Origin of the sequence: Janibacter sp. HTCC2649 (assembly GCF_000152705.1) — a bacterium.
Taxonomy (GTDB): Bacteria; Actinomycetota; Actinomycetes; order Actinomycetales; family Dermatophilaceae; genus Knoellia.
Window position 1 is genome coordinate 2,172,572 of sequence record NZ_CH672413.1, and the last position, 56,042, is coordinate 2,228,613.

57 protein-coding genes (2 of these 57 running past the window's edge) are annotated in these 56,042 nt (G+C 67.9%); 34 read left to right on the forward strand and 23 right to left on the reverse strand.

The window, feature by feature from the left end; genetic code table 11:
* The 4 genes in view from JNB_RS10385 to JNB_RS10400 are tightly spaced (at most 10 nt apart) and all read right to left on the reverse strand, a layout consistent with a single transcriptional unit that may run on beyond the window.
* A protein-coding gene (locus tag JNB_RS10385; RefSeq protein WP_009776413.1) for an acyl-CoA dehydrogenase family protein crosses the window boundary here: on the reverse strand, positions 1–111 show its beginning. The gene continues 1,182 nt to the left of window position 1, outside the view; the window shows 111 of its 1,293 coding nt (coding positions 1–111); its start codon is at positions 109–111; the stop codon falls past the left edge of the window.
* Positions 112–121: 10 nt separating this feature from the next.
* Complete coding sequence (locus JNB_RS10390; RefSeq protein WP_009776414.1) at positions 122–1,150, reverse strand: acyl-CoA dehydrogenase family protein; 1,029 nt, start codon at positions 1,148–1,150, stop codon at positions 122–124.
* A complete protein-coding gene (locus tag JNB_RS10395; protein WP_009776415.1) occupies positions 1,147–2,346 on the reverse strand; it encodes an acyl-CoA dehydrogenase family protein in 1,200 nt (399 codons plus the stop codon). The genes JNB_RS10390 and JNB_RS10395 overlap by 4 nt, the downstream gene beginning before the upstream one ends.
* Positions 2,343–3,143, reverse strand: a complete 801-nt coding sequence (locus tag JNB_RS10400; protein ID WP_009776416.1) for an enoyl-CoA hydratase/isomerase family protein — start codon at positions 3,141–3,143, stop codon at positions 2,343–2,345. Before JNB_RS10400 ends, JNB_RS10395 begins: the two co-directional genes overlap by 4 nt.
* Before the next feature lie 110 nt (positions 3,144–3,253).
* Between JNB_RS10400 and JNB_RS10405 the strand changes: the two genes are divergently transcribed.
* From JNB_RS10405 to JNB_RS10440, 8 genes are all read left to right on the forward strand, one after another.
* On the forward strand, positions 3,254–4,180 hold the full coding sequence (locus JNB_RS10405; protein WP_009776417.1) for an SDR family NAD(P)-dependent oxidoreductase: 927 nt from the start codon (positions 3,254–3,256) through the stop codon (positions 4,178–4,180).
* Positions 4,177–5,400 carry a Zn-ribbon domain-containing OB-fold protein gene (locus JNB_RS10410; protein WP_009776418.1) on the forward strand — a complete coding sequence of 408 codons (1,224 nt, stop codon included), beginning with the start codon at positions 4,177–4,179 and terminating at the stop codon, positions 5,398–5,400. Before JNB_RS10405 ends, JNB_RS10410 begins: the two co-directional genes overlap by 4 nt.
* On the forward strand, positions 5,397–6,557 hold the full coding sequence (locus JNB_RS10415; protein WP_040883692.1) for a thiolase family protein: 1,161 nt from the start codon (positions 5,397–5,399) through the stop codon (positions 6,555–6,557). The genes JNB_RS10410 and JNB_RS10415 overlap by 4 nt, the downstream gene beginning before the upstream one ends.
* Positions 6,558–6,560: 3 nt before the next feature.
* A complete protein-coding gene (locus JNB_RS10420; protein ID WP_009776420.1) occupies positions 6,561–7,022 on the forward strand; it encodes a Zn-ribbon domain-containing OB-fold protein in 462 nt (153 codons plus the stop codon).
* On the forward strand, positions 7,019–8,209 hold the full coding sequence (locus JNB_RS10425; protein WP_009776421.1) for a thiolase family protein: 1,191 nt from the start codon (positions 7,019–7,021) through the stop codon (positions 8,207–8,209). The genes JNB_RS10420 and JNB_RS10425 overlap by 4 nt, the downstream gene beginning before the upstream one ends.
* A gap of 68 nt (positions 8,210–8,277) precedes the next feature.
* On the forward strand, positions 8,278–8,808 hold the full coding sequence (locus tag JNB_RS10430) for a MaoC family dehydratase (RefSeq protein WP_009776422.1): 531 nt from the start codon (positions 8,278–8,280) through the stop codon (positions 8,806–8,808).
* Positions 8,805–10,454, forward strand: a complete 1,650-nt coding sequence (locus JNB_RS10435) for a class I adenylate-forming enzyme family protein (protein ID WP_009776423.1) — start codon at positions 8,805–8,807, stop codon at positions 10,452–10,454. Before JNB_RS10430 ends, JNB_RS10435 begins: the two co-directional genes overlap by 4 nt.
* Complete coding sequence (locus JNB_RS10440) at positions 10,451–11,227, forward strand: SDR family NAD(P)-dependent oxidoreductase (protein ID WP_009776424.1); 777 nt, start codon at positions 10,451–10,453, stop codon at positions 11,225–11,227. Before JNB_RS10435 ends, JNB_RS10440 begins: the two co-directional genes overlap by 4 nt.
* 23 nt (positions 11,228–11,250) lie before the next feature.
* Here the strand turns inward: JNB_RS10440 and JNB_RS10445 are convergent, their stop codons facing one another.
* Positions 11,251–11,895, reverse strand: coding sequence for a TetR/AcrR family transcriptional regulator (locus JNB_RS10445; protein ID WP_009776425.1), 645 nt, complete (start codon positions 11,893–11,895; stop codon positions 11,251–11,253).
* A gap of 217 nt (positions 11,896–12,112) precedes the next feature.
* On the opposite strand from JNB_RS10445, the gene JNB_RS10450 reads away from it, so the two are divergent.
* Positions 12,113–13,333 carry an amidohydrolase family protein gene (locus JNB_RS10450; protein ID WP_009776426.1) on the forward strand — a complete coding sequence of 407 codons (1,221 nt, stop codon included), beginning with the start codon at positions 12,113–12,115 and terminating at the stop codon, positions 13,331–13,333.
* Positions 13,334–13,404: 71 nt separating this feature from the next.
* Here the strand turns inward: JNB_RS10450 and JNB_RS10455 are convergent, their stop codons facing one another.
* Entirely contained in the window at positions 13,405–14,202 is a 798-nt protein-coding gene (locus JNB_RS10455; RefSeq protein ID WP_009776427.1) for a FadR/GntR family transcriptional regulator, read from the reverse strand.
* Positions 14,203–14,304: 102 nt separating this feature from the next.
* Positions 14,305–15,135 carry an acyl-CoA thioesterase II gene (locus tag JNB_RS10460; RefSeq protein WP_009776428.1) on the reverse strand — a complete coding sequence of 277 codons (831 nt, stop codon included), beginning with the start codon at positions 15,133–15,135 and terminating at the stop codon, positions 14,305–14,307.
* Positions 15,136–15,213: 78 nt separating this feature from the next.
* Between JNB_RS10460 and JNB_RS10465 the strand changes: the two genes are divergently transcribed.
* Positions 15,214–15,708, forward strand: a complete 495-nt coding sequence (locus JNB_RS10465; protein WP_009776429.1) for a DoxX family protein — start codon at positions 15,214–15,216, stop codon at positions 15,706–15,708.
* 9 nt (positions 15,709–15,717) lie between these two features.
* On the opposite strand, the gene JNB_RS10470 is transcribed toward JNB_RS10465, so the two are convergent.
* On the reverse strand, positions 15,718–16,593 hold the full coding sequence (locus JNB_RS10470; protein WP_009776430.1) for an acyl-CoA thioesterase II: 876 nt from the start codon (positions 16,591–16,593) through the stop codon (positions 15,718–15,720).
* Between the two features lie 142 nt (positions 16,594–16,735).
* Here JNB_RS10470 and JNB_RS10475 point away from each other — a divergent pair, with 142 nt between their 5' ends.
* The 4 genes from JNB_RS10475 to JNB_RS10490 all read left to right on the forward strand — a co-directional run bounded on the left by JNB_RS10475 (position 16,736) and on the right by JNB_RS10490 (position 20,711).
* Positions 16,736–17,896: a thiolase family protein gene (locus tag JNB_RS10475; protein WP_009776431.1), complete on the forward strand. Its 1,161-nt coding sequence runs from the start codon at positions 16,736–16,738 to the stop codon at positions 17,894–17,896.
* A gap of 76 nt (positions 17,897–17,972) precedes the next feature.
* A complete protein-coding gene (locus JNB_RS10480; RefSeq protein WP_009776432.1) occupies positions 17,973–18,737 on the forward strand; it encodes a crotonase/enoyl-CoA hydratase family protein in 765 nt (254 codons plus the stop codon).
* A gap of 115 nt (positions 18,738–18,852) precedes the next feature.
* The gene (locus tag JNB_RS10485; protein WP_040883694.1) at positions 18,853–19,161 is read left to right on the forward strand and encodes a hypothetical protein; all 309 of its coding nucleotides are present in this window, start codon (positions 18,853–18,855) and stop codon (positions 19,159–19,161) included.
* A 74-nt stretch (positions 19,162–19,235) separates the two neighbouring features.
* Complete coding sequence (locus JNB_RS10490) at positions 19,236–20,711, forward strand: class I adenylate-forming enzyme family protein (protein ID WP_237700646.1); 1,476 nt, start codon at positions 19,236–19,238, stop codon at positions 20,709–20,711.
* 45 nt (positions 20,712–20,756) lie between these two features.
* On the opposite strand, the gene JNB_RS10495 is transcribed toward JNB_RS10490, so the two are convergent.
* Entirely contained in the window at positions 20,757–22,151 is a 1,395-nt protein-coding gene (locus JNB_RS10495) for an amidohydrolase family protein (protein ID WP_009776435.1), read from the reverse strand.
* Entirely contained in the window at positions 22,148–23,392 is a 1,245-nt protein-coding gene (locus tag JNB_RS10500; RefSeq protein ID WP_009776436.1) for a CoA transferase, read from the reverse strand. Before JNB_RS10500 ends, JNB_RS10495 begins: the two co-directional genes overlap by 4 nt.
* Positions 23,393–23,447: 55 nt before the next feature.
* Between JNB_RS10500 and JNB_RS10505 the strand changes: the two genes are divergently transcribed.
* Entirely contained in the window at positions 23,448–24,629 is a 1,182-nt protein-coding gene (locus JNB_RS10505; protein WP_009776437.1) for a CaiB/BaiF CoA-transferase family protein, read from the forward strand.
* Positions 24,630–24,642: 13 nt separating this feature from the next.
* On the opposite strand, the gene JNB_RS10510 is transcribed toward JNB_RS10505, so the two are convergent.
* Complete coding sequence (locus JNB_RS10510; protein WP_009776438.1) at positions 24,643–25,506, reverse strand: alpha/beta fold hydrolase; 864 nt, start codon at positions 25,504–25,506, stop codon at positions 24,643–24,645.
* A 117-nt stretch (positions 25,507–25,623) separates the two neighbouring features.
* On the opposite strand from JNB_RS10510, the gene JNB_RS10515 reads away from it, so the two are divergent.
* Genes JNB_RS10515 through JNB_RS10525 form a run of 3 tightly spaced genes read left to right on the forward strand, consistent with a single transcriptional unit; the run spans position 25,624 to position 28,065 of the window.
* Entirely contained in the window at positions 25,624–26,610 is a 987-nt protein-coding gene (locus JNB_RS10515; RefSeq protein WP_009776439.1) for a nitronate monooxygenase family protein, read from the forward strand.
* Entirely contained in the window at positions 26,607–27,386 is a 780-nt protein-coding gene (locus JNB_RS10520) for an enoyl-CoA hydratase/isomerase family protein (RefSeq protein ID WP_040883696.1), read from the forward strand. Before JNB_RS10515 ends, JNB_RS10520 begins: the two co-directional genes overlap by 4 nt.
* Positions 27,379–28,065: a nitroreductase gene (locus JNB_RS10525; RefSeq protein ID WP_009776441.1), complete on the forward strand. Its 687-nt coding sequence runs from the start codon at positions 27,379–27,381 to the stop codon at positions 28,063–28,065. The genes JNB_RS10520 and JNB_RS10525 overlap by 8 nt, the downstream gene beginning before the upstream one ends.
* A gap of 45 nt (positions 28,066–28,110) precedes the next feature.
* Here the strand turns inward: JNB_RS10525 and JNB_RS10530 are convergent, their stop codons facing one another.
* On the reverse strand, positions 28,111–29,175 hold the full coding sequence (locus tag JNB_RS10530) for an enoyl-CoA hydratase/isomerase family protein (protein ID WP_158306136.1): 1,065 nt from the start codon (positions 29,173–29,175) through the stop codon (positions 28,111–28,113).
* 620 nt (positions 29,176–29,795) lie between these two features.
* Between JNB_RS10530 and JNB_RS10535 the strand changes: the two genes are divergently transcribed.
* Entirely contained in the window at positions 29,796–30,119 is a 324-nt protein-coding gene (locus JNB_RS10535) for a hypothetical protein (protein ID WP_040883698.1), read from the forward strand.
* A gap of 375 nt (positions 30,120–30,494) precedes the next feature.
* On the opposite strand, the gene JNB_RS10540 is transcribed toward JNB_RS10535, so the two are convergent.
* The gene (locus JNB_RS10540) at positions 30,495–31,106 is read right to left on the reverse strand and encodes a TetR/AcrR family transcriptional regulator (protein WP_009776444.1); all 612 of its coding nucleotides are present in this window, start codon (positions 31,104–31,106) and stop codon (positions 30,495–30,497) included.
* A gap of 78 nt (positions 31,107–31,184) precedes the next feature.
* On the opposite strand from JNB_RS10540, the gene JNB_RS20460 reads away from it, so the two are divergent.
* A complete protein-coding gene (locus tag JNB_RS20460; protein ID WP_009776445.1) occupies positions 31,185–31,685 on the forward strand; it encodes a cupin domain-containing protein in 501 nt (166 codons plus the stop codon).
* An 86-nt stretch (positions 31,686–31,771) separates the two neighbouring features.
* On the opposite strand, the gene JNB_RS10550 is transcribed toward JNB_RS20460, so the two are convergent.
* Together JNB_RS10550 and JNB_RS10555 are read right to left on the reverse strand one after the other, a co-directional pair.
* Entirely contained in the window at positions 31,772–35,368 is a 3,597-nt protein-coding gene (locus tag JNB_RS10550) for a TIM-barrel domain-containing protein (protein WP_050766604.1), read from the reverse strand.
* A gap of 113 nt (positions 35,369–35,481) precedes the next feature.
* On the reverse strand, positions 35,482–35,748 hold the full coding sequence (locus JNB_RS10555; RefSeq protein WP_040883700.1) for a metal-sensitive transcriptional regulator: 267 nt from the start codon (positions 35,746–35,748) through the stop codon (positions 35,482–35,484).
* 124 nt (positions 35,749–35,872) lie between these two features.
* Between JNB_RS10555 and JNB_RS10560 the strand changes: the two genes are divergently transcribed.
* The 6 genes from JNB_RS10560 (at position 35,873) to JNB_RS10585 (ending at position 40,429) form a co-directional block, all read left to right on the forward strand.
* Complete coding sequence (locus JNB_RS10560; protein WP_009776448.1) at positions 35,873–37,300, forward strand: MBL fold metallo-hydrolase; 1,428 nt, start codon at positions 35,873–35,875, stop codon at positions 37,298–37,300.
* Positions 37,301–37,368: 68 nt separating this feature from the next.
* Positions 37,369–37,548 carry a hypothetical protein gene (locus JNB_RS10565; RefSeq protein ID WP_009776449.1) on the forward strand — a complete coding sequence of 60 codons (180 nt, stop codon included), beginning with the start codon at positions 37,369–37,371 and terminating at the stop codon, positions 37,546–37,548.
* 17 nt (positions 37,549–37,565) lie between these two features.
* Positions 37,566–38,387 (forward strand): sulfite exporter TauE/SafE family protein, encoded by an 822-nt coding sequence (locus JNB_RS10570; RefSeq protein ID WP_009776450.1) that lies wholly within the window; start codon positions 37,566–37,568, stop codon positions 38,385–38,387.
* A 73-nt stretch (positions 38,388–38,460) separates the two neighbouring features.
* Complete coding sequence (locus tag JNB_RS10575) at positions 38,461–38,880, forward strand: helix-turn-helix transcriptional regulator (RefSeq protein WP_009776451.1); 420 nt, start codon at positions 38,461–38,463, stop codon at positions 38,878–38,880.
* Positions 38,877–39,518 (forward strand): cation diffusion facilitator family transporter, encoded by a 642-nt coding sequence (locus JNB_RS10580; RefSeq protein WP_009776452.1) that lies wholly within the window; start codon positions 38,877–38,879, stop codon positions 39,516–39,518. Before JNB_RS10575 ends, JNB_RS10580 begins: the two co-directional genes overlap by 4 nt.
* On the forward strand, positions 39,515–40,429 hold the full coding sequence (locus tag JNB_RS10585) for a cation diffusion facilitator family transporter (protein WP_040883702.1): 915 nt from the start codon (positions 39,515–39,517) through the stop codon (positions 40,427–40,429). The genes JNB_RS10580 and JNB_RS10585 overlap by 4 nt, the downstream gene beginning before the upstream one ends.
* Here JNB_RS10585 and JNB_RS10590 read toward each other — a convergent pair.
* The 3 genes from JNB_RS10590 to tadA are packed head-to-tail and all read right to left on the reverse strand — an operon-like array spanning position 40,419 to position 41,957.
* Complete coding sequence (locus JNB_RS10590; RefSeq protein ID WP_009776454.1) at positions 40,419–40,883, reverse strand: hypothetical protein; 465 nt, start codon at positions 40,881–40,883, stop codon at positions 40,419–40,421. The genes JNB_RS10585 and JNB_RS10590 overlap by 11 nt on opposite strands.
* A gap of 4 nt (positions 40,884–40,887) precedes the next feature.
* The gene (locus JNB_RS10595) at positions 40,888–41,529 is read right to left on the reverse strand and encodes a DedA family protein (protein WP_009776455.1); all 642 of its coding nucleotides are present in this window, start codon (positions 41,527–41,529) and stop codon (positions 40,888–40,890) included.
* Positions 41,526–41,957, reverse strand: a complete 432-nt coding sequence (tadA, locus tag JNB_RS10600; protein ID WP_009776456.1) for a tRNA adenosine(34) deaminase TadA — start codon at positions 41,955–41,957, stop codon at positions 41,526–41,528. Before tadA ends, JNB_RS10595 begins: the two co-directional genes overlap by 4 nt.
* Before the next feature lie 61 nt (positions 41,958–42,018).
* On the opposite strand from tadA, the gene upp reads away from it, so the two are divergent.
* From upp to JNB_RS10615, 4 genes are all read left to right on the forward strand, one after another.
* Positions 42,019–42,657, forward strand: coding sequence for a uracil phosphoribosyltransferase (gene upp / locus JNB_RS10605; protein WP_009776457.1), 639 nt, complete (start codon positions 42,019–42,021; stop codon positions 42,655–42,657).
* 138 nt (positions 42,658–42,795) lie between these two features.
* Positions 42,796–42,966 (forward strand): hypothetical protein, encoded by a 171-nt coding sequence (locus JNB_RS21670; protein ID WP_192807991.1) that lies wholly within the window; start codon positions 42,796–42,798, stop codon positions 42,964–42,966.
* 2 nt (positions 42,967–42,968) lie between these two features.
* Positions 42,969–43,862, forward strand: coding sequence for a PH domain-containing protein (locus JNB_RS20465; RefSeq protein ID WP_009776459.1), 894 nt, complete (start codon positions 42,969–42,971; stop codon positions 43,860–43,862).
* Positions 43,859–45,367, forward strand: a complete 1,509-nt coding sequence (locus JNB_RS10615; protein ID WP_009776460.1) for an amino acid permease — start codon at positions 43,859–43,861, stop codon at positions 45,365–45,367. Before JNB_RS20465 ends, JNB_RS10615 begins: the two co-directional genes overlap by 4 nt.
* 102 nt (positions 45,368–45,469) lie before the next feature.
* Here JNB_RS10615 and JNB_RS21305 read toward each other — a convergent pair whose 3' ends face one another.
* From JNB_RS21305 to JNB_RS10630, 3 genes are all read right to left on the reverse strand, one after another.
* Positions 45,470–46,036, reverse strand: coding sequence for a hypothetical protein (locus JNB_RS21305; protein WP_148232379.1), 567 nt, complete (start codon positions 46,034–46,036; stop codon positions 45,470–45,472).
* A gap of 554 nt (positions 46,037–46,590) precedes the next feature.
* Positions 46,591–47,973 carry a Re/Si-specific NAD(P)(+) transhydrogenase subunit beta gene (gene pntB, locus JNB_RS10625; protein WP_009776462.1) on the reverse strand — a complete coding sequence of 461 codons (1,383 nt, stop codon included), beginning with the start codon at positions 47,971–47,973 and terminating at the stop codon, positions 46,591–46,593.
* 4 nt (positions 47,974–47,977) lie between these two features.
* On the reverse strand, positions 47,978–49,537 hold the full coding sequence (locus JNB_RS10630) for a Re/Si-specific NAD(P)(+) transhydrogenase subunit alpha (protein ID WP_009776463.1): 1,560 nt from the start codon (positions 49,535–49,537) through the stop codon (positions 47,978–47,980).
* A gap of 152 nt (positions 49,538–49,689) precedes the next feature.
* Between JNB_RS10630 and JNB_RS10635 the strand changes: the two genes are divergently transcribed.
* Complete coding sequence (locus JNB_RS10635) at positions 49,690–50,121, forward strand: hypothetical protein (RefSeq protein ID WP_009776464.1); 432 nt, start codon at positions 49,690–49,692, stop codon at positions 50,119–50,121.
* A gap of 120 nt (positions 50,122–50,241) precedes the next feature.
* On the opposite strand, the gene JNB_RS10640 is transcribed toward JNB_RS10635, so the two are convergent.
* Together JNB_RS10640 and JNB_RS10645 are read right to left on the reverse strand one after the other, a co-directional pair.
* Positions 50,242–52,371: a hypothetical protein gene (locus JNB_RS10640; RefSeq protein ID WP_009776465.1), complete on the reverse strand. Its 2,130-nt coding sequence runs from the start codon at positions 52,369–52,371 to the stop codon at positions 50,242–50,244.
* 87 nt (positions 52,372–52,458) lie between these two features.
* A complete protein-coding gene (locus tag JNB_RS10645) occupies positions 52,459–54,111 on the reverse strand; it encodes an AMP-binding protein (RefSeq protein ID WP_009776466.1) in 1,653 nt (550 codons plus the stop codon).
* Between the two features lie 105 nt (positions 54,112–54,216).
* Here JNB_RS10645 and JNB_RS10650 point away from each other — a divergent pair, with 105 nt between their 5' ends.
* The 3 genes in view from JNB_RS10650 to JNB_RS10660 are tightly spaced (at most 57 nt apart) and all read left to right on the forward strand, a layout consistent with a single transcriptional unit that may run on beyond the window.
* Complete coding sequence (locus tag JNB_RS10650) at positions 54,217–55,131, forward strand: universal stress protein (RefSeq protein WP_158306137.1); 915 nt, start codon at positions 54,217–54,219, stop codon at positions 55,129–55,131.
* A gap of 6 nt (positions 55,132–55,137) precedes the next feature.
* On the forward strand, positions 55,138–55,785 hold the full coding sequence (locus JNB_RS10655) for a hypothetical protein (RefSeq protein WP_009776468.1): 648 nt from the start codon (positions 55,138–55,140) through the stop codon (positions 55,783–55,785).
* Between the two features lie 57 nt (positions 55,786–55,842).
* On the forward strand, positions 55,843–56,042 hold the beginning of the coding sequence (locus JNB_RS10660; RefSeq protein ID WP_009776469.1) for a glycoside hydrolase family 3 protein. The gene runs 1,369 nt beyond the window's last position; only the first 200 of its 1,569 coding nucleotides appear in the window; the start codon lies at positions 55,843–55,845; its stop codon lies beyond the right edge, outside the window.

Genomic DNA, 56,042 nt, shown 5'->3' on the forward strand with positions numbered 1-56,042 from the left:
GACCTCAGTCTCAGGGGCGCGACGTGACGCCGCAGCATCGAGGAAGGCGCGCGCCTCGCGAGCGAAGACCGCCATGTCTGCGGAGGCGAACTGCTGGGATTGTTCGATCATGTGCGACTCCTCAGATCGACGCGAGCGGATAGGCGGTGGTGCCGCTGAGCAGGGCGTCACCCAAGGACTGCTCGAGGCTGGCCTGCCCGCCCAGAAGAAGGTCGAGTGCGGCAGCCCGCGTCACGTGACGGTGCATCGGGCTCTCCAGAGTCAGCCCCATTGCGCCCAGAACCTGCACTCCGGTGCGCATGACCTCGGCCTGGGCTCGGCCGGCACGGGCTTTGGCCACCGCGGCGGCCCATTCGGGCGGAGTGTCAGGCACGCCGCCACCAGAGACCCCTCTCCACGCGGCCAGGAGCAGCGACGACGCCGACTCGACGGCAACGTGCCCTTCGGCCAGCCGGTGGCGCACTGCTTGGAACGAGCCGATCGCCCGGCCGTACTGATGACGGGACGTGACGTGCTCACAGGCAATGTGCAACGCCGCATCGCAGACGCCAAGTATCTCGGCGGACAGGGCCCGTCGGGCCAGAGCGGTGGCTGCTATCCAGTCCACGGCGACGGGGGCGTTGGCGTCTGGCAAAACATCTGCGGTCTCCAGCACGAGCCACGTGGACGAGGCATCGAACCCAGTGGACGCCTTGGTCCGAGCGAGAACCCAGTCAGCAGCGACGGGGTGCAGCGTGACCCGGTCGCCTTGACAGGTCGGCACGAGGACAAGGCTGTCGGCGACAGGTGCCTCCAAGAGGATTCCGGCGGCCCCGGACCTGCGGCAGGAGGCCGGCCGAGCGGCGTCCTCAGTGGGGTGGGGAAGCAGGAGCGTCACCGGCGTGCCGGCATACGGGAAATCCGGTCCGAAGGAACGAATCATCGTGTCCGACAACAGGTTTGAGCTCGCGAGCGAGGCTCCGTGAGCGCGAAACAGCAGGCTGACGGCCGTTGCTGGGTCCTCCGCCTCGACCTCCGCCCAGCCGAGTTCTGCCAGGGCAGACGTGATCCCGGGACCGTCAGACGCGCCGGCGAAAAGCTCTCGAAGGGAACTGGCCAGCGCAACGCGCACGTCGGGGTCCAGGGTGAATTCGGTCTGCTGGGTCGTCATCGGACGACCTCCTTCGGAAGGCCGAGCACGTGGTCGGCGAGGATCGTGCGCTGAACTTCCGAGGAACCGCCAAGGATCGTCGCCGATCGGCTGTACCACCACTCTGCGCGCCATGCCCGCATCCGTGGTGAGTCCGACAACAGGAACTGGGGTCCGAGCAGGTCACGGGCCAGGTCGTGCAGGCCCTGCTCCGCCGCAGCGAGGAGCACCTTGTCGACACTTGCCTCAGGGCCAACGATCTCACCGGCTGCGAGCCGCCGGACCGTCTCGGAACTCCGGGCGCGCAGGGTGACGATGTCGACGTAGCAGGACCCCAGGCGACGCAGGGCACCGTCGGGCAAGGGTCCCGACTGCTCGGCGACCAGATCCCGGAGTTGGCTGATGCGGCGCAGTGCCACCGAGGCGCTCTGCCACGCGTACATGGCCCGTTCGTACTGGAGAAGGAACATGGCGACGGCCCACCCCTGCCCTTCTTCCCCGACGAGGTGGGTGGCAGGTACGAGGACGTCGTCGAAGAAGATCTCGGCCAATTCGTTGTCGCCGCTGGCCAGTGCGATCGGGCGCACGGTGACCCCAGGGGAGTCAGCGTCGAGCATGATCATCGACAGCCCACGGTGCCGCGCCTCGGTCGTGCCTGTGCGCACGAGACAGACGAGTCGGGTGGCCGTCGCGCCGTGGCTCGTCCACAGCTTCTGACCGGAGACGACATAGTGGTCACCCTGGCGCTGGGCCCGGGTCCGCAGGGACGCCAGGTCGCTGCCGGCCTCGGGCTCGGAGAAACATTGGCCCCACCACTCTTCGCCACGCAGGTATGCCGGCGCGTACTGCTCGGTGAGGTGCGGACTGAAGCGCGTGACCGCGGGACACAGGGTCTCGAGCAGGAGTTGTGGTTCGGGCACCGGGAGTCCGGCTCGGGACAGCTCGTCATAGAAGATCCCGCGGTGACGTTCGTCGCCACCGAGTCCGCCGATCCGCTCTGGCCACCCATAGAGATTCCACCCGCCGTTGCCTGCGAGGGCGGCCATGAGTTCGGCGTCGCCCGCGATCCGTTCCTCTGTGGTGACGTGATCACGTCCCCGGAAGCGGGTGAGTTCCGGTGTGCTGGCCAGGTGCCGGCGCAACGCGTAGCGATAGTGGTCAAGGTCCGACACCATCAACGACGCGGTCTCGGTCGCAGTGTCGGCCACGTCGCTCATGTCGTGGCCTTCGCGGCCCGAGAAGCCGAGCGTGCGAGGAACGCCTTGACGAGGTCCTGGTGCTCGGGGGTGTCGAAGGACGTGAACTCCTCCATGAGGGCGTATTCGAGCACCCCCGCGATGGCCCGCTTCATGTGCATGTTCAGCGCCCGCTTCGTGCTTTGGACGGCCTGCGGTGGCTGAGCCGCGAGTTTGTCTGCGAGGGCGAGGGCGCGGTCCATGAGCTCGGCATCCGGGACGACGTGGTTGGCCAGACCGAGCTCGACCGCCTTCGCCGCCGGGATGCGCTCGCTGGTGAGGAGGTATTCCTTGGCACGCAGCATCGACATGAGCAGAGGCCACGTCGGTGCACCTCCATCGGCAGCCGTCAGCCCTACGCTCACGTGCGGATCGGCGATGAACGCGGACTCGGCCATGATCACGATGTCGCTGGTGACGGCAAGGTTGCAGCCGAGTCCGACGGCCGCACCATTGACCGCGGCGACGACCGGGAGGGGGAAGTCGAGGATCTCCTCGAGAAGGCGGCGCGCGCCGTCGATCTCGCGACGGCGAGCGGCGCGGTCGCCCCAAAGTTCGACGAAGTGGTCGAAGTCGCCCCCCGCGCTGAACGCCTTGCCCGCGCCAGTGAGGACGACGGCTCGAGCGTCCCGATCCTCGGCCAGGTGGCGCCAGACCTTGATGAGCGCCCCATGGAGCGCCTCGTTCGTCGCGTTGAGGTGCTCGGGACGGTTGAGCGTCACGATGCGGACGGGACCGCGCGACTCGATGAGCAGCTCGGGCGCGAAAGGGTGGTCCATGGAGTCCTCCTGGCAGCGGTGAGATTCCATCACAACGGTAGTTGACGAATCTGTCAAGTAACACTTAGCCTGCGAGGTGTCCCCCTGCTCATCCGACGAAGGAGTCCGGCATGACCAACGAGCGTCTGCTCGACGGGCGAGTCATCATCGTGACCGGCGGTGGGCGGGGTCTCGGCCGCAGCCACTGCCTCGAACTGGCCGCCCATGGTGCCACTGTGATTGTCAATGATCTCGGTGTGGGTCTGGCGGGCGAGAGCTCGGAGGACGACCCCGCTCAGGAAGTCGTCGACACCATCAGGGCGGCCGGCGGAACCGCCGCTCTTGGCCCGGGATCGGCCAGCGACTGGCAGGCCATGCAGTCCGTCGTTGACGAGACGGTGCAGTCCTTCGGACGACTCGACGGAATCGTCAACAATGCCGGAATTCTGCGTGATGCGACGATCCCCAACCTCGGCGAGAAGGACTGGGACGCTGTCCTCGACGTCCACCTCAAGGGCACCTTCACCCTGACCCATCACGCCTGCACCTACTGGCGCGCGGAGCACAAGGCCGGGAATCCCGTGCAGGGCCGGATCATCAACACGACCTCAGGTGCCGGCCTGGCCGGCAACGTCGGTCAGGCGGCCTACTCCGCCGCCAAGGCAGGCATCATCGCGCTGACCCAGGTCACCGCCATGGAGGGCTCTCGCTACGGCGTCACGGCCAACGCCATCTCCCCGATCGCAGCCACCCGGATGATGGCCAGCGCAGGCCTCGGCACCGAGGAGACGCAGGGCTGGAGCCCCCTCGACCCAGAGAACGCCTCACCAGTCGTGGCGTGGCTGTGTTCGGAGCAGTCGGGGTGGATCACGGGCCAGGTCCTCCGCATCGACGGCAACACCCTCATCGCGATGGAACCCTGGGCCACCGGCCGCTCACACGTCGCGCGCAGTGGAGAGCGGCTCGACGCCGCCGAGATCGACCTCGGTCTGCGTCGCGCCCTCGGCGCCTTCCCCGGCGGTCTGGCAGCCCTCGGCTCCCCGGCGGTTTCGCGATGACCACGATCGTCGGGATCGGGACCTATCTGCCGGTGTGGGAGGTCTCGGGACGCCGGACGGCAGGCTTGGACGAGGACGCCCTCACTCTGGCCGTGGCTGCCGGCCGCGCCCTGCTCGAGGGACTGTCTGCCCGAGCGGACACCGAATCCACGGACGTGCGTCAGGTCGTCTTCATCACTCGCGACCTCCCCCTGCTCGAAGGAGGCAACAGCGCCGCCCTGCTCGCCGGCCTCGCCCTCGATGACGACGTGCCTGTCGTGGAACAGGTCGGCGGGGGCCCAGCCGTCCTCGACGCGGTCGCCACCGCCTCACCCGGCACGCTCGTCGTCGCGGCCGACCTGGAGCCTGCGGGCGCCGCCGCCGCCCTCATCGGGGAGACAACCCCTGCGCCAACCCCAGGTGGTGCCGAGCTCAGCCTGCTGGCGCGGGTCGCCCGGAGCCTGCCCCTCAGCAGCCGCGGCCGCGACGGGGGACGCTGGGACTACGACGACCCTCGCCTCCTGCTCGAACGCGGGACCAAGGCGGCCCTGGCCAAACTCGACCTCGAAGATCCGCCGTCGGTGATCTCCGGAGTCACGCCCAAGATCGCGGCTCAGCTCAGTGGCGGTCGATCTCCGGCGCTGCCGACGACGGGTGCGAGCTCCGCCATCTTCGCCCTCGCCGCCGCGTCAGCCGGTGACGTCGTGGCCGCGGCCGAGCAAGGTTCCGCTGTGGCGGCGGCCCTGACGGGCGCGCCGCAGGTCTGGCGGGACGAGGCAGCCCCCCAGCCTCTGCCCAGGACACGGATGACGCCCGGACCGGACATCGGCATCTCCCTGCCGGCCTATGACAGGGCCTTCGACGCGAAGGTGCGGTGGGAGGCGGGCAGCTGTGACGAGTGCGGCCAGTTGGCCATGCCCCCCCGCCTGCGGTGCCTGGGGTGCGGCTCAGAGGCCGGTTGGACGTTGACCCCCTTGCCGCGAGTCGGCGAGGTCTACACCAAGGTCGACATCCACGTCCCGGTCCCGGGACGAGCAACGCCCTATTCGTTGGCCATCGTTGCGCTCGACGATACGGACGTGCGCACCCTCGTCACCGTGACAGGGGCGCCCTCCGGAAGCGTTGAGATCGGAGATCGTGGCCGACTCGTCCTCCGCCTGATCGATACCCGTTCAGGCGTCCCTGACTACGGGCATGCGTTGTTGCCAGCCCCAGCCGAGCCGCAAGGAGAAACCGCATGAGGCGCGTCGCAGTTGTCGGGGCCGGGATGACGGCCTTCAAGGAGCACTTCGATCTCGGCATCAAGGATCTCGTGCCGATGGCCGTGAGCGAGATGGCCGCCAGCGTCGACAAGGGCCTGGATCGGGCCGACATCCAGGCCGCCTGGTTCGGGGAGCTGACGACGACGGATGGCTTCCCGTCGGGCATCCTTGCCGACTCGTGCGATCTGCTCGACATCCCCGTCACTCGGGTGGAGAACGCGTGCGCCACCGGGAACGATGCCGTTCGGAATGCGACGTATGCCGTGGCTTCCGGTGCGTTCGACGTCGCCCTGGTCGTGGGCGCGGACAAGGTGCGTGAGTCCTCGTCACGAGCCACCTTCTGGGAGTGGGCCAAGTTGACCCGCGACGTGGCGTGGGACTACCCCGTGGGACTCGTCGCCCCTGCGAACTTCGCGCTGCACGCGGCCCGCTACCTGCACGAGTCGCCGGCGACGCGCGAGCACCTCGCGATGGTTGCAGTGAAGAACCACAAGCACGGGCTCCCCAACCCCAAGGCCCAGCTGCGCTACGAGATCACCATCGAGCAGGTGCTCAACGCGCCGATGATCGTCGCGCCCTTCGGGCTGCTCGATTGCACGCCGCAGAGCGATGGTGCGGCCGCGCTCCTGATCGTGGCCGAGGACGTCGTGGACAAATACACCGACCGCCCCGTGTGGGTGCGCGGCGTCGGTTTGGGTCTGGACCGGGTCATGCACCAGCACAAGGCCGACCTCACGACCTTCCCCGCCACCGTCAAAGCGGCCAAGGCGGCATACGCCATGGCTGGCATCGGTCCGGAAGACATCGACCTGGCAGAGGTGCACGACTGCTTCACCGCCGTCGAGCTCATCTCCTATGAGGACCTCGGCTTCACCGAGCGATTCGGGGCTGCGGCCTACATCGAGAGCGGAGCGACCACCGTCGGAGGAGCACGCCCGGTCAACGCCAGCGGAGGTCTCAAGTCCAAAGGGCACCCGCCGGGGGCCACCGGCGTCGCGCAGTGTGTCGAGCTCTTCGAACAGCTGCGTGGCGAGGCGTCCAACCAGGTCGACGGAGCGACGACGGCCCTGGCCCACAACATCGGCGGTCCGACCGCGGTGTCGGCCGTCACTGTGCTCTCGAGCCGGAGAGGATGAACCATGGAGACCTACGTTCGCCCAGAGTTCCGTCTCGCCCCGGCGCCCACGGCCGAGTCCCGCCCCTTCTGGACAGGCGGTGAACGAGGCGAGCTGCTCATCGCGCGCTGCCAGTCCTGCGGCCACTTCTTCCACCCCCCGGCACCGGTCTGCTTCCGGTGCCGCAGCGTCGATGTCGCTCCCGAGCCCACGTCAGGGCGGGGCTTCGTTGCTGCCTGGACGATCAACCGCCAGCAGTGGCTGCCGGGGATGCTCCCGCCCTACGTCGTGGCGATGATCCAGCTCGCCGAGGACCGGGACGTACGGATCACGAGCAACCTCGTGGACGTCGACACCGAGCACCTGGCCGTGGGCCTCGAGGTCGAGGCCTTCTTCGAGGAGTGGGGCGAAGGTGAGGACCGGGTCTGGATCCCGCTCTTCCGCCCCACCACCCCCGCCGACGCTGACCAAGGGGCAACCGCATGAGCAGTCAGGGACCGTTCGAGGGCAAGGCGGTCATCACCGGCGCCGGCAAGTCCCAGGTTGGCCGACGGCTCGGTCGCACCGGACTCGAGCTCACCGTCGAAGCCTGCCTGCGCGCCATCGAGGACGCCGGCCTGAGCGTCGACGACATCGACGGTGTCGCGAGCTATCCCGGTGGTGGGGTACCTCAGCCCGGCTTCTCCGGAGCGAGCACCCACGAGCTCCAGAACGCGCTCGGCATCAGCGCGAAGTGGTACATGAGCGGGGCTGAGACCGCCGGCCAGGTCGGGCCGGTCATCGAGGCCTGCATGGCAGTGACGCTGGGCCTCGCCAACCACGTGGTGGTCTTCCGGTCAGTGTGGGAGTCCACGGCGCAGGCCTCGGGTGACCGGGCGTCGGTTCTCGGTGGCGGCCGCAGGGCCACCGGACACCTGGAGTACTTCGCACCCTTCGGTGCGCTCTCCCCGGCCAATTGGCTCGCCATGCCCGCCCAGCGCTACATGCACGACTTCGGTCTCACCCGGGAGCACCTCGGTGCGATCTCGATCAACGCGCGCACCCACGCCGGCCTCAACCCGGACGCCGTGTATCGCGACCCCCTGACGATGGAGGAGTACCTCGGCTCCCGGATGATCTCCGAGCCGTTCTGCCTCTATGACTGCGACGTCCCGTGTGATGGCGCGACGGCTGTCATCGTGTCCCGTCGCGACGCCGCAGCGAGCCTCCCCCGCACGCCTCTGGTCGTGGAGTCGGTCGGCACCGGAATGCTCGAGCGCGCCACGTGGGACCAGCGTCGCGACCTCACGACGATGGCTGCGCACGACGCGGCGGCCACGATGTGGGACCGCACCGACCTGCGGCCGTCCGACATTGACCACGCCGAGCTCTATGACGGCTTCAGCTACCTCACGGTGACTTGGCTGGACGCCCTCGGCTTCTTCGACCACGGCGCCGCGGGTGCCTTCATCGATGAGGGTGGACGGTTCGGCCTCGACGGATCCCTGCCCCTCAACACGAGTGGCGGACAGCTCTCGGGCGGACGTCTGCACGGCATGGGCTTCCTCCATGAAGCCTGCGTGCAGCTCTGGGGCGAAGGTGGCGACCGTCAGTCGCGCAACGACCCGAGCCTCGCCGTCGTCGCCGTGGGCGGTGGCCCAGTGGCCGGCTCGCTGTTGCTCAGCGCCCGCTGACCCGGATCCCACGACCCACCCACCCGACCGGACCCACCGACCCGATCCGCCCGAGCAAAGGAGCTCACGTGCCCGACATCATTGATCCCGCCACCGCACCGGCGGACGTCACCGTCTATCGAGGTGTCGACGACCTGCTCGCGGCGATCGGTCAGGAGCTGGGGCCGACCGAGTGGCTCACCATGCAACAGGCCCGGATCGACGCCTTCGCGGACGCGACCGAGGACCACCAGTGGATTCACGTGGATCCCTCCCGTGCCGCCGAGAGCCCTTATGGCGCCACGATCGCGCACGGCTTTCTCACCCTGTCACTCCTGCCGTATTTCATGAGTTCCCTGCGCCGCTTCGACGGGGTGCGGATGGGGATCAACTACGGCCTCGACAAGGTGCGCTTCCCGGCGGCGGTGCCGACAGGCACCCGCATCCGAGGTCGGATGCGCATGGATGACGTTCAGGCGCTGCCGGACAACGGGGTCCAGCTCACGACGACGATCACGGTCGAGGTCGAGGACGCTGCCAAGCCCGCATGCGTCGCGACACTCGTCAGCCGCTACTACTTCAACGCGAGCAGTGACCCGATCGAAGGTTCGACGCCATGACCGCCCCCACGTCGGCCATCGCGCCCACCCCGCACGACCCGCGAACGGTCACGGCGGATGACTTCACCTGGCTGATCCGAGGGCGCAGCTGGTGCGGCCTCATCGCCGAGCGTGCTGCAGTCACACCGGACACCCGCTTCCTGATCGACCCGCACGGCACCGAACTCACTTTCGGCGAGTTCGCGCAGAGGGTAGAGCGTGTTGCGGCAGCGCTCGCGGCCGAGGGCATCGGGCCCGGCGCCGTCGTGGCCTGGCAACTGCCGACCCGCATCTCAACCTTGCTCGTCATGTCTGCCCTCCGCCGGCTCGACGCGATCCAGGCGCCGATCATTCACCTCTATCGAGAGCGGGAGGTGCGGGCCTCTCTCGAGGCCGTTGAGCCCACCCACTTCATCGTTCCAGGAGTGTGGGGCGGCTTCGACTTCACGGCCATGGCCCGCTCGATAGCCGATGCCGATGGTCCAAGCCCGACTCTCCTCGAGGTCGGGGTGGACGCCCCCGAGACAGCGGACACGTCGAGCCTGCCGCCCGTGCCATCCACGGACGACGACGGACAGCAGTTCCGTTGGGTCTACTTCACCTCCGGCTCCTCCGGTGTGCCGAAGGGTGCACGCCACACCGACGCGACAATCCTCACCGGTTCCACGGGTTTCGCCGGTCTCGGCCGGATGGGCACCCGCCCGGGCGAAGTGTCCGCCATGGCCTTCCCTGTCGCCCACATCGGTGGGGCGATCTATCAGATCACCTGTCTGGCGGCTGGCTTCCCCATGCTGGTCCTGGAGGCCTTCGATCCGGCACGAATCGTCACGCAGTTCCGCGAGCACAAGGTCACCAGCACCGGCGGGGCTCCTGCCCTGTATGCCGGCCTCATGGCAATGCAGAAGGCGTCACCCGAGCCGCTGTTCCCCGATCTCACCCTGCTCAAGGGAGGTGGGGCCCCTTGCCCACCGGAGTACCTCGACGAGGGCCTGGACGTCCTCGGGGTGGTCATCGCCCACGACTACGGCATGACCGAGGTCCCGATGATTGCGGCAGCCGACCCCTACACAGACTCCGCCGTCCTTCGGTTGACGGACGGAATTGTGGTGCCCGGCAACGAAGTTCGGCTGGTCGACCTTGACGACGTCCCGGTGGCCGAAGGGGTCGATGGTCTTGTTCAGGTCCGTGGTGGAGGCGTGTGCAAGGGCTACACCGACCCGACCAAGAACGCCGAGAACTTCACGGACGACGGCTGGTTCCGCACCGGCGACCTCGGCCGCATTCACCCCAGCGGTCACATCGAGGTCATCGGACGGATCAAGGAGATGATCATCCGCAAGGGCGAGAAGATCGCCCCGCTGGAGATCGAGGACCTTCTGAGCCGTCACCCCAGGGTGACCGAGGTCGCCGTCATCGGCCTGCCGGACGCAGAGCGCGGGGAGCGTGTCTGCGCCGTCGTGGTGCCCACGCCGGGAGGCAACGCACCCACGCTCGCCGAGCTCACGGCATACCTGAGCGCTCAGGGACTCATGAAGCAGAAGCTCCCCGAACAGCTCGAGGTCCTGCCCGAACTGCCCCGCACCGGCCTGTCCAAGGTGGCCAAGGCCACGCTCCGCTCGCAGTTCAGTGAGCTGAGCACCACGAACAACGAAGGAGAACACGCATGAACACCGATTTCAGTGGTGACGTCGCCCTCGTCACCGGCGGCGCCGGCGGGCTGGGTGAGGCGACTGTTCGGGCCCTGGTCACCGCCGGATGCGCCGTCGTGATCGCCGACATGAACGACGCCAAAGGCGAGGCGCTGGCGGAGGAACTCGGCGACCGAGTCCGCTACGCGCGCACCGACGTGCTCGACGACGCGACGGTCACGGCAGCCATCGAGACGGCCCAGTCACTCGGGACGCTGCGTTATGCGGTGACCTCACACGGCGGATTCGGGGTCGCCGACCGGGTGGTCAACCGCGAGGGCACACCGGCACCCATGGAGGGCTTCGCCAAGACCGTCGGCCTCTACCTCAACGGCACCTACAACATCGTGCGTCTCGTCGCCGCAGCCGTCGCAGCTGCTGAGCCCAACGAGGACGGTGAGCGCGGGGCCATTGTCACCACCGCGAGCATCGCAGCCTACGAGGGCCAGATCGGTCAGACGGCGTATGCCGCCGCCAAAGCCGGAGTCGTCGGGCTCACCCTTGCCGCGGCGCGTGATCTCAGTGCTGCGGGCATCCGGGTTGTCTGCGTCGCACCGGGGACGATGAAGACGCCGATCATGGAGTCCGTCGGGCCCGAGATGCTGGCGAAGTTCGAGGCGGCCGTGCCCTTCCCCAAGCGTCTGGGCAAACCCTCGGAGTATGGCGCGCTCGTCCTGCACGCCTTGACCAATCCCTACCTCAACGGTGAAGTCATCCGGCTGGATGGCGCCCAGCGGTTCGGTCCTCGCTGACGCTGCCCAACCCCATCGAGGGGTCAGCCGTCGCTGACCCCTCGATGGATGATTGAGGCAATCGCCTGGATGACGTCGTCGCGCCCCACGCCGAGGTCCTGCACGGTGACGAGGAACCACGAGCGGTCCAGTCCTGCGAGGGCGGTGAGCCCGAGGGCTTCCGGGGCACTGGTCGGCTCCGTCTGCCTCGACCGCAGGTGCATGCCCAGCAGGAACGAGACGCGGAGCTGCATGCGCTTGGAGAGCGCGCGGACATCGGCGTCGGTCGGCCCGGACTGTGCCGAGGAGAAGATGAAGGCACCGTGCCGGTCCATGAAGGCGAAGTAGGCGTTGACCCACCCGACGATGTCCTCGCGACTTGGGCTCATCGGCAGCCCGTCCCAGAGGGCGATGACAGCCAAGATGTCGTCGTATGCCGTCTGGCCCAAGAGGTTGAAGACCTCGCGCTTGTCCTTGAAGTAGGTGTAGAACCCTGCTCGTGAGATGCCACAGGTGTCGGTGATGTTGTTGATCCGCGTGCCGGCGTAGCCACGTTCGAGGAAGAGCTTGCGGGAGGCCTCGAGGATCGACTCCCGGGTGCGCTGAGCACGCCAGCCCAAGGCGTCGTCCTCGTTGGTGTCGAACGCCAGCGCCGCCTCGGGTGCGGAAGTCGTGGGACGCGTGTCCATGAGTTCTCCTGACGTGGTGTCGGGGTGCTGTGGCACCCGGTCTTCGAAGCATAGTTGACGTTTTTACCCCGATCTGTCGCGCCGCGCTGGCAGTGCCATAACTGGATCTTCCCAGCGGCACTTCAAGCCTCGACAGCAGACCAGAATCGCGTTACTCTGTATTTATTGACGAAAACGTCAAGTCTAGCCCTCCCGGGCACAAGCGAAGAGGTGACGGATGTCGACCCAGACCCAAGCCGTGCCGACGAGTCAGGCCAGTCCCGATGTGGATTACCCGATTTACGACGCCGACGAGCACTACTACGAGCCGGCGGACTGCATCAGCCGCCACCTCGACCCCAAGTACCGCGGCATCGTCCGCTGGGCCGACATTGGCGGCCGGAAGACGGTCCTCATCAACGGCCGCCAACTCACGGTGGTGCCGAACCCGACCTACGACCCCGTCGCCGAGCCCGGGTCGCTCGAGACCTACTTCCGCTCCGAGAACGTCGAGGGCAAGGAGTTGCGGGACATGGTCACCATGCACCCGATTCAGCCCGAGTACCGCAACCGGGACGCCCGGGTCAAGCGCCTCGACGAGCAGGGCGTGGAGCAGACCTGGTTGCTGCCGAGCTTCGGTCTCGGCATCGAGGAGATGCTTCAGGAGGACCCGGAGTCAACAGCGGCGATCTTCACGGCATACAACCGCTGGCTCGACGAGGACTGGGGCTACGCGCGAGACAACCGAATCATCGCCCCACCCATGATCACCCTCATCGACGCCCAGAAGGCCGAGGAGGAGGTCGACCGCGTCCTCGAGGCAGGCGCCCGAATGGTCATCCTCAAGGCCGGCCCCGTGGCCAACCCCTACGGTCGTCCACCGTCGCCGGCAGACCCTCAGTTCGACCGGATCTGGGCACGTCTGGCCGAGTCGAACACGGTTGTCGTCATCCACGCGGGCGATGCGGGCTACACCAAGTTCCTCGGTGACTGGGGTGAGAGCACCCGCTACAGCGGCCTGAAGACCTCCACCCTCACCGAGGTCCTCTCGCTCGGAGTAGAGCGGCCCATTTTCGACATGATGGCGGCCATGGTCTGCCACGGTTTGTTCGATCGGCACCCGGCCCTGCGTGTTGCGACGGTTGAGCTCGGCTCCGCGTGGTTGCCCGATCTTCACCGTCGCCTGCGCGCCTCCTACGGCAAGACGCCGCAGATGTACAAGCGCGACCCGATCGAGTCCCTGCGCGAGCACGTGTGGATCGCACCGTTCTACGAGGACAAGGTCGACGCGCTCCGTGCAGTCCAGGGCGCCGACCGCATCCTGCTGGGCTCGGACTGGCCGCACCCCGAGGGGCTGCCCACACCGCGCAGCGCCATCGCGGACTTCGAGGTCCTCGGCGCTGAAGACATGCGCAAGGCCCTCCACGAGAACCAGAAGTTCCTCACTGGCCCTCGCTGACCGAATCTCACCACTCGTACGGAAGCCCCCCGTGGTACGGCCACGGGGGGCTTCGGTGTGAGTGACCGGGGTCAGTTGAACAGGTCGACGACCGGACGGTCGCGTGGCTGGTCGGCAAAGATCGTCTTGCCTGCACCCTCCATGTGGGAGCGCCAGTGTGCCTCAGCCGCCTCTGCATCCTTGGCCTCCACAAAGCCGACCATCTTCTCGTAGGAGCGAATGGTTCGTCGGAAGCGGGCTGCCGGGGCATTGTCCGCCGAGAAGCCCTGGACGATGGTCTGGTGCAAGTGGGTAGCCACGATCTCGGCCAGCACCTCACACTGCACGGCGAGGGTCTGGTTGCCACAGCGCTCGAAGATGAGCACGTGGAACTGATAGGTCAGGTCGGTCCACAGACGTGCGTCCGGCACGGCCTCGATTCCGGCCTCGACGACGGCGCTCAGGTCGGCGATACATTGGCGCATGTCGGCAAGGTCTGCTGTCGTGCGTCGCTTGGCGAGCAGGCGCGCGCAGTATGGCTCGACCACCATTCGCGCCTCGTAGACGTCGAGGACCGTCGTCTGCCGCAACTGGAGCAGGAGTCCGACATAACGCGCGGCCACGGAACTGTCCGGAGTCATGACCTGAGCCCCGCCCCGCGAACCCCGGCGGACGATGATGAGCGTTTCGGTCTCAAGGATTCGGAAGGCCTCACGCAGAGTGGGCCGGGAGACGCCGTACTGGCCCATGAGCTGGACCTCTGGAGGCAGCGTCGCTCCGGGCTGCAAGTCCCCTTTGACGATCTGGCGCCGCAGATCCGTGGCGATGAGCTCGGCAGTCTTGGGCGCCCGGACGATGCGGCCGACGGTGGATGGAGAACTCGTGGTCATGGTGAGAGTCTACGTCCCAATCAGTCACATCATCTTAATGATGCGCCCCGCGGCCCTGTTGACCGGATCCTGTTGGCCTATCCGCTGCTGGGTCCCAACGGCTCAGCCGAGGGGCCGAAAAAGTGCCTGCTGGGCCAGGCTGACCGCGAGGACGCCATCCTGCGTGAACATCGATCCGGTGTAGAGCCCGCGGCCGTGCGCCGTGCGCGTCGGCTCCATGACGTTGAGGAGCCACTCATCGGCGCGGACCGGCTGGTGAAACCACACAGCGTGGTCGAGGCTCGCCCCCGTCGTGTTCGACCCATCATGCAGACGGCCCAAACCGCTCGATCCGTCAGACATGTAGGTCACGGCTGCAGCATGGAGCAGTGGGTCGTCGCCGAGATTGCTCGTGCATCGAGACCAGAAGCGCTCGGGGAAGGGCAGCTCCGGCGTGAGCTGGTCCAAGAGGCCCCACTCGTGCGCGAAGAGCCGCGGCACAGGGATCTGCTCACACTCGTCGACAGAAGCGACCTCAGGAGCGACGATCACTTGATTGTCGACGCCGGGGTTGTCCACCGCAAAGGACATGACGGCTGTGAAGATCACCTGGCCGCCCTGACGTGCGACGACGTGGCGTGCCGAGTAGTTGCGTCCGTCGCGATCCCGATGAACCTCGAACAACGTGGGATGCGCGCACTGCCCGCTGCGCAAGAAGTATCCGTGCAGAGAATGGGGGAGCCTGTCCGCTCCGACTGTTCGTCCCGCAGCGAGCAGCGCCTGGGCTGCGACCTGTCCACCGAAGAGGCGGAACTCGTCGTCGTAGACGAAGTTGGCCCGAAACAGGTCCGGCTCGATCTCTTCCAGCGCCATGACCTCGCTGAAGTCCACGCCGGCAACGAAGTCGGCCTGGCTGCGGACCGCGTCGTCTGACGTCTCGTGCATGGCAGTCATGTGCGCACTATAGTGCAATGAGTTCACTCATTCATTGTTGTGGCGCGCTAGCACTGTCACACACTCCTCGGAGGACCTATGGACTCAGATCTCGCCTTGCTCATCCTTCGACTCGCATTGGGTCCCATGCTGGTTCTGCACGGGGCGAACAAAATGTTCGGCCCCGGGGGGATCGCCGGGACGACCGGCTGGTTCGAGTCGCTGGGACTTCGACCGGCGTGGCTTCACGCCCGGCTCGCGGCGGTCACCGAGATCGGCGCTGGCCTTCTCGTCACCCTGGGGTTGGCGACAGGGCTGGCCGCGCTGGCCTTCGTGGGCCTTATGGTCGTGGCGATGCTGACGGACCACCGGGGCAAGGGCTACTTCGTCTTCAAGGGCGGCTGGGAATACGTCCTGCTCGTGGCCATGTGCGCGGTGGCACTCGCCGCCGGCGGTCCGGGTCACTGGTCCCTGGACCACCTCTTCGGCCTGGATGTCTCAGGCGCGCCCTGGGCACTGGCCGCAGCCCTGGGTGGGACGGTGGCTGGCCTTGGACTCCTCGCTGTCGGTCGTCGTGGCCCGAGGAGCGCTTGAGCCGTTCGATCACCGCACGCCAGGGCGGATGACACCTTCCTGGATGGTCGAGGCGACCAGTCGGCCGCCCTGCTCAAAGATCGAGCCTCGGGACAGGGAGCGGCCGCGGCCGGTCCACAGTCCCTCCATGTCGTGGAGGAACCAGTGGTCTGCCCGAGTGGCGTCGTGGAACCACAGGGTGTGGTCCAGGGTGGCGAACTGAAGATCACCGTCGGTGAAGTTCCTCGCGTGCGGCCCGAGCCCGGTCGACAGCAGGAGCAGATCGGAGCAATAGGTGAGAGCGGCAGCATGTGTCAACGGGTCGTCACCGAGTGTGCCGGTGGCTCGCAGCCACAGGCTTTGTCTTGCTGGCGTCGGACGGCCCATCCGAACCAGAGCCCGGGTCGGCGACTCCGGGAACCGCATGTCCACGAGAAGGTCCTCTGCCAGAGCCGTGATCCACGCCAGCATCTCCTCATCGTCGGCGAAGGCCACCTCGGGCAGGGGTGTCTCGTGTGGCGACGCGACTCGCAGGCTGCCCGCCTGGTGATCCATGTCTGTGACATCGCCGACATGGAAGGAGGCAGTGAGGTGGAAGATCAGCCGCCCATGCTGGATCGCCTCGACTCGACGAGTGCTGTAGGAGCCTCCGTCGCGAACCCCAACGACCTGATAGGTGACGGGTTCGCTGGAGTCGCCGGGCCGAAGGAAGTGGCAATGGGCCGAGTGGATCACTCGGTCTTGAGACACGGTCCGCCCTGCGGCCATCACCGCCTGGCCGGCCACCTCACCACCGAAGGTCCGGGTCGCTCTTTCGGTCGTGAGGGTGCTTCGGAAGGTCAGTTCGTCCAGCTGATCCAACGTCAGGATCGAGGCGATGGACCGATCGTTGCGATGTTCGGACACGGGTTCGTCGTCCTCTCGGCAGGGGCCTTTGTGACGAGGAGTGTCTCGATTCCGACGACACCCCTTGGCATCACTGAGTTAAATCATTAAACTATACGATGCGCCCGACGATCGACGGCGGGCCATCTGACCGGAGGTCCCGTTGTCCCCTCGTGATGCTGTCATCGTCGACGCCGTCCGCACCCCTGTCGGGCGCCGCAACGGCTCCCTGTCCGACCAGCATGCGGTCGAACTGTCCGCCCATGTCCTCACTGCCCTGCAGGAGCGGACCGGATTCGACCCGGCCGAGGTCGACGACGTGATCTGGGGGGTGGTCAACCAGGTCGGGGACCAGTCGCTCAACACGGCTCGCAATGCGGTGCTGACCGCGGGATGGCCCGAGTCGGTGCCCGGCACCACGTTGGACCGACAGTGTGGGTCATCCCAGCAGGCGGTGCACTTCGCAGCGGCCGGCCTGATCTCCGGGCAGTACGACGTCGTCGTCGCAGGTGGTGTCGAGATCATGAGCAAGGTCCCCATCGGGGCGTCAACCGCGGTGGCCGACTTCGGCTCCGGCCACCCCCAGTCGCTACTCGACCGCTATGGCATCGATCGGTTCAACCAAGGGGTCGGCGCCGAGATGATGGCTGAGCAGTGGGGGCTCAACCGTGAGGACCTCGATGCCTTCTCGGCAAAGTCACACAAGAAGCTGGCCGATGCCATCGACAGCGGGCGTCTCACCGGCCAGATCACTCCGGTTCCCCTGACTGACGGATCGACCTTCTCGGTCGATGAGGGGTTGCGCCGCGGGACGTCGGTGGAGTCACTGGCCGGACTCAAGACGGTATTCAAGGAAGACGGCGTCATCCACGCCGGCAACGCCTCGCAGATCAGCGACGGCGCCGCAGCCCTCCTCATGATGACGGCCGAGAAGGCCGAGGAGTTGGGACTGAAGCCCATTGCGCGCTTCCACACGGGCGTCGTCGCCGGCAATGACCCGGTGATGATGCTCTCTGCACCGATCCCCGCTACGCAGAAAGTGCTGGAGAAGTCTGGGTTGACCGTCGATGACATTGGTGTCTTCGAGGTGAACGAGGCCTTCGCGTCGGTGCCGATGGCGTGGCTGGCGGAGACCGGAGCCGACCCCGAGCGACTCAACCCCAATGGAGGTGCCATTGCGATCGGACACCCCCTGGGCGGATCCGGGGCCCGCTTGATGACCCAGATGGTCCATCACATGAAGGACAACGGGATCCGCTATGGACTCCAGACGATGTGCGAGGGCGGCGGCATGGCCAACGCCACCATTCTCGAGCTCCTCTGAGTCCACGTCCTGGCCCACCTTCCAACCTTTCTGAGCTCCACTTCTCATCGAGACCCACCAGCAGCAGGAGAGACACATGACCGAGCAGGTTCTCGTCGAGTCCCGGGACGGCGTCCAGATCATCACGATCAACCGACCCGAGGCCAAGAACGCACTCAACCTCGAAGTCGCCACGGCCGTGGCCGCGGCCGTCGACGAGCTCGACGCCAACGACGACCTCCGGGTGGGCGTCCTCACCGGGTCCGGCGGAGTGTTCTCCGCGGGAATGGACCTCAAGGCCTTCCTCGCCGGGGAGTCGCCGGCCATCGAGGGGCGGGGGCTCTGCGGCATCACCGAGACGCCTCCGCGCAAGCCGCTCATCGGTGCCGTCGAGGGCTGGGCACTCGCCGGAGGCTTCGAACTCCTGCTCGCGTGCGACCTCGTCGTCGCAGCCGAGACGGCCCGGTTCGGGATCCCCGAGGTCAAGCGAGCATTGCTCGCCGGCGGCGGCGCGGCCCTCTTTCTGCCTCGGCGAATCCCGACGGCAATCGCTCTGGAACTGCTGCTCACCGGCGATCCCATCGACGCGACGCGGGCCGCGTCCTTCGGGCTGGTGAACCGCGTGACCCCGGAGGGTGGAGCCCTGGGCGGCGCGCTCGAGCTGGCGAAGGTGATCGCCGCCAACGGACCACTCGCTGTGGCCGTCACCAAGGAGATCGCCCGCAGCACGTCCGACTGGACGACCTCTGACGGCTGGGCAAAGCAACAAGCCCTGATGATGCCCGTCTTTGAGTCGGCCGATGCCCGTGAGGGTGCGACCGCCTTCGCCGAGAAGCGCCCCCCCGTCTGGACGGGTCGTTGACCCTCGCGATCCTGCCGCGAACCTTCACCAAGAGCCCTGGACTCGAATCAGTAAACTGATATAGTCATATTCGTTGAACGCGTCGCAACGACGCATGGCCTGCAAGGAGGCAGACATGAAGCTCACGGTCGGCAAGACTTTCGCCAGCGCCGTCGATGGCGCGACGGTCGTCGTCGTGCGAGCAAGCGAGGCCGACGTCGAGCTGACGTCGGGCGGACTGCCCATGTACGACCCCCGCTCGGACGCCCGGCCAGAGGGCGAGGTCGACGAGGCACAGCTCGCAGGAACACTCATTGGCAAGCGCTATGTCACCGAGGCCGACGACATCGAGCTCCTGGCGACCAAGCCCGGGAAGGGCTCCCTGGCCATCGACGGTCAGGCGCTGACCCTGCGCAACGCCAAGCCGCTACCCGCCTCCGACTGACCCGCCAGGGGCCACGGCTCCCGTCGCTCTGCTCCCGAAGGGACTTCGCCATGCACCTGTCGATGCTTCTCGACATGGCCTCCGACGGATTCGGAGACCGCGTCCTCATCGGTCGCTCCAGCGAGGGGCTCACTGCGGTCGATCTCCGCCGTCGGGCGCGCGCCGGCGCCGCCCTGCTGCGCGAACGACAGGCGAAGGCCCTGATCTACGTCGCGGTGAACGGTCCGGCATTCCCGGTCGCGATGTTCGCCGCAGCCTACGCAGGCGTGCCGCTCGTGCCGGTCAACTACCGGCTGGGCGAGGAGCAGCTGGACTACCTTCTCGCCAACCACCCCGGGGCGCTGGCCATCGCTGCGCCGGAGTCACGGCAGGCTGTCGCGGCCGCAGGTCTGGACACGGTCACACCCGATGAGTGGCTGTCGGCAACGGATCAGACCGACGACGACAGCGATCCGGAGTGGTCCGGCGAACCCGCGATCATCATCTACACGAGCGGGACGACGTCCAAACCCAAGGGGGTCCTGCTACGTCACGAGAACCTCGTGTCCTATGTCCTCGGCTCTGTCGAGTTCGCCGGCGCAGCGGAGGAGGACGCAGCCCTCGTGAGCGTGCCGCCCTACCACATTGCCGCCGTCGCCAACGTTTTGAGCAACCTCTACAGCGGTCGCCGCACCATGGTGCTGGAGCAGTTCACCCCGCAGGAGTGGTTGGGCATCGTGCGCGACGAGCGGGTGACCAACGCGCTCGTGGTGCCGACCATGTTGGCTCGCATCGTCGCGACCGAGGGCGACACATCAGTGCCGACCCTGCGCAACCTTGCCTACGGCGGTGCGCCGATGCCCGCCCGCATCATTGCGACCGCTCTGAAGTTGTGGCCCGACGTCGGCTTCGTCAATGCCTACGGCCTCACCGAAACCTCGTCGACGGTGGCAGTGCTCGGACCCGAGGACCACCGTGCAGCGCTCGCGAGCGACGACCCGGCGGTTCGGGCCCGGCTCGCCTCGACGGGCCAGCCACTGCCCACCGTCGAGATCGAGATCCGTGATCCGTTCGATGAGGTGTTGCCTGTCGGTGAGGTCGGACGGATCTGTGTGCGTGGGGATCAGGTCTCTGCGGAGTATGCCGGCGTGGGCCGGACCGTTGACGACCAAGGCTTCTTCGACACGCGCGACAAGGGATACCTCGACGAGGGTGGCTATCTCTTCATCGGCGGACGGATGGATGACACGATCATCCGCGGCGGTGAGAACATCGCTCCCTCCGAGATCGAGGTCGTGATCCTCGCCCACGAGGACGTCGAGGACTGCGCTGTGGTCGGGGTGCCCGACGAGGAGTGGGGTCAACGCATCGAGGCTGCGGTCGTTGCACGCGAGGGACGGTCCATCGATCCGGAAGGGCTGCGGGACTATCTGCGCGCCCATCTGCGCGGCAGCAAGACTCCCGATCGGATCCACGTTCTCCCAGAGCTGCCCCGGACCGAGACGGGCAAGCTCATCCGGCGCCACGTGGTGGCTGCGATCGCGAGCGAACCAGAGCCCTCACACGCCTGAAGCCGTCGCTCAAACTGGTCGCCTGGGTCGGGCAGCTCGGCGTCGTCAGGGGCCGCCAACCCAGGTGCTCCGGACCAAGTCGGCGCTGCATTGGCTCAGGGCTTCGTCCAGTCCCGTCCACAACAGGCACAGGTCGGCAGGTAGGCCGGGGGCGACCCGACGAGGAGCACCACCCGGGTCGTCCGGTGCCGAAAGGTATCCGCGCAGTGCGGTCCGGGGATCCACGCCACAGTCGGCGCCGACACGAATTCCCCTGGCGGACAGGCGATCTCGGGAAGCGCGCATGGTCGACCACGGATCCGCGGGAGCGTAGGGAGCGTCGCTCGACGGTGCGACCCTGAGACCGGAAGCCAGCAACGTGGCGTATGGGTGGAGGTGGTCCAGGTCTTGCGGCTCGACCTCCCGCAGGTAGTCATCGCCTCGGTCCCGTAGGAGGAGCGGCTGGACCACGACCCGCACCCCGAGACTGGCGGCCCACTCGGCGAGCTCCGGAGGGAAGACGAAACCGTGCTCGATGCGGTCGCCCTCGACTGGCCCCGCCAACTCCAGCGCTGCGAGGGTCAGCACCAACGACTGGCGGGTGACGCAATGGACGGCGACAGCCCGATCGACGGAGCGTGCCTGCGTGATGCGCGCGGCGAGCGTGTCGGGGTCTGGCAGGTCGTGGTCGTGAAGGTGGAGTTTGCGCGCCCCGATCCGGACCCACTCCGAGACGGCGACCGTTGGGTTCGCGGTGAGCAGAGTGAGCCGCAGTCGATCGGCGCCGGTAGACAGAGAGGTCGCCAGATGAGTCTGGGCGTCCTCGTCGAGGTCGGGCGAGGCGTCGGTGACCCCGGTGAAACCCACCCTTCGGAGCTGACGCTGCACGTCCGCGGTCGATGGGAGGACGCCGCCGGAGGCCAGGCGAACGAGGTCGTCACGGCGCCAGATGCGCCCGGTCCGGCGGCCGGATGGGTCGCGCTCCACGCCGTTGTCGCCGTCGGATCCGGGGATATCGGGCAGTTGGGCCAGTGCGCGCGTGTTGAGCACCCACAGTGCACCGCCGCGATGCTGGACGCGGACGGGGACGTCATCACGCGCCCGGTCCAGTGCGCGGCGATCCACGGTGCCCTCGTCCCCGGACACCTCGTGAAGGCCGGTCGCGCGGATCCACCCAGACCGGTCGGGCCGGGCGCCGCGCAGTCGCGCAGTCCATGTTGGCCCAGCCCCCGAAAGGTCAATGGAGGTGGCCGCTGCGGCCATCGCCAAGAGGTGGACGTGGTGGTCGTGCAGGCCCGGGATCAGGGCTCCGCCCCTGCCCTCGACGACGTCGGCATCGGTTGAGTTCGGGCGCAGTCGTCGGCCGATCTCGGCGACCCGGTCCGAAACGACCCGGACGTCAGTGCGTTCTCCCCGCACCTCGACGTCCGTGAAGAGGATCTCGGGGGGCCGATCCGTCATGCTGTTCCACGCTCGTCAGCGCAGAGCCGAGCGGTGTCGTGCATCGACAGATCGAGCAACCACCCTGAGTCACTCCTCAACGCCGCCGCGACTGCCACCGCACCATGGACTCCGGCCAAAGGGTCGGCCAGCGCGTCTCCGGCCGGAAGCGCCTCATCCGCATCGGCGAGCAGCCCGGCCCCCGCCGCGATGTCGTCGCCGAAGCCGACCCAGTCACTGCCCCGGCCACGGGCAGTGATCGACAGCCAGATTGTCCCTGTGGCGACCGCGTCCTCGGCCCTGATGCCGAGGTGTCGCAGGGCGCGCGGTCGGGACGCCTCGAGAACGACGTCTGCCGACTCGATGAGTTCGGCGAGCTCAGCGCGTCCCCGGGACGAGTCGAAGTCGAGAGCCACGTGCTCCGAGCCCTGGTTCAGGTGCTCGAAGAACGCCGGCGATCCGGCGCGGGCTCCGTCGGGTCGTCGGGTGCTCTCGACCTTGGTGACTGAACCACCGCACTGGCGAAGGAGTCGTGCACACAGCGGCCCCGCCCACAGGGCAGTGAGGTCGACGATGACGGGAGGCTTGATGCGGGGTCGTGACGTTCCGCCCCTGGTCGCCACGAGCCAGGGACGGGACGCGTCGGGATGCTGTGTCACCGGTGCGGCCGGCACTCCGAGCAGCTGACAACGACGCGCCAACTCCACTGCCAAGCGATGCTCCGCCCACGTCTCAAGTGCCGCCCACACGTCCCCGGTACCGGTGGACTCGACGATAGCGGGCACGAGGTCAGCATCCGTCGGGCGTGCCAGCGAGACCGCCAGATGCCCGTCACGACACGGCAGCAGTCGCATGGCGCCCCCGCACGACCAAGGCGCATTGCGTTCCAGGCCAGTCAGGGCAGCCCGCTCCCCCAGCAGCTCAACCCCGGGCAGCCCGATGGCTCCGGAGATCGCGGTCAGCCAGGCCAGCGCACCCCGGGTGGCGGGGGCCGGATGGCCGGTCACCCCCATCGGCCCCGCGTGTGCGTAGCCGGTCAGGGCACGACCACCGGAGCGGGCCCAGTCAGCCGCCGAGTCGGGTGCATCGGCAAGCTTGATGCGGCCGACGATCGCGGCACCGTCGACACCCAGGACCGGTGCGAGGACAGGCGCCAGCGCCCGCGCATGACGCGCTGCGGGTCCATCCCCGACGATCTCGTTCTCCACGCTCACAGGCCCATCGTCGTCGACGAGCGACTCGCCGAGAATCAGTGCACTCATTTTACTGGTGACGATACGCTGACGTGACCCATCACCTCTCCGAAAGGCTCACACCATGCATGTTGGCGACACGGGATCGACCGGTGGCCCGCTCGCGGGAGTGAAGGTGGTCGAGCTGGCCGGGATCGGACCGTCGCCCTTCGCCGCGCTGCTGCTCGCTGAGCTGGGTGCCGACGTGATCCGGGTCGATCGTCCGAGCGTGGCCACCGACTCGGTCGACCTGACCGGAGGGCTGGGACGCAGTCGACCGAGCATTGCCGTGGACCTCAAGTCCGATGCCGGCCGTGACGTGGTCCTGCGGCTCGTGGAGCAGGCAGACATCCTCATCGAAGGCATGCGTCCAGGGGTGACCGAACGCCTCGGTCTGGGTCCCGATGCGTGCCTTGCCCGCAACCCGCAACTGGTCTACGGCCGGATGACCGGCTGGGGCCAGAGCGGGCCGTGGGCGTCGATGGCTGGCCATGACATCAACTACGCCGCACTGTCCGGTGCTTTGCACCTGGTCGGCCCCGCGGAGCGCCCGATGGCGCCCGTCAACCTCCTGGCCGACTTCGGCGGCGGCACGATGTATCTCCTCGTCGGCATCCTGGCCGCACTTCAGTCCCGCCGGTCGACCGGACGCGGCCAAGTCGTCGACGCGGCAATGGTCGACGGCGCAGCGTCCCTCGTGACGATGATGTATGCGATGTACGGGGCCGGCTCCTGGCGTGACGAGCGGGGTGTCAACCTCCTCGACGGCGGCGCGCCCTTCTATGACACCTACGAATGTGCCGACGGGAAATTCGTGTCCGTCGGCGCGATCGAGCCCCAATTCTTCGCCCAGCTCCTCACCGGGCTCGGCCTGGAGGAGCTCGCTGGGCAGCAGTACGACACCACCCAGTGGCCCGAGCACCGCCGGGTGATCGCGGAGCGACTGCGGACCCGCACGCGGGACGAGTGGGCAGCCGCGTTCGAGGGCACCGACGCCTGTGTCGCGCCCGTGCTCTCCCTCGCCGAGGCGCCCCATCATCCGCACCTGCAGGCCAGAGGGATCTTCGCCGACGTGGCGGGCGCCGCCCAGCCCCGCGTGGCACCGCGGTTCTCCGAGACTCCGGGCCGTGAGCCGACCCCAGAGCGCGCGCCGGGCGCTGATACCCGCACTGCACTCGCGGCCTGGGGCTGGCGCGAGGGGGAGCTCGAGGAACTCATCACGTCGGGTGCGGTCACCCAGCGCAGTGACATCGAGCACCGCCTCTAGCTGCAACTGGCTTCTACGAGTTGGGCGCCTCGAGGACGAAGTCGAGGACCGACCGGGTGAAAGCGTCATTGTCGTCAGCGGCAGCCGTGTGAGCGGCGTCGGCCAGCCGCTCGACGCGAAGGTGTGGGACCAGGCTGCGGAAGTGCTCGACGCCTTCATCGCTGACCACGTCGCTGAGCGCGCCCTGGAGCAACAGGGTCGGCACCTGCAGCGATCGCGCAGCGTCGTCGAGCTCGGCCTGCATCGTCAAGGGGTTGCCCTCGGGGCTGCCACCCTGTGGCAGCTGGAACATGGCTGGGTCCCAGTGCCAGTGCCAGCGACCGTCCTCGTGCTGGCGGAGGTTCTTGCGCAGGCCATCGGTCGATCGAGGACGGGCGCGGTGCGGGAGGTAGGCGGACACCGCTTCGGCGGCCTCGTCGAGGTCGGCGAAACCTTCGGGAGCCGACTGCATGAAGCCGCGGATGCGTTCCGAACCCGCAGGTTCGATCCGAGTGACGACGTCGACGAGCACCAGTCGTTCCACGATGTCAGGGCGCGCCTGGGCAACCAGCAAGGAGGTGAGGCCGCCCAGGCTGGCCCCGACAAGGGTTGCAGAACGGCCCAGCTGCTCGAGGGCGTTGATGATGTCACCGCGCAGAGCGGGCAGCCCATAGTTCCCGTCCGGCGCCCAGGCGGAGTCACCATGGCCCCGCAAGTCGAGGCTCACCGCGTGGACGCCGGCAGCGGTGAGCCGGGAGCCAGCATCCTTCCAGGAGTGTCGAGTCTGACCACCGCCGTGGAGCAGCATCACGAGCGGTCCGGGCGCTGGCCATTCGTCGATGACGAGCTGCAGACCGTCAAGGCCAGCGAGCTGACGGGTTTGCGGGGTGATGCTCACGACGCACCTTTCATGTCACGGACATGGACTCATATAGTGTAATCGTATAACTATTTGAGGTCAGTCGACGCGCGCGGCGCTGACCACGCCCAGAGCCCTTCGACGGATGGAGCCTTCATGCTGCGCACCGCCTTCACCGAGACCTTCGGCATCGAGCACCCCATCGTCCAGGGAGGGATGCAGTGGGTCGGCACGGCCGACCTGGTGTCCGCGGTCGCCAATGCCGGTGGCTTGGGGTTCCTCACTGCACTCACCCAACCCACGCCGGAGGCGCTGACCCACGAGATCGCCCGCTGCAGGGACCTCACCGACAAACCCTTCGGCGTCAACCTGACGATCCTGCCGACGATCACGCCGCCGCCGTATGACGAATACCGGCATGCCATCGCCGACGCGAGAGTGAAGATCGTCGAGACAGCCGGCTCCTCCCCCGAGCCACATATGCCCTTCTTCCACGACAACGGCATCAAGGTCATCCACAAGTGCACGAGCGTGCGTCACGCGGTCAAGGCGCAGAAGGTCGGTGTCGACGCGATCAGCATCGATGGCTTCGAGTGCGCCGGCCATCCCGGCGAGGACGACATCCCCGGCTTGGTGCTGATCCCGGCAGCACGCGCCCAGATCACCATCCCGATGCTGGCGTCCGGTGGTTTCGCCGACGCCCGGGGGCTCGTGGCCGCCCTCTCCCTGGGAGCGGATGGGATCAACATGGGCACGCGCTTCCTGTGCACCGCGGAGGCGCCGGTCCACCAGGCCGTCAAGGAGCGGATGGTCGCCGCCACGGAGCTGGACACCGACCTGATCTTCCGCCAGCTGGGCAACACGGCCAGGGTGGCCAAGAACGTGATCAGCGAGGAGACGGTCCAGATCCTCAACGCGGGCGGCGAGTTCTCCGATGTCCAGCACCTCGTGAGTGGGTCGCGTGGCCGCACCGTCTATGGGTCCGGAGACACCGACGCGGGCATCTGGACCGCCGGGATGGTGCAGGGTCTCATCACTGACATCCCCAGTGCGGGAGAACTCATCGAGCGCATTGTCCGGGAGGCAGAGGAGCTCATCACCAGCCGACTGGGTGGTCTCGTCGCGCAGAAGGTCCGCGCATGACGACAAACCCTGTCCGTACGGTGCACGTCGCAGTCAACGGACCAATCGGCCGGGTCACCCTCGACGCGCCAGATCGGCTCAACGCGGTCGACACCGCCATGCTCACGGCTCTGGCTGACGCGTTCGAGGAACTGGGGGCACGGCAGGACGTGCGAGTCATCACCCTGACCGGGACGGGGCATGGCTTCTGCGCCGGGGTGAACCTCTTCGTCAGGGAGGGGGAGGAGATTGGCGCTGCCACCGTCCAGGCCGCAGGTCGTGCCGTTCAGGCGATGACGAAGGCCCCGCAGGCGGTGGTCTCGCTCGTCAACGGTGTCGCTGCCGGTGTGGGCATGTCCCTCGCCCTGGCCGCCGACTATTGCCTGGCATCCGAGTCTGCGTCGTTCGTCCTCGCGTTCAGCAAGATCGGGCTCATGCCCGACGGTGGTGCGACCGAACTCGTGGCCGCCTCGGTCGGTCGCGCTCGCGCCATGCGGTTGGCCCTCACGGCCGAGAACCTCACTGCAGCGCGAGCGGCCGAAGTGGGCCTCATCGCCGAGGCCGTTGCGGACGCCTCGTTCTCGGCGCGGTCCGAGGCCGTGGTCGATCACCTGCTCTCCCTCGCTCCACGCGCCACCGAGCTCACCAAGCTCGCGATCAACGCTGCGACCCTCGATCTGGAGTCCACGTTGGAGCGAGAGGAGCGAGGTCAGGTGGCTCTGCTCGCGAGCACAGACTTCGATGAAGGTGCCGCGGCCTTCCGGGAGCGGCGTCCGGCCGTGTTCCCCGGTGGCTGAGCCGAGCGCGCCCGTGGACGTGTGGGAAGCCGTTGCGGGCCGGCGGTCGACGAGGGCGTTCACGGCCGAACCGGTCGATCGTGCCGTGCTCGTGCGCGCGTTGTCGTCGGCCTCACGAGCCCCGTCGGGAGGCAACCTGCAGCCGTGGCATGTGGACGTGGTCGCCGGTCAATCGCGGGACGCGCTCGTGGAGTCGGTCTTGGCGCGCCTCGAGCGGGGCGAGCCGCCGCCCGAGGCGGAGTATGCCGTGTATCCCCCTTCGCTGTGGTCGCCCCATCGCGAGCGCCGCTTCACCAACGGTGAGCAGTTGTATGCCGCGCTCGACATCGCACGAGAGGACCGCTCTCTCCGACTGGTCCAGTTCGCCCGCAACTGGGAGTTCTTCGGCGCGCCCGTCGGCGCCTTCATCACTGTTGACCGGCGGATGGGAGCAGCTCAGTGGTCCGACCTCGGCGGTTTCATCCAGACGCTGCTACTCCTCCTTCACGCGGAAGGGTTGGGCACGTGCGCCCAAGAGGCATGGTCGGTCCACCACGACCTCGTCACTCGCGAGATCGGAACCCCGGCGCAGCGAATGCTGTTCTGCGGCATCGCCATTGGCCACCCGGACCCGAATTCATCAGTGAACCGCTGGACGTCGGATCGGGTGCCCCTGGACGAGTTCACGACGTTTCACTGAACCGGACACACGGCATACGCATCAACGCTGCCCGGCACGCCCGGGTCAGTGGACGGCGTCGACGAGCCCCCAGGCGAGCGCGACGTCCGCGCCGATCGCCTCGCCCGACAGGGCGAGCCACGTCGTCCGCCACGGGCCGATGCGTCGGGTGATGCTCACCGTCCCCCCCGCTCCGGGAATGAGACCCATCGCGAGCTCGGGAAGGCGGAATGTCGTGTCGGCGTGGGCGGCCACGACGGCCGCGAACGCAGGGATCTCGATGCCCGCGCCGATGCACGCCCCGTGAAGCCGGGCGCTCACCCGATCGCGCACCTTCTCGAGCGCCGCCCCGGTACCCTGTCGCAGACGGATGAGGTGAGCTGCCGAGACATCGTCGATCGTCCCGAACTCGTCGAGGTCACCGCCGCTGCAGAAGGAAGGGCCAGCACCCGACAGGGTGACCTCGCGCAGGGTCGGATCCAGGGCCGTCAACTCGAGGGCTTCTAGGAGCCCGTCACGCATGCGCCGGGAGTACGCGTTGCGTCGGTTCGGGTTGTTCAGGACGACGTCGAGGAGATCGCCGTCGCGGGTCATCGCGACGAGGTCGCCGGCGTGACCACTGTCGGGTGGGAGTTCTCGCCGAGGGGTGGTCGCCCGCCAGTCCCAGAACTCCGGTGATGCGAGGAGCATCGAGTAGGCCAGCGACTCGACGACCAGTCCGTCAGCCACGTTGAGAGCCGGCGCCAGACGCACGACCTGGCACAGAGTCGTCGCCGTGATCGGACGAGCTGCGACAGAGAGGGCGAGACGGTCCAGAGCCTGATCCACGTCATCGCAGGCGACCGTGGCGCGATCGCCAAGGTCCGCGGCACGTGCCACGAGAGTGGTGTCGAACGCGCGCGCGAGGACCCCCGCTGGCCCACTGAGTGGGCGGGCGGCAAAGCCCACGACGGGCACGTGCGGATGGTTCAAAGCCTGGGCCGCTCGGGCCAGGGGCCCTGCCGGGTACTCCGGGCCGACGCCATCGAGGTCCACGGCGAGCAGTGAGTCCTCAGGGCGCCCGGAGGAATTCAGCCCAAGGCCTGCCCCACCCTGGACCAGCTCGTCTACGGACAGGACTCGGAGTGCCACGGTCCCACTCTCACAGATGCGGTGGCTCCACGTGAACAAACCTGTGCGCGAAGGCATCGGGCTCATTGGGCTTTGAAGTCAGTGCGTACACGATTAACAAAGCCCGAGCGACAAGTCGTCCGACTCTCAACTGGACATCAACGGCCTCTGCGACCTTTGACCGCGAGCCGTTCGTGGTCGCAATTTTGGTCTCATTCGCCTAGGTTCCGGACCGTTCGGGCACGTCCACGTCTCACTAGACTGAGCACGGCCCGGCCTCCGCGAACCGGGGCGAACGTCATGGTGCAGACCTCGAAAGCGTGTGAGGGTGAAAGCCCTCCGTGGGTTCAAATCCCACCGCCACCGCCAACTGGAATTGCCCCGGGAGCTTGCGACCGGGGCTTTTCCTTTGCGCGGGTGGCGAGGGGATGCAGGGAGCGCAGACTCGCGGATGCGACGGAAGAGCAGACGCGATCCCCCCCGCGCCACCGCGCCAATAGACATGCCGTGGTGCTCTCGCGTGGCTCACCCGTGACCCGACCTCGCGTGCGACCCGGCGTCCGTGGCACCCACTGCATGTCCATTGGTCCTCGACCACCTGCCTTGGCCCTGTCCAGCGGTGGGATCGCTATCGTCGCTGCATGAACTGGCCCCGCCACCCCCACTACTTGGGCGACGCAGCACCCGAACCTGTGGACTTCCTCCTGCAGGTGGTGATGCCCTCCTCACTGGATTCACCCGCTCAGGGGGACGTCGTGGTGACCGTGCCGGACAAGGGCGTCGACCAGTGGGCCGGGGTATGGCGGCTCTACCTGGGCGAGCGGGACGGAGAGTGGCCTCGCCCCAGGCCTGGCGACACGTGCATCGGAACACGCGCCGAAGTGGTCCAGCGGGCCATGGCTCGGGACGTCGCCGCGCGCTGGATCTTCGACGAGGAGACAGACGCCTTCCTCCCGCTGACCTGAGGCCGACGCTGGGCACGGGGAGCGGCAAACGCTGCTCTGAAAGGGCTTGCCACGCTCAACGCGTCGGCGATGGGGGCCCTTTGCCGCTCCCTGTGCCCGCCAACGGACATGGAACAGCCCGCGGGCCTGTCGACCGAGCGAACTCGGTGCGACGAGTGCAGGGGACGACCTGCACGGCCCACGGGCTGCGGTGAACTGCTGGGAATTGCGCCGGGCGGCGCCCCTCGAAGCAGTCGAGGTGCGCTAGCGCGCAGTCACCTCACGCGTCCAATCTGAAATCACTTCGTGGACCACCTCCCATCTGTGTCCTTTGACGCTAGATCCGAGGTGGGCACCGGCGCAACACCTTTATTTGGCGGGTTATTGACGCCGACCTCACTTGCCGGGAGCGCGACCCTCGAGGGCAGACGTGAGCATGGCCCGCGCGGACCAGCGCATCGTGTCGGCGGCCTCGGCACGCGTCTGTCCGGCGACGTCGACCAGCCAGACGAGCGCCTCGATGCCGATCGCACTGCGGATGGCCACCGCGACGCGCCTCACGCCGTCGTCCCCGATCTCGGCGCGCAGTGGGTCCAGCGCCTCGACGAGCCAGGGGATGACCCGGCCCTGCCGCAGCGGCAGCTCGGCGCGTCGCTCGGGATTGGGGTCGAGCGAGAGCCGGAGCATCGTGCGTTGCTGGAGCTCGGTCGACTGGATCATCTCGATGACCCGATCGACCACGACGTCGATGCGGACACGCGGGTCCGTGGGTGCGTCGGCGTCCAGCATCGACTCTGTTCCCACCTCGGGATGCGCAGCCACGAGCAGTGCCGCCTGGTTCGGGAAGTAGCGGTAGGCCGTCGTGCGGGAGACGCCTGCTGACGCCGCGGCATCCTCGACCTTGGGCGTCCGTCCGTCCGCGACGATCTCGCGCGCTGCGGTAACGAGAGCTTCACGCGTGCGCCGTTTGAGGTTGACGTAGCCGCCCTGCTCGTAGGGGGTTGACATGAGAGAGATGGTACGTCAGTCTCAATTTGGTACCACGATCCCAAATCTGCACCGTGGACCCCTCAGAGAGAAGGCGTCATGAGCGCACCGACCACGACCAGCACGTTGGTCCGCAACCTTGAGTCGGGCGACCGGCGCTGGTTTGCCGGAGGAGGCGTGCACACCTGGCTGGCGACGGCCGAGGACACCGGCGGCACGTTCCTGCTCTGCGAGATGGAGATGGCCCAGGGCAAGGCCACCCCCCTTCACACCCATCCGGCAGACGAGACGCTCATCGTGCTCGAGGGTGAGCTCCTCATCCATCTGGACGGGGTCGAGCACACCGTGCGCCCAGGCGGCCTGGCCATCGCGCCGGCCGGAGTGCCCCACGCGTTCCTCGTGTCGTCGGGCCCGGCCCGGATGTTGTGCCTGCACACGCCGGGGACCTGTGAGGCCTTCTACCTCGGAGCCAGCGACCCGATCGATGCCGGAACCACGACCGGCGTCGTCGACTTCGACCGATTCGCGGCATCGGCTCGCGAGAACGGTGGGATCAAACTCCTTGGACCTCCCCCCTTCGCGTTCACCGACACCCACTGAGCCCACGCCCAACGACAGACGTCCGCGCCAATGGTCGCGATTGCGGCCATCGACGCGGACGTCAGAGCGACGAAGGAGAGCCCCCGTTAGTTGGCGGCCGCCGCCCATCGCTGGCTTGCAGCGGCGGTGTCGGTCGCCTGGACGACCTTGCCGTCAGCCTGCGCCGTGAGCGACAGCCCGCTGTGCTTGGCCTTGAAGGTCAGCACGCTGCCGGCCTTGCTGATCACCCACTGCTGGTTGGGCGTGCCACCGCAGGTGTACTGCCCGACGCCCTGCCCACTCGTCGTGGAGCTGTAGGGGACGTCGGCGCACAGCCCGGTGCCGGCGTTCTTGAGCTGGTAGGTCAGCTCATCGGCGTTGCGGGTCACCACCCACTTCTGGTCGGCGTCAGAGCTCGGAGTCGCCGCAATGAGCTGCCCCAGCTCCTGGTCGGTGGCCTCCAGCGCCCTGCCACCGGTCGTGATCGAGTACTGCCCGTCCGCGATCGGCGGCGCAATGACCTCCTCGGTGCCGACGGTCATCCCGAACACGTGCACCGCGGCGTTGGCCGGCAGGGTCACCGCGACGACATCCTTGGCGGGGTCGATGCGCAACGTCTTGGTGTAGAGCCGGTACTCGGTCGTCGGATAGGCCGGACCCGTGGGCGTGTTCTTGCCCTTGGTCACCACGGCGATCTTGGAGCCGTAGGTGTCGGTCGCGAGGCAGCACCAGTTCGGCACTCCGAGCGTTCCGGTCGTGACCGTCCCGTCGGCGTAGTGCACGGTCGCCCCGCCAGCTGCGGACCCACTCGTGCCCGTGCCGAGGATGGCGAGCGCGTTGCCCTTGCCCTGGAGGCTGATGGTCTCGCCGCCGGAGGCGACGTTGTCCTTCGTGCCCGGCTGGGCATCCGGCCAGGTGAACGAGAACCCGTTCGCCGCAACGGTTGCGCCGGGGGTCACGCCCTTCTCCGCCAGTCGTTCGGCGAGGAAGCTCGAGCCACCGCCGTCGATGTCACCGGGCGCCGGGTTGGCCGACGCGGTCACGCCGACGTTGTTGAACGCATCGGCCAGCTCGCCGAACGCGAGCGTTGTCGTCGCCCGATCCGTGATCGTGCGACTGACGTCGCGAGCCGTGTATGCCGTGGTGCCGGTGAGCTCTCGCGTTCCGGCTTCGGCGTCGGCCGGTGGAGTGACGGTGAAGTTCGCGGTGAACGTCGCGCCATTCTTCACGCCGGTGGCCGTGGTCGGACCAACAGCCTTGACGGCCCAGCCGGCCGGGGCCGTGATCGAGGTGGACGTGACATCGACGGGCTTGCCGGTGTCGTTGGTGAACGTCGCCTTCACGGGCGTCGCGTCACCCGAGACGGAGATGCGCGGCACGGTCAGGTCGAGGGTGACGTCACGCTCCTGGGGGTGCGATCCACCCACGGCTCCTGCACCGGTGATGCGGACCGAGGCCGCGGATCCCGTTGCGAGAGAGGGAGTTTTGACCTTGATGACGCCGGTGGCACTGTCGTAGAAGAAGCCGGACGCAGCCGCCTTGAGAGCGTCCGCGGACGCCACGGCCTTGAGGGCTGTGGACCCGACGGTCACACCGTCGGGGGCTGCGTCGGTGTGCACGGACAGGCCGTAGTGACGCGAAGCCGGTTTCCCGGCATACGCACCATTGAGTGAACCGAGCGCGATGGTGACCGGTCCACGACCGGTGACCGGGGCGGTCACATCGAAGCGCTGGGTCGCGGACTGACCCGAGGCGTGTGACTGCGAACGGCCGTCATCCTCGTAGTTCGTGAACGTCGAGGTGCCGGAGGGATAGACGTCGAGGTCGAGCTGGCCGGCGTCCTTGCCCTCCTTCCAGTCCATCGTGCCCTCGGGGAACATCGGCACGACGGCCCCGGCGCGGACGAACATCGGCAGGGTGTCGAGCGGCGCCTTGTAGCCGTCGATCGTCTGGCCACCCTGGTAGATCCGGCCCGACCAGTAGTCGACCCACTGACCCTTGGGCAGGTAGATGTCGTCGCGGACGCTCGTGTCGGAGTAGACGGGTGCCACGAGGAAGTCGTCACCGGCGAGGAACTCGTACTTCGCCGCGTCGCCCCAGGTGTTGGGGTCCTCGGGGTACTCGAGGTAGAGCGGCCGGGTGGCACCGACGCCGTCCGAGGACGCGTTCATCGTGTGCGTGTAGAAGTACGGGAGCAGGCGCTCGTGCAACATCATGTACTTGCGGTTGATGCTCGTGAACGGTTCGCCGTAGCGGTAGGGCTGCTTGTCGCTCGCCGCCCAGCCACTCATGGCGTAGGTCATCGGCAGCATCATCTTCCACTGCAGGTCGCGGGCGTAGGTCTGCGCGCTGCCGCCGAAGATGCCGTCGACGTCACCGGTCGTGACCGGCTGGCCGGACATCGTCGAGCCTGCGTAGGTCGGGATCTGCCACTTGATGTAGTCCCACGAGCCGCTCTGGTCGCCGGACCACGGGATGCCGCAGCGCTGGGTTCCGGCCCAGCCCTCGATGGTCACGACGGTCGCGCGGTCGGTGCTGTTGGACTCGATGCCGTCGCGGGCCTTCTCGCAGGCGTCGAGGGCGAACCGGTAGCCGGGGCCGACCCAGGCAACGTCGGTCTTGCGGACGCGCACGCCGGCGGCGACCTCGGAGTCCTGCTCGGTGAGGTCGCGCTGGGTCCACAGGCCGAGCTCGGCACCGTTGGCGTGGAGCATGTCGCCGGTCGCGGGCAGGTCCTCGTACTCACAGCCGTAGCCGTCGTTGACAAGCATCCAGCCGAGCGGGAAGTTGTTGTCCTTGTAGCCCTTGGCGATCGCCGTGGAGTCGCGCAGGGTCTCGCGCTCACCGCGGTTGGCGTTGTGAAGGTAGCAGTCAGCGTCACCCATCTCGAGGGCGTACATCGGCAGGGCCAGCGGTCGACCGGTGAGCTCGGTGAGGCCGTTGATGACCTGCTTGGCGTCGCCGACGAAGTAGTAGGCGTCGAAGCGCTGCTCCTCGTGCGTCGTCTTCACCGGCGCGTGGAAGTCGTAGGTGCCGGGCGCGAAGGTGTTGCGCAGGACGCCGTAGCCCTTGCTCGAGACATAGAACGGTGACGCGTTGGGGTTGCCGCCGTCGTTCCAGTTGTAGTCACGCGAGATGGTGATCTCGGAATCGCGGTGGCTGAAGCGGCCGTTCTGCATGCCGCCGCCGAAGAACTGCTCGGTCGTACCCTGCTTGAGGCTCTGCGTCGTGCCGGAGTCATTCCACGACAACGGCGCCGTCTCGTCCCAGAGCGGGGTGCCGTCGGCCTTGGCCAGGTGAAGGGTGATCGGGGACTTCGTGATGGTCAGTTTGGCCGCGCCCGTGGTGATCTCGTATGCCGTCGCGCTCTCCTTGACGGCAGAGCTGGCACCGGCGTAGTCGGTCTTCACGATGATGTCGGCGTCGGGCGCGGCCGGGTCGGCCGGGTCATCGTTGGCCGGATCGGTGAAGGTGCCGTCGGGTGCCACCTCGACGCGCAGCAGGTCGTTGTCCTCGGCGACGACGCGCAGGGCGGCCGCGCCGGACCGCACCGTGTAGGTGTCGCCGTCCTGGTCGAAGGACGTGATGTTGCCGAGCTGGCCGGTGGCAGCCTGGGCACTTGCCGGCACCGCGACGAGCCCGGCCGCGGCCAAGGCTCCGGTGGCGACCAGGGCGAGTACCTGCCCACTTCTATGACTGAACATGATCGATTTTCCTCCATATAGCGCACGTTCGAGCGACCCCGCTCGTGACGCTAGCCCCAGGAAGGCCCTCCCCGCCAGAGCGTGGAAGGTATGGAGTTGGTCAAGAACCTCGATCAGGCCAGAGTCAGGAAGAGCTTTTCCATCAGGGCCTTGTCCTCCTCATTGACACCCTCGGGCGAGGTGAGACAGTCGCGCAGACCGGACGAGACGATGGCGAACCCGGCGCGGTCCAGGGCGCGGTTGACAGCAGCGAGCTGGGTGACGACGTCCTTGCAGTCGCGGCCCTCCTCGATGAGTCGGATGACTCCCCCGAGCTGACCCTGCGCGCGACGCAGGCGGTTGATCACGGGGGTCATGTCGTCGCTGTTTAGTGCGGCCATGGGGGCTCCTGGAGATCCGAAGGAAGTATGTGCGTGTTTGACGACTATACCCCTTGGGGTATTAGAGTCAGCCGTGAAATGGATACCCCCCTAGGTATACCCGTGTTCCGAAGGAGCAGACCACATGCCCGAGACGACCCGCGATCAGAACGCAGCGCCCGTCACTGGCGCACCCATCATCGTCACGATCGACACCCCCACCTTGGGTGACCGCTCGTATCTCGCCCATGACGGCGAGGTCGCCCTCGTCATCGACCCGCAGCGCGACATCGACCGGGTCCTCGCCCTCGCCACCAAGGAGGGCGTGCGCATCACCCACGTCCTGGAGACGCACATCCACAACGACTACGTGACCGGCGGTCTCGCCCTCGCGAAGGCGACCGGAGCGGCATACCTCGTCAACCGGGCCGACGACGTCGGCTTCGAGCGCATTGCGATCTCTGACGGCGAGATCGTCGAGATCTCCCCGACGATGCGTCTTCGCGTCATCGCCACCCCGGGCCACACCTACACGCACCTGTCCTATGCGCTCGACGCACGCCGGGCGGTCGGCGCGGACTGGGAGCCGGTAGGCGCGTTCACCGGCGGGTCACTGCTCTTCGGTGCCACCGGGCGACCCGACCTGCTCGGCCACGACCACACCCACGACCTCGTGCACCACCAGTTCGCCTCGGCCCACCGCCTGGCCCACGAGCTCCCCGACCACGTACACGTCCTGCCCACCCACGGCTTCGGTTCGTTCTGCTCGGCCGGTTCCACGGGCGACACGACCGCGTCGACCATCGGACACGAGAGGGGCAGCAACCCCGCGCTCACCCAGGACCAAGAAGCCTGGATCGCCGACACCCTTGCCGGACTCGACGACTACCCCGCTTACTACGCCCACATGGCCCCTGCCAACAGTGCCGGGCCGAACGCACCCGACCTCAGGACACCGGAAGTCGTCGACCGGGCCACCCTCACCGACCGCATCGCTGCCCGTGAATGGGTGGTCGACCTCCGCACTCGCACCGCCTTCGCGGCAGGGCACGTCACCGGCACGCTGAACTTCGGCCTCGACGGCCAGTTCTCCACCTACCTCGGGTGGCTCATCCCCTGGGGTACCCCACTCACCCTGCTCGGCGAGTCCGCCGAGCAGGTCGCCGAGGCCCACCGCGAGCTCGTCCGCATCGGCATCGACCACCTCGCGGGAGCCGCCACCGGAACCCCGGACCAGTGGTCCGAAGCACCCTTGGGCACGTTCGAGCGGGCCACGTTCGCTGATCTGGCGCAGGTCCGTCATCACCGTCGCGTCTTCGTCCTCGACGTCCGCCGCACGAGCGAGTTCGACGCCAGCCACATCGACGATGCCACTCACATCCCCCTCCACGACCTTCTCGCCCGCCTCACCGAGGTGCCCACCAGCGAGGTGTGGGTCCACTGCGCCGGCGGCTACCGGGCCTCGATCGCTGCGTCCATCCTCGCAGGCCACGGCGTCCCGGTCGTGGCCGTCGACGACAGCTTCGACAACGCCACGAGCTCCGGCCTTCCGCTCACCAACGCGTCAACCTGATCCCACCCGTTCACACCCGTGCCGTCATACGCACACGCCCCGAAATTCCCATCCGAAGGAGCACCACCATGTGTCGTCCCGTCAACTGCAAGACCTGTGGCAAGACCACCTGGGCCGGCTGCGGCCAGCACGTCGATCAGGTCATGGAGGGCATCCCGACCCGTGAGCGCTGCCCCGGCCACGCCACCGAGGTGAAGTCCGCCGCCGACAGTGCGTCGTTCTTCAGCAAGATCTTCGGTCGCAGCTGATCCTCATCGCCCACGACGTGTCGCTCCAGCTCCTGCCCCTGGCCTTGCCGCTCGGGCTGCTCATCGGGCTCAGCCTTGGTGCTCTCGGTGGGGGTGGATCGATCCTCACCGTGCCCGCCCTGGTCTATGTGCTGGGCCAGGACCCGAGAAGCGCCACCACGGGCTCGCTGCTCATCGTCGGCGTGACATCACTCATCGCACTCGTCCCCCACGCCCGCGCGCAACGGGTGCGCGTGGGCCAGGGCCTGCTGTTCGGCGCGTTGGGCACTGGCGGGTCGTTCGCCGGGTCCGCGCTCGCGTCGCATGTCGCCCCGCAGGTGCTCTTGTCCGGGTTCGCAGGCCTCATGTTGGTCGTCGCGCTCATCATGCTGGCCCGCGCTCGACACGTGGCCGACGGCTCTGCAGCGAGCGACCCGAGTGTCGAGCCGATCCTCACGCTGCGTCCACTGTCGTGCGCCTGTCCGCGCGCCGCCAAGGTCGTTGTCACCGCGACCGCAGTTGGCCTGCTCACCGGGTTCTTCGGCGTCGGCGGTGGCTTCCTCCTCGTCCCAGCCCTCATTCTCGCAATGGGGTTCCCGATGCCGGTCGCGGTCGGCACCTCACTGCTCGTGATCGCCGTCAACAGCGGCACAGCACTGGTGGCCCGGGCATCCGTCGGCGGCACAAACCTCGATTGGCCTCTGATTGCGATGTTCACCGCTGCCGCGATCGTGGGCAGCCTCATCGGCGGACGCCTCGCGTCACGGGTCACGCCAGCACACCTCGCAAGGGCTTTTGCCGTCCTGCTCATCGCCGTCGCGATGTACACAGCCGCACGCAGCATCCCCCACCTGCCCTGAGCCCTTGGATCGCGACCTGGCGGGTCCCGACCCCTCCGACCCTGGCATCGACCCACGTCGCTATCATCGTCAAATGGCGATGATTTTTCAGCGTGCGGCGCAGGCACCCGAGGCCGCCTCCACGGCCTCCGACGACGGCCCGGGCGACGGGCTCGGCGACCTCGAAGCAGCTGCGGCTCAGGCCGCCGCCTGCCTCTTCCGGGGCATGGGCGACCCGGGCCGGGTGCGGATCCTGCAGCACCTCCTCCTGGGCGAGCACCGCGTCGTCGAGCTGACGGCGCACCTCGGCCTCGCCCAGTCCACCGTCTCGAAGCACCTCGCCTGCCTGCGCGAATGCGGCCTCGTGACGTCGCGCCCGGTCGGTCGATCGTCGGCGTACTCACTCACCCACCCCGAGCTCGTGACCCGTGTCTTTGCGGCCGCCGAAGAGCTTCTCGCGGCGACCGGGGACGCCGTCACCCTCTGCCACACCTCCGGGCTGGACGCGTCATGACCCAGACCGTCACGTTCGCCGAGACCGGCGCCCGAAGGGCAACCCTGATCCGACGAGCCCAGCTACTGGCTGGCGCTACCGTCGCCTGCAACGTCATCGAAGGCGTCGTCGCCATCACCGCCGGCCGATCCGCGAACTCCTCGGCCCTGGTCAGTTTTGGACTGGACTCCTTTGTCGAGGTCGCCTCGGGACTCATCGTCCTCTGGCAGTTCCGACACGTCCTGCCCGAGACCCGCGAGCGCACCGCTCAACGCCTCATGGCCGGTGCGTTCTTCCTCCTCGCCGCGTACGTCTCGGTCGACGCCGTGCGCGTCCTCCTCGGGGGTCACGAAGCCGACGCATCCCCGGTGGGCGTGGGTCTCGCCATCGTTTCTCTCCTCGTCATGCCCTTCCTCTCGCGGGCCCAACGCAACACGGGTCGCGCACTCGGATCAGGCACCGTCGTCTCAGACTCGAAGCAGACGATGCTCTGCACCTACCTGTCGGCCGTTCTCCTCGTCGGCCTGCTCGCCAACGCCGTCCTCGGCTGGTGGTGGGCCGATCCGCTCGCCGGTCTGGTCATCGGGGCCGTGGCGGTGCGAGAGGGACTCGAGTCCTGGCGCGGCGAAGCCTGCTGCACGACGGAGGCAACCCGATGAGCGGGCACTCGCACTCCCACTCCCCGGTGGGAGCCAGCGCCGGCGCAACACACCGCTGGCGCCTTCAGGTCGCCTTCGGCCTCATCGCCGCCTTCTTCGTCGTCGAGCTCGTCACCGCCGTGACGTCAGGCTCGCTGGCGCTCCTCAGCGACGCGGGGCACATGGCCGCCGACGTGGTCGCCCTCGGCGCGGCCCTCGTCGCCACCCGCATCGCGAGTCGCCCCGACCCGACCGGGCGCAGGACCTTCGGGTCCTACCGTGCGGAAGTCTTCGCATCGGGACTGGCCGTGCTCCTCATGCTCGGCGTCGCGGCATACATCGTCATCGGTGCGATCGAGCGATTCGGCGAGGAAGTCTCTGTCGCCACGGGACCGATGCTCGTCGTCGGCATCATCGGTCTGGTCGTCAACCTCATCGCCCTCACCCTGCTCAGGGGTGGCGCCGGGGAGTCCCTCAACGTCAAGGGTGCCTACCTCGAGGTCGTCGCCGACACCCTCGGCTCGGTCGGCGTCATCGCGGCGGCGATCCTGATCTCCCTCACCGGGAATCCGCTGTGGGACACCGGAATCGCGCTGGCCATCGCTGCCTTCGTCGCCGTGCGCGCCATCATGCTGGGGCGCGAGGTCCTCGCCGTCCTGGGGCAGCATGCGCCCGGCAACATGGATCCCGACGACGTCGCCCGGACCCTGGCGGGTGTCCCCGGTGTCACGGACGTGCACGACCTCCACGTGTGGACGCTGACGTCGGGCATGAACGTCGCCACGGCCCACCTCGTCGTTCATGAGGCGACCGACCCCCACGACGTCCTCGACCGCGCCCGACAGGTCATGCGCAGTGACTACGGCGTCGAACACGCCACCCTCCAGGTCGAGCCGGACACCCACACCGGCTGCCACGAGATCACGTGGTGAGGTCCGGGCACTGCCCAACAGATCCACCGTCGAGCCGCGCTTCGAGCCCGTCCAACCCGCGCAGGATCATCGCGCCGTAGCCGTCATCAGCCAGCGCAGCCACCGCCTCCCGGGCCAGCGCGAGCTCGCGTCGCGCATCCTCGACCCGCCCCAACCGCGCGTAGCCGTCACCGAGGTTGAGGTGCAGGCTCGGCGCAAAGCCCGCAGCGGCGGGCACCCCGATGGGTTCCAGATCGGCATCGCGAACCTCGCCGAAGGCCCTCCAGGCCGCTTCGTCCCACTCCACCTCTGAGTCGACGGAGTCCTGGGCATCGGCGAGGAAGTGCGCCAGGACGCAACGCTGGGCGGGGTGGTCCGTCCGTTGCCACAGCGCCATCAACTGGTCACGAGTGATGTCATGAGCCGCCGTTTGTGCTTCACCGACCGCCTCGAGGATTTCGTCCCACTCGACCATCGGGTCAGGCGTCCGCCGGTTCGGATTCCGCTCCCGCTGCGGCGGCCCGGGCGGTCCGTCGACGCCAGACCCAGGTCACGATCGCACCGACCGCCACGGCAGACACGAGCACGGCGCCCACCGTCCCGAACCACGTGACGACCTGCTCATAGGACTTGCCAGCGGCGAAGCCCGCGAGCACGCTGCCCACCGCCCAGGACCCGGCACCCAACAGGTCCCAGGCGAGGAACTTGGCGTACGGCATACCCGAGATCCCGGCGAGCGAAGGCATGACCGAACGGACGAACGGCGTCCACCGACCGATGAGGACGGCCGGCCCACCACGCAACCGCAGCCGCGCCTCGGCGCCGGCCAGCCGCTTGCGACGCCCCGGGTTCGACACGCGACGGTGGAGCCGCGGGCCGACGCGACGCCCCACGGCATACCCGACGTTGTCCCCGACGATCGCGGCGGCGAGCACGACGACCAGCACGGTCACGAGGGAGGTGCGGCCCAGAGCCGCCGCGGCGCCGGCGAGGACGGCGACAGTCTCACCCGGCATCACCATGCCGACGAGGAGGGCGCACTCGCAGAAGACCACGAGCCCTGCCACGGTGAGGATGATCCACGGGTCCTGGTCGAGCAGGGTCTCGAGGAGATCGATCATCGGCGCTCTCCGAAGAAGTCGAGCAACAGCTGGGACGCCTCGGCTTCGAGGACTCCCCCGACGACCTCGATCCGGTGCGTCGCCCGCCGGTCACGCACGACGTCCCAGACCGAACCGGTCGCGCCGAGCTTGGGGTCCCACGCGCCGAGCACGATGCGGGAGATCCGCGCGAGCATGGCCGCGCCGGCGCACATGGGACACGGCTCCAGCGTCACGACGAGGGTGCAGTCCTCCAGACGCCACGATCCGGTATGCCGTGCGGCCGCCCGCAGTGCCACGACCTCGGCGTGCGCTGTGGGATCGGCGTCCACTTCACGCAGGTTCCAGCCCTCGCCGATGACCGCGCCACCCGGGTCGAGGACCACGGCGCCGACCGGCACGTCGCCCGCGGACCCAGCGCGCACGGCGAGGTCGAGGGCGTGACGCATCGGGGCGGCATACTCCTCGCGCGCTGGTCCAGAAGTGGAACTCACACGCTAAGTTTCACCCATGCGCGTTCACGTTGCCGACCACCCGCTCATTGCTCACAAGTTGACCTACCTGCGGGACAAGCGGACGGACTCCCCGACCTTCCGCCGGCTGGCCGAGGAGCTCATGACTCTGCTCGCCTATGAGGCGACGCGGGACGTGCGGGTCGAGCCCTTCGACATCGAGACTCCGGTGGCCCCGACGACGGGCATCAAGCTCTCCAACCCCAAGCCCCTCATCGTGCCGATCCTGCGCGCCGGGCTGGGCATGCTCGAGGGCATGGTGCGCCTCCTGCCGAGCGCCGAGGTCGGGTTCCTCGGCATGCAGCGCAACGAGGAGACGCTCGAGGCGATCACCTACGCGAACCGTCTGCCCGACGACCTCAAGGGCCGTCAGGTCTATGTGTTGGACCCGATGCTCGCCACTGGCGGCTCGATGATCGACGCCATCAAGTTCCTGCTCGAGCGCGGCGCCGACGACATCACGGCGGTCACCCTGCTCGCTGCGCCCGAGGGCATCGCGGCCATGGAGAAGTCGCTCGCCGACGTCGACGTTCCCGTGCAGCTCGTGACCGGATCGATCGACGAGAAGCTCAACGAGCTCGGCTACATCGTGCCGGGTCTGGGCGACGCGGGCGACCGGCTCTACGGCGTCGTCTGAGCCCCGCGACACGCGGAACGACACGCCGGAGCCAACCTCACGAGTCACACCAGTCACATCCGCCATCATGAGTGCTGCAGTGTGTAGTCCTCGTGCGCGCCCGCACAGGATCTGAAACGAGAGAGAGCAGTCGTGTCCATGCCCCCGGTCAAGAAGATCGTCATGTGGCTTGTGGTCATTTTCCTGCTCTATGCCATCTTCACCTCCCCCAATGACGCCGCGGACATCGTCGGCAGCGCGTGGGATGTCATCAGCAACGCGATCAAGAACATCGGCGAGTTCTTCGACTCCTTGATCGCCCGGAGCTGACCTTGGCGGCCGGGCGCCTCGACCGCGAACTCGAGCGCTACCTGGTCCCGGGCGAGCGCGTCGTCACGGTCGTCCGGATGCACTGGTTCTCGCAGCTGCGCCCCATCGCCGCGTTCGTCGGACTCCTCTTCCTCGCGACCTACGTCGAGGCCGAGTCGCCCCAGACACGCTCCGGCGCGATGCTCGCAAACTTCTTCTGGTATGCCGCGCTGGCCGGCGGTGCGTACCTCCTGTGGCGCTACCTGAACTGGCGCCACGACTGGTTCATCGCGACCGACAAGCGGTTCCTGCTCTTCTACGGCTTCATCCGCCGCAAGGTCGCGATGATGCCCCTCATGAAGGTCACCGACATGACCTTCGACCGCTCGATCATGGGCCGGATCATCGGCTACGGCAGCTTCCTCATGGAGTCGGCCGGTCAGGACCAGGCCCTGTCCAAGGTCGAGTACGTCCCCAATGCCGAACGCCACTACAAGGCGATCTGCACCGTCCTCTTCGGCTCCGACGCAGCCCACGACCCCGAAGACGGGTGGGCCGACGATGACGACGACCTCGACGGCCCCGACGACGGCGGCTCCGGTGGACGAGGCGGATGCGGCGGTCGCGGCGGTCGCGGCGGGCCCACCAGCGGCCCCGGCGACGCCTACGACGACGGGTGGCAGGAAGGCTGGGACGACCCCCACGGATGGCGCGACTACCTCCGGCGAGATGGAAGCGGGTCGGGGGCGGACGGCATACGCAGCCCGATCAGTGAGTTCAACGACACGCCCGAGACGCTCTATCGCAGCTCGGACCTCGTGCGGTCGACGCGCCTGGAAGACACCGGAGAGATTCCGGTCATAAGGTCAAGGCCAGCAGGACGACCCGGTCAACGACGACGAAGGGACCCCCGATGAACGTGATGAGAACGAAGTCGATCGAGCAGTCGATCCGAGAGACGGACGAGCCGGAGTTCCAGCTCAAGAAGTCGTTGGGGTGGATCGACCTCACCGTCTTCGGCATCGGTGTCATCATCGGCGCCGGCATCTTCACCTTCACCGGCAAGGCCGCTCAGGCGTATGCGGGTCCGTCGATCGTCATCTCGTTCGTCGTCGCCGCCGTCGTGTGCGCACTCGCGGCGCTCTGCTACGCCGAGTTCGCCTCGACCGTGCCCGTGTCCGGGTCGGCCTACACGTTCTCCTACGCCTCGCTCGGCGAGATCGTCGCGTGGATCATCGGCTGGGACCTCCTGCTCGAGCTCGCGCTCGGCGCCGGCGTCGTCTCGCAGGGATGGTCGCAGTACGCGAACCTGCTGCTCACCGACGCGGGCATCCACCTCCCCGACGCGTTGGCGCCCAAGACCCTCGAGAACCCCGGCGGCCAGTTCAACATCCTGGCGTTCGTGCTCATCGTGGCCCTCACCGGACTCGTCGCCTGGGGCATCAAGGAGTCGATGCGCGTCAACCTCGTGCTCGTCGCCATCAAGCTCTTCGTGGTGCTGTTCGTCATCTTCGCCGGGCTGGCCTACATCAAGGCGTCGAACTACAGCCCCTTCATCCCGCCGGCCGAGGCGACGGAGGCGGCCAAGGGCATCCACCAACCACTCATCCAGTGGGCCTTCGGCTTCACCCCGAGCACCTATGGCGTCGGCGGCATCTTTGCCGGGGCCTCGATCGTCTTCTTCGCCTACATCGGGTTCGACGTCGTCGCGACCACCGCCGAAGAGGCCAAGAACCCGCAGCGCGACCTGCCCATCGGCATCATCGCCTCGCTCGTCATCTGCACGGTGCTCTACGTGGCGGTCGCGTTCGTCATCACGGGGATGGTCAAGTACGACAAGATCGACCCGTCAGCCGCGCTGGCCAGTGCCTTCGCCGACGTCGGGAAACCCGGCTACAGCACGATCATCTCGGCGGGCGCCGTCGCTGGTCTGACCACCGTCGTGATGACGCTCATCATCGGAGCGACCCGCGTGGTCTTCGCGATGGCCCGTGACCGCCTGCTGCCGCCGTCACTGGCGCGCACCAACCCCAAGACCGGCACGCCGGTGCGGATCACGATCATCGTGGGCCTCATTGTCGCCATCATCGGGTCCTGGCTCGGCAACCACATCAACCTCGAGGAGATGGTCAACATCGGCACCCTGTCGGCGTTCGCGCTCGTGTCGCTCGCGGTGCCGATCCTGCGCAAGAAGCGACCCGACCTCAAGCGGGCCTTCACCGTGCCGTGGTCGCCGTACCTGCCGATCTTCGCGGCGCTGGCCTCGGTCTACCTGATGATGAACCTCTCGCTGGAGACCTGGATCCGCTTCCTCATCTGGATGGCCCTCGGCTTCGTCATCTACTTCAGCTACGGCTACCACCGCTCGCGACTCTCCGGCAACGCGCGCGAGGGCGACATCCCGAGCATGACCTCCACCTGACCCGAGGCCAAACCGTGCGCGCCCCGCGCCACGAGTCGAGGTAGTACGAAACGCCGATCCCACCGCCGTGGGATCGGCGTTTCGTACTACCTCGACTCCGCTTCAGGCGAGATGAAGATCCGACGCAGGGACTCCCAACTCACGGGCCAGGCGACGCAGCATGGCGAGCCGCTTGGGCCGCGTGTAGACATCGCCAGCGAAGATCTCCACAAAGGTCCAGCCCTCGTCCTCTGCGAGGTGTCGCCTGGCCACATCCACGGCACGTTGACGAATTTCCTTGTGATGCTCCCCTTGGTACTCGCCGATGACGCGCTGATCTCGCCACACGAAGTCACCCTCGAGCATCCAGCCCGCTCCGCCCTCGACAGCCCCATCACCGCCGCTCTCGTCGAACTCCACATGGATGTTGAGCTCGGGCGCTGGCAGGCCGGCCCGATGGAACATGAGCCTGGCTCGGGTCTCCATGGGCGACTTGGACCTGGGTGAGACCAGCGACAGCGCCTCGGTCAGGACCTTCTTGCCGCGAGGCCGAACCCGGGAATTCAGGACCGCGCGCATCGAGGCGACGCCCTCACCTCTTGCGGCGTCGTCACCCAACATCTTTTCGAGCCTGCGTGCCACGACATCGCCCGCCACCACGAGGTCGTCAAGGTCCAGCCCTCGCTTCATGACTTCACCGAGGTCCACCCAGGTGTCGGCGAGACCGGTGACTGCAACTTCGCCGTGCCTCACGACCGTGCGACGAGTCAGACCTCGGTGACCAATGCACCCGACCCGCTTCACCGGACCGGCTCTGGGTCCACACATCACGTCAAGGTCCTCCTGAGCCTCCACTCGTCTGGGCAACGGGATCTCCCACAGTTGAGCGGCGGAGACATGTGAGAGCGCCACTGCGCCATGCATCGCGACGAGGAACGCACTGGCCCGCTCCGCCAACGTGCTGGGCTCCTCGACAGCGCGCGAACCGTGCGTCACCACCACGAGGCCAGGGTCACGCAGGTCCGTGGGACGCACGCCGAGCGAACGAGCCTCTCGAGTCGAGAAAGGCCCGCTCGAGAGCGCGTCCGGCAAAGGCTTCATCGACAAAGATGATGGTCGAATGACACCTCAGGGCTGCGGAGTTGTCCCCAGCCCACGTCGAGGTAGTACGAAACGCCGAGACCACGCGGCTGGTCTCGGCGTTTCGTACTACCTCGATCGCGCAGGAGCCCTTGGCTGACCCCTCAGAGGGCGGTGAGGATGTCGGTGACGCGGTCCTTGGCGTCGCCGAACAGCATCTGCGAGTTCTCGCGGAAGAACAGCGGGTTCTGCACACCGGCATACCCCGTGGCCATCGACCGCTTGAACACGATGACGTCCTTGGCGTTCCACACCTGGAGCACCGGCATACCCGCGATCGGCGACGTGGGGTCCTCGGCAGCGGCAGGGTTGACCGTGTCGTTGGCACCGATGACCAGCACCACGTCGGTCGACGGGAAGTCGTCGTTGACCTCGTCCATCTCGAGCACGATGTCGTAGGGCACCTTGGCCTCGGCGAGGAGCACGTTCATGTGCCCGGGCAACCGGCCGGCAACGGGGTGGATCCCGAATCGCACGTCAACACCCCTGTCCCGCAGCCGCTTCGTCAGCTCGGCGACGGGGTACTGCGCCTGAGCCACAGCCATGCCGTAGCCCGGCGTGATGATGACGGAGGACGCATCACGCAACAGCTCGGCGACGCCTTCAGCAGTGACCTCCCGGTGCTCGCCGTAGTCCTTGTCCTCACCGACCACGACCGTCTGGCCGAAGCCGCCGGCGATGACCGACACGAACGACCGGTTCATGGCCTTGCACATGATGTAGCTGAGGATCGCACCCGAGGCACCCACGAGCGCACCAGTGACGATGAGCAGGTCGTTGCCGAGCATGAAGCCCGCAGCCGCCGCGGCCCACCCGGAGTACGAGTTGAGCATCGACACGACGACGGGCATGTCGCCGCCACCGATCGATGCGACGAGGTGCCAGCCGAATGCCAGCGCGATGGCGGTCATGAGGAGCAGCGGCACGATCGAGTGCGACTGGATGAACCAGCCGAGCAGCAGCGCCGACACGACGAGCGCGGCCAGGTTGAGCCAGTGGCGCGCGGGCAGCATGAGCGGCGTCGACTTGATCCGCGCCGACAGCTTGAGGAACGCGACGATCGAGCCGGTCAGCGTCACCGCACCGATGAAGACACCGAGGAACACCTCGACCGAGTGGATCGTGTCGGAGGTGTCGCCCACGACGAGGTGCGAGTTGATGCCGACGAGCACCGCCGCCAAGCCGACGAACGAGTGCAGCATCGCGACGAGCTCGGGCATCTGGGTCATCTCGACCTTGCGCGCCCGCCACAGGCCGATGGCGGCACCGATGGCCATGGCCAGCGCGATGAGCAGCAGGGTCGACAGGGCGTGCGGCGACCGCGACAGGGTGAGCCAGATGGTCGCGCCCAGGGCAATGACCATGCCGGTCACGCCGAACGCGTTGCCCTCCTTCGCGGACTCGTGCTTGGACAGCCCCGCGAGGGACAGGACGAAGAAGACGGCAGAGACGATGTATGCCGCAGAGACGACGTTGCTGGTAGCCACCGGTTCAGTCCTTCCGGAACATCTCGAGCATGCGGCCGGTCACAGCGAAGCCTCCGAAGATGTTGATGCTGGCGACGAGGATCGCGAGGAACGCGAGCGTCTTGACGACCATGTCGTCCGAGTCGATCTGCAGCAACCCACCGACGACGATGATTCCGCTGATGGCGTTGGTCTCGGCCATGAGCGGCGTGTGGAGGGCGTGCGACACGTTGGAGATGACGTAGAAGCCGACGATCACCGCGAGCGCAAAGACGGTGAAGTGTCCGAGGAAGACCGCGGGCGACGCCGACGCGACGAGCGCGAACACCAGTGCCCCGATGGCCATCCAGAGATACTTCATCCGCGGGTCGCGCGGCTTCTTGGGTTCCTTGGCCGCAGCCAGCGCAGCCGCTGCGGACGCGGCCGCCTCCTGACCACCAGTCGCAGGGGCGGCAGAGACCTGCACCGCGGGCGGGGGCCACAGCACCTCGCCCTCGTGGACGACGGTCATCCCCCGCTGGACCTGGTCCTCGAGGTCGAGCGTGAAGTTGCCGTCCTTCTCAGGGGTGACGAGCTTGAGGAGGTTGACGAGGTTGGTGCCGAACAGCTGCGACGCCTGGGTCGGGAGGCGACCAGGCAGGTCGGTGTAGCCCAGGATCGTCACGCCACCCTCGGTGACGACCTTCTGGTCAGCGACCGAGCCAGCGACGTTGCCACCATTGGCTGCTGCCATGTCGACGATGACCGAGCCCGGCTTCATCGAGGCGACCATCGCCTCGTCGAGCAGGCGCGGCGCCGGGCGACCCGGGATGAGAGCGGTGGTGATGACGATGTCGACGTCCGCGGCCTGCGCGGCATACAGCTCGGCGGCCTTGCGGTTGAAGTCCTCGCCCGTCTCCTTGGCATAGCCGTCACTACTGGGCACGTCGGGGCCGTCCGGAAGTTCTATGCGCAGGAACTCCGCGCCCATCGACTCGACCTGCTCGGCCACTTCGCTGCGGGCATCGAAGGCGCGCACGACGGCGCCGAGTGACCCCGCGGTGCCGATCGCGGACAGACCCGCGACGCCAGCACCGATGACGAGCACCTTGGCCGGCGGCACCTTGCCCGCCGCCGTGACCTGGCCGGTGAAGAACGAACCGAACTCGTGCGCCGCCTCGATCACCGCGCGATAGCCGCCGATGTTGGCCATGGACGACAGGACGTCGAGCGACTGGGCACGCGAGATGCGCGGCACCGCGTCCATCGCGAGCGCCGTCACGCCACGCTCGGCCAGCCCCGCCACGAGCTCGGGCTTGAGGGCCGGCGACAGGAGACTCACGAACGTCTGGCCGCTGCGCAGCCGCGCCAGCTCCTCGGTCGACGGCGCGTTGATCTTGAGGATGATGTCGGTGTTCCACACCTCGTCACCCACGACGTCGGCGCCCGCCGCGGCATACGCATCGTCCTCGAACGTCGCGCGGTGACCGGCACCATGCTGGACGAACACGGCATACCCGAGTCCGATGAGCTGCTCGACAGTCTTGGGAGTCGCGGCCACGCGGGTCTCGCCAGCCAACGACTCCAACGGCACACCGATGCGCACAGGAGACCTCCTCGTCCGGGGACAGACATACGCCCGTGAACCTACTAGGACGACCCCATCCACCGCTCCCCATGTGACTGCCACGACGGTGCCGTCCCGTTCCTCGGTCCTCAACCCACCGCTGCAGCCACTGCTTTGGCTACGGTCGTGCCATGGATGACACGAAGCTGTGGCTCATCGGCGCGCTCGCCCTCGTGATCGTCGTGGCGGCCCTCATCTGGGTCCTGCGGCAGCGCGGTGGTGCCGACACGTCCGTGTCACCCCACGACTACGGCGCACCAGAAGTTACCGTCACCGGGCAGTCCGGGGCGAGTGGCCTCACCTTCGGAGGCTCCGCTGCCGATGACGCCGTGCTCGACCAGACCGTCCCGCTCAGTCGGCTCGGCGGCGCCGGTTGGCGCGATGGCAGCGGCGTTCCGCCGCAACAGGCGACCGATGGGTATGCCGGTGAGTCCCGTTCCTGGGGCGACGACGAGTCCGCTGTCGTGCCGGAACAGGCCTACGAGCACCACGTCGAGGTCGACAACACGGGTCCACGCCCGCCGCTGGACGAGGGCGATCGCGAGCGCGGCGGTCACTGGTGACTGGCTGAAGCCGCCCTCGGGAGCCGCGGTTCAACTCTGGTCCCACGAGATGGGGCGACACGCTGTGGCCTGGTTCAGGTCACCGCGTGTCGCCCCGTCTCGATGCAGAAGGCGGAGTGGTCAGCCCTCCGAGGGGTTGAAGCCGGCGCGGCGGGCGGCTTCCTCGTTGTAGAACCACACGTCCGGCTCGGCCGAGTCGTAGCCCGCGGCGCCGGGGAGACGGAAGGTGCGCGTGTCGTTGTACGCCTGCACCGGGTGGTCGGCCGGCTGCGCGCGGTCCTCGAACGGTGCGGCCGAACCGACGCCGAAGCCACCGTCGCGGATCTCGTCGACGCCGGAGATGCGTCGGCTCCACCCGCCGCCCTCGCCGGAGCCTTCACCGTCCGTGAGCTCGTCCTGCGAACCCGCATCGGGGACGTCGGACGTGGTGCCGGCGTCGTTGTGGGTGTCGGCTTCGTCGGAGACCGGCGCGTCTGAACCCGTGTCCTCGACATCGGCCGAATCGTCACTCGCGGACTCGTCGTCGACGGGGTTGATGCGATCCGTGCCATCCGGCCAGTGGGTGGCGTCGCCGCCATCGGTACTGGCCTCGGTGTCGGTGGTCGACTCGGTGTCGGTGGTCGACTCGGTGTCCACGATCGGATCAGTGTCCGCGGTGGCCGCGTCCTCGGTCGCCACGGAGGTGTCCTCGTCGTCCCAGGTCTCCTCCGTCGTCGGCTCCTCGGCCGCGACCTCGCCAGTGGCCACCTCGCCAGTCGAAGGCTTCTCTGCTGTCACGTCCTCGTCACCGAGGTCGTCGCGCGATCCGTCGTAGGTCGCGGCCGAGGTGTGCTCGTCCGCGATCACCTCACCGGAGTCGGACTCATCGGTCACGAACTCATCTGTCACGGACTCGTCGGCCGGCGCGGCCGACTCGGCGGGCAGCGGCTCGGTCGAGGCGTAGTCCTCGATGTCACCGATGATCGCCGTGTCCCCTGCCGACTCGGAGGACTCGACGTCCGCCGACTGTGCGTCCGAGGTCTCGACGTCAGCGGTCTCCACGTCAGAGGTCTCGACGTCAGCGGTCTCAGCGCGGTCCTCGTCCACCACAGCGGGCTCGTCGGCAGCAACGGGTTCGTCGACGTCGCTGGGCTCTGCGGTGTACCACTCCTGCGTCGTCGGCTCCGCGACAGCAGCGTCCTCGGGGGAGCGAGTCTCATCGAGCGCGGGTGCAGCCGACTCGGCAGGCAACGGCTCGGTGGAGGCGTAGTCCTCGACGTCGCTGATGATCGCCGTGTCCCCTGCCGCCTCAGTGGACTCAGTGGACTCGGTGGACTCGGCGGGCTCTGCGGCGTCCCAGTCCTGGGTGACGGGCTCGGACATGACCGGCTCGGACTCCACCGGAGCAGACTCCACGGAACCAGGCTCGACCGCACCAGACTGAACCGACTGGGGCTCCACGAACTCGGGCTCGGCGGCCGGGGCATCCCACGAGGTGGCCGACTCAGCGGCCGGCTCCTGGACGAGGGGCTCGTTGTCGGCGTAGTCGGCTCCCGACGCGAGGCGCGCGGCCTCGTCGTCGGTCACGTTGCCGCGGGTGGCGGCATACGCGCTTCCGATGGCGGCCGCACCGGCACCGGCGGCAGCTGCCCCGGTACCCCAACTGCCACGGTCACGCTCGGGCTCGGCCTCGACGACCGGCTCGGGCTCTGCCTCGACGACCGGTTCTGCGACGGGCGCGGGTGCCGACTCGACGGGGGGAGCAGGCTGGTAGGTGACGTTCTCCGCCGGGACGGCAGAAGCGTCGGACTGCGCCGCCGGGACGGGGGCGTGGACGCGGGTCTCGTCGAGCGGACGGATGTCATCGTCGAGGTCCTCGGGAAGCGGACGCGGGTCGTCGGCAGCGACCTCGACGTCGGGGTCGATCTCGTCGGCGCGACGCAGTTCGGCGTCGTGGGCCAGGCGGGCGCGCTCGAGGTCTTCCTGGTGACGACGCGCCTCGTCCTCGACGCGCTGGGCCTCACGGGCGCTCTCCTCCGCCTGCCGGGCGCGCTGCTCGGCCTCCTGGCGCGCGAACGAGGCTCGCTCATCGGCCTGCTGAGCGAACGCTTCCTGCCCGCGGATCGTCGCACCGCGCTGGTCTGCGGCGGCCCGGATGGTCGCTGCCTCTGCTCGCTGCTCGTCCAGCTGACGCTGCTTGCCCCTGGAGACGAACCACCAGACCAGGAAGAGCAGGGCGAGGATGACCAGGGCGCCGATGAGGTACTTCATGGGACGTGTGCTCCTGACGGTTGACGTCGAGTGCGACAGCACCCGCTACTGCCCCCAAACTACCGTCCGACCTGCGCCGATGGGCCGTCAACTACTGGCCGTCTCGGACCCCTCGCCGAGACCCAACTCGGCCACCGTGATCTCGCGCATCTCGACCTTGCGGACCTTGCCGGTCACGGTCATCGGGAAGTCCTCGACGATGCGGACATAGCGCGGCACCTTGTAGTGCGCGAGCTTCCCGGTGGCGAACGCGCGAACCGTCTCGGCGGTCAGCGGCTGCGCGCCGTCGCGCATCCGGATCCAGGCCGCGAGCTCCTCGCCATACTTCTCGTCGGGCACACCGATGACCTGGGCGTCGACGATGTCAGGGTGGGTGTAGAGGAACTCCTCGATCTCACGCGGATAGATGTTCTCGCCACCGCGGATCACCATGTCCTTGATGCGGCCGGTGATCTGCAGGAAGCCCGCGTCGTCCATGACCGCGAGGTCGCCCGTGCGCATCCAGCCGTCGACGAGGGCCTCGGCGGTCTTGTCGTCCTGACCCCAGTAGCCGAGCATCACCGAGTAGCCCTTGGTCCAGAACTCACCAGGCTCTCCGTGCGGCAGGGTCTCGAGGGTCACCGGGTCGACGATCTTGACCTCAAGGTGGGGGCCCACCTGACCGACGGTGCCGACCTTGCGATCGAAGTCGTCGTCGGTGAGGGTCTGAGTCGACACCGGCGAGGTCTCCGTCATGCCGTAGGCGATCGTCATCTCGTCGATCCCGGACGCGATGAGCTTCTTCATCAGCTCGGCCGGACAGGGTGAGCCGGCCATGATCCCGGTGCGCACGGTGCTGAGGTCGTAGTCGCCCAGGTTCGGTAGCGCCCACTCGGCGATGAACATCGTCGGCACGCCGTAGAGGCTGGTGCACTTCTCCTCGGCGGTCGCGGTGAGGGTGAGGTTGGGGTCGAACCCGGGCGCGGGTATCACCATGCAGGCGCCGTGGGTGGTCGCTGCGAGGTTGCCCATGACCATGCCGAAGCAGTGATAGAAGGGCACCGGAATGCAGATGCGGTCCACCTCCGTGTAGCCGCAGATCTCGCCGACCATGTAGCCGTTGTTGAGGATGTTGCGGTGGCTCAGGGTTGCGCCCTTGGGGAAGCCCGTTGTGCCAGAGGTGTATTGGATGTTGATGGCATCGTCCGGCGAGAGCTCCGCGCCGATGAGCTGCAGGCGTTCGTCGCTCACCCCGTCGGCAAGTGCGACGAGGTCGGCCCAGCTCTGCTGCCCGATGACCCAGACGTGCTCGAGGTCCGGGCAGTCCGCACGCACCTCGTCGATCATCGAGACGTAGTTCGAGGCCTTGAACGACTCCGCCGAGAACAGACCGCGGATCCCGGCCTGCCCGAGGACATATCGGAGCTCGTGCGACCGGTATGCCGGGTTGATGTTGACGAGGATGACGCCGGCCTTCGCCGTGGCGAACTGCACGACGGTCCACTCCGCACAGTTGGGCGCCCAGATCCCGACGCGGTCACCCTTCTCGAGGCCCGCGGCGACCAGCGCCTTCGCGAGCCGGTCCACGTGGGCGCCGAACGCGGCATACGTCCACCGCAGTCCCTGGGCGCGGTCGACCAGCGCCTCGCGGTCACCGTGGACCGCGATCGTCGCGTCGAGGTTGGCCCCGATCGTCTGCTCCAGCAGGGACGGCTCGTTCGGGCCCGTGGCGTGGGAGAGGGATGGATCGACGGTCGTCATGGTTCTCTGAATCCTTTTCGCCGGGTGCCCGGGCATCACCCGAGGGAACGGGTGTCCGGATCCGAACGTACCCCGCAGGCCCGGCCCATGGGTATGGTCGCGGACATGGACGAACGCGAAGGTGATGCCATCCCCGACGGCGCGGTCGTGGTGGGGATCGGGAACAGCGACCGGGACGCCGAGACGCTGACCTGGGCAGGAAACTCGGCCCAGCGTTCGGGCAGCCCGCTGCACATCCTCCACGCGCATGACCTGAGTGCCGAGATGGCGGCGATCGACCCCGTCGCCGGCAACGCGATCTCGCTCGGCCCCGACGGGGACCTCGGCAATGCCAGCCTGCTCGCCGAGACCCTGGCCGGCTCGAGGGAGCGGTGGCCCGACGTGCCGGTCACCGGGAGCCAGCCGTTCGTCCGACCGGAGCAGGCGCTCATCGACGCCTCCCAGAACGCCCGGCTCGTCGTCGTCGGCGCTGCCCGGGTCAGCGCCCTGCAACGCCTCGGTCTCGGGCGGCCCTCGCTCGCCGCCGCAATGCACGCGAAGTGCCCCGTCGTGATCGTCCCCCAGGGCTCACGTGCCAACGCCGACGGCCCGGTCGTCGTCGCGATCGACGGATCTGCCCACAGTGCGGCCGCGGCCGAGCGCGCCTTCTGGATCGCCGAGCTGCGCCATGCACCGCTCGTCGCCCTCACGACCTGGAACGTCGAGGTCGTCGACGGCATGGTCGTGACCACGCCGGGCACCGACGCCTGGAACGCCACCGAGGCGAAGTACCGCGCCATCGCCGACAAGGTCGTCGACCCGCTTCGCGAGACACACCCCGATGTCGACTGCACCGTCGAGGTCCTGCGCAACTCCGCAGCCAAGGTCCTCACGGAGCGCTCGGTCGATGCGGGCCTCATCGTCATGGGCACCCGCGGACGCGGGGGCTTCACCGGCATGCTGCTGGGCTCCGTGAGCCAGCAGGTCCTCGAGACCGCGAGCTGCCCCGTCATGGTCGTCCGCGCTGCACCGACGAGCTGACGACAGGTGACCGCGCGGCGCGACCGCTTCCACGGACGCATCGCTGGTGTCGGCTCGACGTCTGGCGTGCGCCTCGTCGTCGGCCACTGGCATGCCACGCCACTGGGTCCGTTCACGGACGTCATGATCGAGACGGCGTCGGGGCACCGCGTGCTCCTGGCCCCACGTGATGACGTCGCCGCCTACGTCACGGCGACCTACTCCTTCGACGAGGTCCGGGTGGAACCGCTGTCCTGCAGCGACACTGACGCGAGGTGGTCCGTTCGATCCGCGTCACTCTCGCTCGACCTCACGGTCGGTGGGCGTATGCCGTTGGGCTGGCTCCTGCGCGCCGTCCCGCCCGCGCTCGGCGCGAGTCCGACGTGGGCCCGGGTCGTCGACCCGGTCGCGCGAGTGGTGCTGCCGGGCGTGCGCACCGTCGGCACGGCGCTGGAAGGTCGTCGTGAGTTCTACGGAGCCACGGACCTGCGGCGGATCACCGCGTCCACCGGTCGGTTCGACGGGCAAGAGCTCGGCGCCCTGTCGGACATCGACCCACCCTGTCGCTTCGGGTTCTCGTCAACCCCTCGAACGCCGTCCGTGACCACCGTGGTCACGACCGTGGTCACCCGGGCGAGAGGAGTCGACACGGCGGGCGGACGGCATACTCCCTAGGTTCGAGCCACGCTCATCGGCACCACGAGAACACCACCGCCTGATAATTTCGAGGCAATGGACGGCACCTCGAAGTCAGCCCGCTCTTCCCACCGCTCCCCCGACCTCCGGGCTCTCGCGCTTGCCGTGATGCAGCCGGGCTTCGTCGGGCTCACTCCCCCGGACTGGGTGCTGCGTGAGCTCGAGGCGGGCCTCGGCGGCGTGGCCCTGTTCGCTCGCAACATCGACACGCTCGAGCAGGTGGCGGCACTCAACGC

Bases quoted from the DNA above. Each gene is read 5' to 3' on its own strand.
- JNB_RS10535 (WP_040883698.1), top strand. From the start codon at position 29,796: ATGAACTGGCCCCGCCACCCCCACTACTTGGGCGACGCAGCACCCGAA.
- JNB_RS10615 (WP_009776460.1), top strand. From the start codon at position 43,859: ATGAACGTGATGAGAACGAAGTCGATCGAGCAGTCGATCCGAGAGACG.
- JNB_RS21670 (WP_192807991.1), top strand. From the start codon at position 42,796: ATGCCCCCGGTCAAGAAGATCGTCATGTGGCTTGTGGTCATTTTCCTG.
- JNB_RS10550 (WP_050766604.1), bottom strand. From the start codon at position 35,368: ATGTTCAGTCATAGAAGTGGGCAGGTACTCGCCCTGGTCGCCACCGGA.
- JNB_RS10540 (WP_009776444.1), bottom strand. From the start codon at position 31,106: ATGTCAACCCCCTACGAGCAGGGCGGCTACGTCAACCTCAAACGGCGC.
- JNB_RS10645 (WP_009776466.1), bottom strand. From the start codon at position 54,111: ATGACGACCGTCGATCCATCCCTCTCCCACGCCACGGGCCCGAACGAG.
- JNB_RS10585 (WP_040883702.1), top strand. From the start codon at position 39,515: ATGAGCGGGCACTCGCACTCCCACTCCCCGGTGGGAGCCAGCGCCGGC.
- JNB_RS10405 (WP_009776417.1), top strand. From the start codon at position 3,254: ATGACCAACGAGCGTCTGCTCGACGGGCGAGTCATCATCGTGACCGGC.
- JNB_RS10640 (WP_009776465.1), bottom strand. From the start codon at position 52,371: ATGAAGTACCTCATCGGCGCCCTGGTCATCCTCGCCCTGCTCTTCCTG.
- JNB_RS10465 (WP_009776429.1), top strand. From the start codon at position 15,214: ATGGACTCAGATCTCGCCTTGCTCATCCTTCGACTCGCATTGGGTCCC.
- JNB_RS10650 (WP_158306137.1), top strand. From the start codon at position 54,217: ATGGACGAACGCGAAGGTGATGCCATCCCCGACGGCGCGGTCGTGGTG.
- JNB_RS10490 (WP_237700646.1), top strand. From the start codon at position 19,236: ATGGCCTCCGACGGATTCGGAGACCGCGTCCTCATCGGTCGCTCCAGC.
- JNB_RS10395 (WP_009776415.1), bottom strand. From the start codon at position 2,346: ATGAGCGACGTGGCCGACACTGCGACCGAGACCGCGTCGTTGATGGTG.
- JNB_RS10410 (WP_009776418.1), top strand. From the start codon at position 4,177: ATGACCACGATCGTCGGGATCGGGACCTATCTGCCGGTGTGGGAGGTC.
- JNB_RS20460 (WP_009776445.1), top strand. From the start codon at position 31,185: ATGAGCGCACCGACCACGACCAGCACGTTGGTCCGCAACCTTGAGTCG.
- JNB_RS10455 (WP_009776427.1), bottom strand. From the start codon at position 14,202: ATGACCACGAGTTCTCCATCCACCGTCGGCCGCATCGTCCGGGCGCCC.
- JNB_RS10420 (WP_009776420.1), top strand. From the start codon at position 6,561: ATGGAGACCTACGTTCGCCCAGAGTTCCGTCTCGCCCCGGCGCCCACG.
- JNB_RS10635 (WP_009776464.1), top strand. From the start codon at position 49,690: ATGGATGACACGAAGCTGTGGCTCATCGGCGCGCTCGCCCTCGTGATC.
- tadA (WP_009776456.1), bottom strand. From the start codon at position 41,957: ATGCGTCACGCCCTCGACCTCGCCGTGCGCGCTGGGTCCGCGGGCGAC.
- JNB_RS10520 (WP_040883696.1), top strand. From the start codon at position 26,607: ATGACGACAAACCCTGTCCGTACGGTGCACGTCGCAGTCAACGGACCA.
- JNB_RS10450 (WP_009776426.1), top strand. From the start codon at position 12,113: ATGTCGACCCAGACCCAAGCCGTGCCGACGAGTCAGGCCAGTCCCGAT.
- JNB_RS10480 (WP_009776432.1), top strand. From the start codon at position 17,973: ATGACCGAGCAGGTTCTCGTCGAGTCCCGGGACGGCGTCCAGATCATC.
- JNB_RS10460 (WP_009776428.1), bottom strand. From the start codon at position 15,135: ATGACTGCCATGCACGAGACGTCAGACGACGCGGTCCGCAGCCAGGCC.
- JNB_RS10390 (WP_009776414.1), bottom strand. From the start codon at position 1,150: ATGACGACCCAGCAGACCGAATTCACCCTGGACCCCGACGTGCGCGTT.
- JNB_RS10425 (WP_009776421.1), top strand. From the start codon at position 7,019: ATGAGCAGTCAGGGACCGTTCGAGGGCAAGGCGGTCATCACCGGCGCC.
- JNB_RS10505 (WP_009776437.1), top strand. From the start codon at position 23,448: ATGCATGTTGGCGACACGGGATCGACCGGTGGCCCGCTCGCGGGAGTG.
- JNB_RS10555 (WP_040883700.1), bottom strand. From the start codon at position 35,748: ATGGCCGCACTAAACAGCGACGACATGACCCCCGTGATCAACCGCCTG.
- JNB_RS10560 (WP_009776448.1), top strand. From the start codon at position 35,873: ATGCCCGAGACGACCCGCGATCAGAACGCAGCGCCCGTCACTGGCGCA.
- JNB_RS10500 (WP_009776436.1), bottom strand. From the start codon at position 23,392: ATGAGTGCACTGATTCTCGGCGAGTCGCTCGTCGACGACGATGGGCCT.
- JNB_RS10415 (WP_040883692.1), top strand. From the start codon at position 5,397: ATGAGGCGCGTCGCAGTTGTCGGGGCCGGGATGACGGCCTTCAAGGAG.
- JNB_RS10515 (WP_009776439.1), top strand. From the start codon at position 25,624: ATGCTGCGCACCGCCTTCACCGAGACCTTCGGCATCGAGCACCCCATC.
- JNB_RS10445 (WP_009776425.1), bottom strand. From the start codon at position 11,895: ATGGACACGCGTCCCACGACTTCCGCACCCGAGGCGGCGCTGGCGTTC.
- JNB_RS10495 (WP_009776435.1), bottom strand. From the start codon at position 22,151: ATGACGGATCGGCCCCCCGAGATCCTCTTCACGGACGTCGAGGTGCGG.
- JNB_RS10595 (WP_009776455.1), bottom strand. From the start codon at position 41,529: ATGATCGATCTCCTCGAGACCCTGCTCGACCAGGACCCGTGGATCATC.
- JNB_RS10575 (WP_009776451.1), top strand. From the start codon at position 38,461: ATGGCGATGATTTTTCAGCGTGCGGCGCAGGCACCCGAGGCCGCCTCC.
- JNB_RS21305 (WP_148232379.1), bottom strand. From the start codon at position 46,036: ATGAAGCGAGGGCTGGACCTTGACGACCTCGTGGTGGCGGGCGATGTC.
- JNB_RS10485 (WP_040883694.1), top strand. From the start codon at position 18,853: ATGAAGCTCACGGTCGGCAAGACTTTCGCCAGCGCCGTCGATGGCGCG.
- JNB_RS10590 (WP_009776454.1), bottom strand. From the start codon at position 40,883: ATGGTCGAGTGGGACGAAATCCTCGAGGCGGTCGGTGAAGCACAAACG.
- JNB_RS10400 (WP_009776416.1), bottom strand. From the start codon at position 3,143: ATGGACCACCCTTTCGCGCCCGAGCTGCTCATCGAGTCGCGCGGTCCC.
- JNB_RS10440 (WP_009776424.1), top strand. From the start codon at position 10,451: ATGAACACCGATTTCAGTGGTGACGTCGCCCTCGTCACCGGCGGCGCC.
- JNB_RS10435 (WP_009776423.1), top strand. From the start codon at position 8,805: ATGACCGCCCCCACGTCGGCCATCGCGCCCACCCCGCACGACCCGCGA.
- upp (WP_009776457.1), top strand. From the start codon at position 42,019: ATGCGCGTTCACGTTGCCGACCACCCGCTCATTGCTCACAAGTTGACC.
- JNB_RS10580 (WP_009776452.1), top strand. From the start codon at position 38,877: ATGACCCAGACCGTCACGTTCGCCGAGACCGGCGCCCGAAGGGCAACC.
- JNB_RS10565 (WP_009776449.1), top strand. From the start codon at position 37,369: ATGTGTCGTCCCGTCAACTGCAAGACCTGTGGCAAGACCACCTGGGCC.